A 57671-nucleotide genomic window follows, 5' to 3' on the forward strand; every position below is an offset into this window, starting at 1 on the left:
TCTGATTATTTTCGTGTAGAATCGGTACGTGATGACAAACAAAAAGCAGCTGAATTTTCGGCTGGGAATTTAGTATCCGAAGAAGATATCATCGATACGACTAAGCGAAAAGGAACGAAAGTTGTTTTTACTCCAGACGAAACGATTTTCAAAAACTTTAAATTCCGTTTAGAATATGTGGTCAAAATGGTCAAAAATTATTGTTACCTAAACAATGGTTTGACCATTATTTTTAACGGAGAAAAATATTTTTCTGAAAATGGATTGAAGGATTTATTGGAGGAAGCCATCAATGTTGAAGATTTAGAATACCCGATTATCCATTTGAAAGAAGGTGATATCGAGATCGCATTAACACACAGTAAAACACAATATTCCGAAGAATATCATTCATTTGTAAACGGACAAAACACAACTCAAGGAGGGACGCATTTGGCGGCTTATCGTGAGGCGATTGTAAAAACTATTCGTGAATTTTACAACAAGCCATTTGAAGCTTCTGATGTGCGAAAATCGATTGTATCGGCCATTAGTATCAAGGTAATGGAGCCGGTTTTTGAATCGCAAACCAAAACCAAATTGGGTTCGACAGAGATTGGTTCAGAACCAGGAATGCCTTCGGTTCGTACTTTTGTAAATGATTTTGTAAAAAATAAATTAGATAGTTATTTACACAAAAACCCCGAAACTGCAGATGCTTTGTTACGTAAAATTCTGCAGGCAGAAAGAGAACGTAAAGAACTTTCGGGAATTCGGAAATTAGCCAAAGACCGAGCTAAAAAAGCGAATCTTCACAATAAAAAATTGAGAGATTGCCGAGCGCATCTTACTGATACCAAGAATCCTAGAAATCTAGAAAGCACACTTTTTATTACCGAGGGAGATTCTGCTTCAGGTTCAATTACCAAATCACGTGATGTGAATACACAAGCAGTGTTTAGTTTGCGAGGTAAGCCTTTGAATTCCTACGGAATGAGCAAAAAAATTGTGTACGAAAACGAAGAATTCAATTTGTTGCAGGCCGCTTTGGATATCGAAGACGATATGGAAAATTTGCGTTACAACAACATTGTTATCGCTACCGATGCCGATGTCGATGGAATGCACATCCGTTTGTTATTGATTACTTTCTTTCTGCAATTTTTCCCAGAATTAATCAAAGAAGGGCATTTGTATATTTTACAAACACCGCTTTTCAGGGTTCGAAATAAAAAAGAAACCATTTATTGCTATTCTGATGAAGAGCGTTTAGCCGCAATAGAAAAATTAAAACCAAAACCAGAAATTACCCGATTTAAAGGTTTGGGAGAGATTTCGCCAGATGAATTTAAAAACTTCATTGGAGATACAATTCGTTTGGATCCAGTTATGATGGACAAACACACCTCGATAGAGCAGTTGTTGTCTTTTTATATGGGAAAAAATACTCCAGACAGACAAGATTTTATCATCAAGAATCTGAAGGTGGAGTTGGATGTGGTTGAGGAAATATAAAGAATGGAAAAGAAAAAATTAATTTACGCTGCATTAGTTTTTATTTTAAGTTTTGCAATTACTTATGTTTTAATTAAAAACTATAAAAAGAGTCAGAATACAATTGAAAATGTTAAGGTTAAATAAAGAATAATTTTGTCTAACAACCTTCAAAATAATGTTGTTTTTCAACAAGTTGCCGAGTTATTGCAAAATGCCCGACAACAGGTTTTGCGTACCGTAAACTCTACAATGGTTTATACCTACTTCGAAATTGGAAGAATTATTGTTGAAGAGGAGCAAAACGGGAAAAACAGAGCTGAATATGGGAAACATATTTTAAAAGGGCTTTCAGAACAGTTAACTGTTGAATTTGGGAAAGGGTTTTCTGTTGAAAATTTGGACCGAATGAGAAAGTTTTATAAGACCTATACAATTTCGTCATCACTGATGACGAAATTGCAAATTCCAATTTCGTCATCACTGTCTCGGAATTTTGAAGAGGAAAAAACGAAATCATTGATTTCTTTTTTTAAACTCACATGGACACATTATATTTTCTTAATGCGAATTGATGATGAGAAAGAAAGACGTTTCTACGAAATAGAATCTGAAAAATGCAATTGGAGCGTCCGCGAATTAAAGCGGCAATACGATTCGGCACTTTATTCAAGATTGGCTTTAAGCAGAGATAAAGAAGGTGTTTTAAAACTTTCGGAACAAGGTCAGATTATCGAAAAGCCAAAAGATATTATTAAAGATCCTTATATTCTTGAATTTTTAGGATTGCCTGAATTACATCAGTATTCTGAATCGCAATTAGAAGAAGAAATCATTAATAAGCTGGAGCATTTTCTTTTAGAACTAGGTCACGGTTTTACTTTTGTTGCCAGACAGCAAAGAATTACATTTGATGATAAACATTTTCGAATTGATTTGGTTTTTTACAACCGAATTTTAAAAAGTTTTGTGTTAATTGATCTTAAAGTTGGCGAATTAAAGCATCAGGATTTAGGGCAAATGCAAATGTATGTTAATTATTATGACAGAGAAATGAGATTGGAAGATGAAAATAAAACGATAGGAATTGTACTTTGTCAAAACAAAAGCGATTTAGTAGTTGAATATACCTTGCCCGAAAACAATGAGCAGATTTTTGCCAGTAAATACAAGACGGTTCTGCCAAGTGTTGAGGTTTTAAAAGAATTGCTTGAAAATAAATAGAATTATTATTTGATATAATTAAATGAAAGACGAAGAAGACGATAACATCATTCCAAACGACGACGAGAATATTTCGGATGAAAATCAATTTGATGAAAATCAAGACGAAAATGATTCAGATGAAATTATCGAAATAGATGCCAAACATTTTGAAGGGGCGCATTTTTACGAAAATAAGGAAGAAGAAGGTGAAGACGTTATAACCAAAGTAACTGGAATGTACAAAGACTGGTTCTTGGATTATGCTTCCTACGTAATTCTCGAGCGTGCTGTTCCTGCAATTGAGGATGGTTTTAAGCCGGTGCAACGCCGTATTATGCATTCTCTTAAAGAATTGGATGACGGTCGTTACAACAAAGTGGCCAATGTCGTTGGTCATACGATGCAGTATCACCCACACGGAGATGCGAGTATTGGCGATGCGATGGTACAAATTGGTCAAAAAGAATTATTGATAGATTGTCAAGGAAACTGGGGAAATATCCTAACAGGCGATGGTGCTGCAGCTCCCCGTTATATTGAGGCACGTTTATCAAAGTTTGCTTTAGAGGTTTTGTATTCTCCCAAAATTACCGAATGGGGATTGTCTTATGATGGCCGTAAAGCAGAACCAATTAATCTTCCGGTAAAGTTCCCATTGCTTTTAGCACAAGGAGCTGAAGGGATTGCGGTTGGACTTTCGACCAAAGTTTTGCCGCATAACTTCAATGAATTAATTGATGCTTCAATTAAGATATTAAAAGGAAAATCTTTTACGCTTTATCCTGATTTTATGACACAAGGTATTGCCGATGTGTCTAATTATAATGATGGATTGCGAGGTGGTCGTGTGCGTGTGCGTGCCAAGATTTCGCAATTGGATAAAAATACTTTGGTGATTACCCAAATTCCGTTTTCGACCAATACATCGAGTTTGATTGATAGTATTTTGAAAGCCAATGATAAGGGAAAAATCAAAATCAAAAAGATTGAGGACAACACTGCCGCCGATGTAGAGATTCTAATTCACCTTTTCCCTGGTGTTTCTCCTGATAAAACCATAGATGCACTTTTTGCATTTACGGCTTGCGAAACTTCGATTGCACCATTAGGTTGTGTAATCGAAGATAATAAACCGTTGTTTATTGGAGTTTCTGAAATGTTGAAAATTTCGACCCACAGAACGGTTGATTTGCTTCGACAGGAATTAGAAATTCAATTAGAGGAATTAAAAAACAAATGGCATTTTTCTACTTTAGAAAAAATCTTCATCCGTGAAGAAATGTACATTGATTTCAAATTATATGGGGATAGAGAGTCGCTTTACAAATATATGTACGACCGATTTGAACCTTTCAAAAAATCATTCGTCAGAGAAATTAATGATGATGATTTACAAAAATTGACTCAAATTCCGATGATTCGTATTACTCGTTTCGACTCTGATAAAGCCGATGAATTGATTTTCAAATTGGAAGAGGAAATGAAAGAAGTCGAGTACAATCTAGAACACATTACAGATTTTGCCATTGCCTATTTTACTCGATTGAAAGAGAAATACGGTAAAGGTAGAGAGCGCCAGACAGAGCTACGCAGTTTTGATAATATCGAGGCCACAAAAGTAGTTTTGAGAAACACCAAACTATATGTAAATAGAGAAGAAGGTTTCATCGGAACTGGATTGAAAAAAGACGAATACGTTACCGATTGTTCGGATATTGATGATGTGATAGTTTTTCTTCGTGATGGAAACATGATGGTGTGTAAAGTAGATGAGAAAAAATTTGTTGGAAAAGATATTATTCACGTAGCCATTTTTGATAAAAGCGATAAAAGAACGATTTACAATATGATTTATCGAGATGGTAAATCAGGTCCTTCTTATATCAAACGTTTTAATGTTTCAGGGGTTACGAGAGATAAGTTGTATGATTTAACGAATGAAACCAAGGGTTCTCAAATTTTGTATTTTACTCATAACCCGAATGGTGAAGCTGAGGTAATTACGATTATTTTGCGTCAGATAGGAAGTATCAAGAAATTGAAGTGGGATCTGGATTTTGCCAATATTGCGATCAAAGGACGAGCTTCTAAAGGGAATTTGGTGAGCAAGTATCCTATCAAAAAAATCGAAATCAAAGAAAAAGGAATCTCGACTTTGAAACCAAGAAAAATTTGGTTTGATGATACGGTTCAAAAGTTGAATGTAGATGCTAGGGGAGAGTTGTTAGGAGAATTTAGACCAAACGACAAATTGTTGATCATTTCGCAAGCAGGGAAATTAAAGGTTATCATTCCTGAATTATCTACTCATTTTGATGAAGATATGATAGTTCTAGAAAAATGGATTCCCAAAAAACCAATATCTGCGATTTATTATGATGGAGAAAAAGAACGCTATTTTGTTAAACGTTTCTTGGTAGAAACCGAAAATAAGGAAGATAGTTTTATTTCCGAACATCCTAATTCTAGATTAGAAATCGTAGCAACAGATTATCGTCCTGTAGCCGAATTGGTTTTTACGAAAGTAAAAGGAGTTCAAAAAGAGAATGTAACTGTTGATATAGAATCTTTTATTGCAGTAAAAGGATATAAAGCATTAGGGAATCAATTGACAACCGAAAAACTGAAGCAGGTTAACTTATTGGAACCTTTGCTTTATGAAGAGCCTGTAGAAGAAATTCCTGAAAAGCCTGAAATATCGGAAGATGAGAATATTGAGACAGAGCTTGATGATGATGGTCAGATTACATTGACTTTAGAATAAAATACAATTGTTTTTGATAAAATTTCATAAGTAATGTCTTGTGAAAAAAAAACAATAAAATGATACAAATAATAAGGATTTAAAATGATTAATTTTAGTATAATAAACAAACACTATATTTTTAATTTTAATTTAAACAAGTATGAGAGTAAATCGAAGTATTTTATTTTTGTTTTGCCTGAGTAGTTTTGTTATGTTTGGTCAAAAAAAACCGAACATTCTAGTTATTTGGGGAGACGACATTGGGACTTGGAACACTAGTTTTTGGAGCCGAGGTATGATGGGGTATCAAACTCCAAACATTGATCAAATCGCTAAAGATGGTGTTGCCTTTACAGATTATTACGGGCAACAAAGTTGTACAGCAGGTCGTGCTGCTTTTATTGGAGGTAATGTTCCAGTTCGTACGGGTATGACTAAGGTTGGTTTACCAGGAGCAAAAGAAGGCTGGCAAAAAACAGATGTGACAATGGCAACTGTTTTAAAATCTCAAGGATACGCTACAGGTCAATTTGGAAAAAATCATCAAGGTGATTTGGATGAGCATTTGCCAACACAACACGGTTTTGATGAGTTTATGGGGAATTTATACCACTTAAATGCTGAAGAAGAACCAGAAAATGAAGATTATCCTGGTGATATGGTATTAGCTAATGGTAAAACTTTCAAAGAACAATATGGACCTCGTGGTGTAATTCATTCATATGCTGGAGGAAAAATTGAAGATACAGGACCATTAACTAAAAAAAGAATGGAAACTGTAGATGAAGAGACTTTGGCTGCTGCAAAAGAGTTCATGAAAAAACAAAAAAGTGCTGACAAGCCATTCTTTGTTTGGTACAATTCAACTCGTATGCACTTCCATACACATGTTAAAAAAGAAAACCGTCATAAAGGAAACGATGAATACACTGATGGTATGATTGAACATGATAATATGGTTGGGGATATTTTGAAATTCTTAAAAGACAATGGTCTAGAAGAAAACACCATTGTAATGTACTCTACAGATAATGCTCCTCACTTTAACACATGGCCTGATGGTGGTACTGTTCCGTTTAGAAGTGAAAAAAATTCAAACTGGGAAGGAGCTTACCGCGTACCTTGTTACATAAAATGGCCAGGGAAAATTCCAGCTGGAACCGTACTTAATGGTATTGTAGCTCACGAAGACTGGTTACCTACTTTTGCTGCTATTGCAGGTGCTCCAGACATTAAAGATAAATTAATGAAAGGTGTGTCTCTAAACGGTAGAAGCTACAAAAATTATATTGATGGATACAACCAATTGGATTATATTACAGGTAAAGTAAAAGAATCTCCTCGTCATGAATTTTGGTACGTAAATGATGATGGACAAGTAGTTGCTGCTCGTTATGATGACTGGAAAGTTGTTTTTCTAGAGAACAGAGGACAAGCATTTGGAGTTTGGAGAGAACCATTTACAGAGTTACGTGTACCACTTTTATTTCACATTAGACGTGATCCGTTTGAAAAAGCACAGCATAATGCAAACGGCTATAATAATTGGTTTTTAGATCGTCCTTTTGTAATTGTGCCTATTCAGGGACTTGCTGCTAAGTTCTTGCAAACTATGAAAGATTATCCACCAAGCCAATCACCTGGTTCTTTTAATTTGACAAAAATTGAAGAACAACTTAAGAAAGCGAATTAATAGAATTAAATGTTAACTAAAAAAAGCTAGTAATCATTAGGTTACTAGCTTTTTTGTTTATGAATAGATAATACATTCGAGTAGCACTTAGTACTTGCTCAATGAGGCTTTGTGGATACATTCTTCTATTTTTTCTACCATGTTCTTGCTTCCAGCAAAAAAAGCAGTTCGCTCATGTAAAGCGGTTGGTTGAATTTCAAGAACTCTATTTACACCATCAGATGCTTTACCACCAGCTTGTTCTATGATAAATGCCATAGGATTACATTCATATAAAAGTCTAAGTTTTCCTTTGACAGCTTTGGAACTGGTAGGGTATAAATAAACACCTCCTTTGATTATATTTCTGTGAATATCCGATGCCATGCTTCCAATGTATCTTGAAGTATAGGGGCGGTCTCCTTCTTCCTGTTGGCAATATTTAATATAGTCTTTTACCCCTTGAGGGAAATGAATGTAATTGCCTTCATTTACAGAATAAATAGTTCCATTCTCGGGAATCTGCATTTTTGGATGCGATAAATAGAAAGTACCAAGAGCAGGATTCAACGTAAATCCATTTACGCCACAACCTGTAGTATAAACCAACATAGTTGAGGTGCCATAAATGACATAACCCGCAGCAACTTGAGCGGTACCTGGTTGTAAAAAATCTTCTAGAGTTACTGGAGTTCCCACAGGAGTTATTCTTCTATAAACGGAGAAAATAGTCCCTACAGATACATTCACGTCAATATTTGAAGAACCATCTAAGGGATCCATCAAAAGGACATATTTGTTGTTATGACTGTTGTCATTGCCTTGTACCGTAATGAAATCATCATTTTCTTCAGAGGCAATTCCGCATACAATTTCTCTATTAATGAGTGTTTGAATAAAAACTTCATTGGCATAGACATCTAATTTTTGTTGGTCTTCGCCTTGAACATTTTTCCCTCCAACTCCACCAATGATATCCACTAAGCCCGCTTTATTTACTTTGTGATTAATTACTTTGGTGGCTAATTTTATCGAATTGAAAATTCGGGATAATTCACCCGATGAATACGGGAAATCCTTTTGATTCTCAATAATAAATTCTCCTAAGGTTTTGTTTTGATCTTCCATACTAAATAGTTTGGCTTCGTTTTGTATTTAGTTTTTGATGTATTTAGCAATATCACTATTTGTTTTTTTCAATTCTCTAGCAACAATTCGGGCAATTTCGGTGGCTCCTTTTTCAGAATAATGTGTGTCATCGGCCTTATCTTCTTTGTAATATGGAATTTCACCAGCTTTAAAATGCAAGTGCAATTGTTTTGATTTTTCTGGCCCATAGGATTGCTCTAATAGTTCCGAAAAATATTCCATATCGATAAACGGAACATTGTATTCCTGAGCAACCAAACGAGCCTCTAAAGTGTAATCACCATGAGTGCTAATTAAAACACCATTTTCGTTAAAGTTTCTTCTGCTTACCGAAGAAAATAGGATAGGAGTTGCACCTTTTTCTCGGGTTTCGGTTACAAATCGAATCAGATTATAACGATAAGTCGTGTGTGGATTGGTATAACGGGCTGAATCTTTTTCTTTCTGGTCATTATGTCCAAATTGAATAAAAACATAATCGCCTTTTTTTAGTTCCTTATAAATGGTTTCCCAACGTTTTTCAGCAATAAAACTTTTGGAGCTTCGACCATTAACAGCTCTATTGTCGAAAGTTATTTTATCGGTAAGAAATTGAGGAAATAGCATTCCCCAGCCTCGCTCAGGGTTTTCTTCGGGTTTTACTTTATTGGCCATTGTCGAATCGCCAATTCCATAAATTGTTGGTTTTTGTGCTAAGCAATTTAGAGTGATTAGCATAAAAAACAAAGTAGTCCATTTCATAATATTATTGTTTATTGTTGATTTTTTATTTAGCTGCAGATGGTGTTGTCGCTTTCAGACCTATTGTAACTTCGTTTATTTCTACTTTTTCGGAATTGGTAACTGTCATTCCGTTTTTAGCAGATTGTATGTTGATATTGTCTAATTTGATATTCGCGACTTTTTTATCTGGAAATCCTTCGATTACAATTCCGGTATTTGTGGCTTCTTCACAACTAATATTAGAAAATGAAATATCCGAAACTTTAGATGGATGTAATCCGCTTCCTTCTCCGTGATAATTGGCAGTGATGTACAGACAATCTTCTACTTTCCCAAAAGCGATGTTGTTGAAATAAATGTCTTTGACATAACCACCACGGTCTGAATTGGTTTTTATGAAAATACCTCTTTTCAAATAACCTCTAAATTTGCTGTTTTCTACAAATACATTTCGCACTCCAGCTGACATTTCGCTACCGATAACAACTGCGTGTAACCCTTTGAATTCACAATTTCTAATTACAATGTTTTCTGATGGTGTGTCTGACTTGGTTCGACCTTCATTATCTCTTCCTGCTTTGATGGCAACGTTGTCATCGGCATTGTCAAATTGAATATTTTCGATTAAAATATCGCTAGAATATTCAGGATCGATTCCGTCATTGTTTTTATTATGTGCTTTGTATTTTAAACCTCGCAACGTTATGCTTTTACTTTTGAGCAAATGCACACACCAAAACGGAGAATCTTCTATCTGAATATTCTCAATTAGAATGTTTTTGCAATTGAAAAACTGAATCATTTGTGGTCTTAGAAAATGTCCAGAACCAAATTTTCTATCTGCTATTGGAGTGCTATTATGGTTCATTTCTCTGCTTAACATTTTACCAGCTTCTTCTTTTGCCTTAAAACTATGCCATGTCTTTCCACCTTCGCCATCAATTATACCTTCGCCAGTAATTGCGATATTAGTACAATTATATGCATAAATTAGTGGGCTGTAGTTATAAAGCATGGTTCCTTCCCAACTTGTTAGCACCATTGGTAAGTAATGTTCGGGATTGTCGCTAAAACGGATTTTGGCTCCTTTTTCAATTTGGATTTTAACATTACTAACAAAATGTATTGGGCCATTTAGTGTATAAACTCCTTTTGGGACAATAATGGTGCCGCCTTTGTTTTTTTTGCAAAGAGCCATGGCTTTGTCAAAAGCTGGTTTGGCATTGCTTACAGAATCTCCTTTGGCTCCCAATTTTGTAACTTCTATTGTATAAGAAGGAATGATAGGTAGTTGAATGTTTTTAATAATTTGGTCAACTTTATCAGATGGGAAATCACTTTTTTGAGCAAAACAATGTGCTGTAAAGAGGAATATAATTAGGAATTTATAGTTCATAATTGAATGATTTAAAGATTGAAAAATTGAAAATTTAAGAATTAAAGATTTTTTTCTAAGGCAATCTTTTAATCTTTAAGTCTTTCAATATTTAAATTTATCTCAAATACCACTGTTTGTTTGATGGAGTAGAATCTGAATCTAATATATTTTCGATAGTGTATTTTTTGGCTTCAGAAGCTTTTAATTGATGTGACCACGCAACTCTGGTTTTAGGTTGGTAACCTTCGCCAGTACAATTGTATTCGGCATAAAACGAATTGATTTCGGCTTCTGGTTTAGACCAATTGTGCCAACCTTCCGGGAGGATGTGTTTGCCTATTTCACAATTGATGAAAACTGTTTTGGCATAAGGTCTCCAAGGGCGGCCTAAATAGGCTTTGGTTACATTCGCATCGGCAGTCAGTTTACAGTTTTTAAAAACATAGCCATAAGTAGTGTCTTTTGGAGTTGAAGCAGCGGTTACATAAGAGTCCGTTTTGCTACGAACTTCGCAGTTTTCGAACAAAACAGTTGCGTCACCAAAAATAAAATCGGTAGTACCTTCGACATAACAATCTTTAAAGTAGTTTTTAGTTCCCTCACCCGAGGTGTAAAGGGTGTCTTGATTTCCTAAAAACGAGCAATTGGTAAACATAACTCTATTGGCATTTACGTTTAGAGCAACGGCTTGTCCCACTGGTCCAGAAGTGTTTTGAATCGTAAGGTTTTTGCAAAAGAAATCGTTGCCCTCTATTAAAACTGTGTAAGTATAAAAAGTACTATTTCGACCAATTCCTATTTTATTGAAATAATCATCATAGGTTATTATTGTGTTTTCTCTGCTTTCGCCGATGAACGAAATCAACGGATTCCAAGCATGAACTTTTACTTTTTCGTAATAGGTTCCATTTTTTATAAAAATGGTAATTCTTTTGCTTGGATAGGCTTTGCATGCATCTATGGCTTCTTGAATGGTTTTGAAATCGCCATTTCCTTTTTGATCTACTACAATATTGAATTCGTCTTTTAAGACTACTTCACTTTTTGGTTTTTTGGCTACAGTACCAATATCGTTTTTTTCTTTCCATTTTTCATACTTTTTCAGTACTTCTTTAGGTTCATTGCTGTACCAAGAATAGCCATTTCGGCGTTCCTCTCCGATTTCGGCTAATGTTGCTTTTTTGACACCGTCACGATCACAGAAAAAAGGAGTATTGTCGCTAAGTTCCATAAAACGGGCCCATAATGGTTCTGCATTTGGGTCTTTTACAACAACTCTGTTTGTTTTTTTACTGTTTGCAACAGGAACGGACTCTATTTTGATACCAGTAATTTTTGTTTTTTCAAACCAAACTACAGCACTATTTACAGCTGTAATTACTTCTGGAGAAGGATTTTTGAGAGACATTAATAGCAATACAATTTTTGCCGATTCTTGACCACTTAAAGAGGCTAATTCGAAAGCTCTAGCATTGGCAGGAAGTAAAGTTACTTCGTCGTGTTGTGCACACCAAGCCGTTAAAACACCATTTTGTTTGTACTGGGTTTTTATAATACAATCAATTCCTTTGTCAAAAGCAGTTTTTGCTTTTTCTGTCATAGTATCAGGAAGTTGTATCGAATAATAACCAGTGTTATCGATGCAGTTTTTTAAAACATATAAAATATTAACCATCGAATCATCATTGTAAGTGATGTGTGTGTAATATCCTTTTTTTAGTGGGAAAAACTGTGGCCAACCACCATTGTCGTATTGTGCTTTTAGTAAATAATCAAATCCAGCAAGGAAAGCAATTTTGTATCTTTCGTCAGGAACTTGAGCATACATTTTTGAAAGAAATAACATTTCTTGAGTGGTTGATCCATTATCTGTAGTGGTTTCCTTTGGATCAGATTTTATAGCTATTAATTTCTTTTTTTGTTCTTCTGTCAATGGATTTTGCATCTGAATGTTCTTTGGCCAACCACCAATATTGCGTTGGTACAATAAAACATTTTCGGCAATGGCTTTAGCTTCATTAGTAGCAAACCAACTACTCTCACTATTACGAATAATAGAAGACCATTTTTGTTCTTTTTGTGCTTGTACATTTGTTTTGAATAAGAACAACAGCGCTGCTATGAAAACTATTTTTATTTTTTTCATTTTTAAATGTATTATTTTGTTAGTCTGAACCAATCGATTTCGACATTTCCAGCATCATTGATGATTCCTTTTCTTAGTGCTACAAAGCCTATTTTGGCACCAATCCATTTGCCTTCTTTGGCTGTGAATGATTCACCAATAGGGATGAATTTTTTTCCGTTTTCGCTATAATAAAAAGTACAAATTCCGCCTGGTTTTACTTTTACTTGTAAGTAAATATTTTGATTGTTAATACCAATTGGGCTACTTTCGGTTTCAGTTCCTTTTTTATCAATGTTTTTGGCTGTTTTTTGAGAGAGGTATAGTTTGCCTCCTTCTTGTTTAAAACAGAGGTAGCTATAGTCTAATCCCATAACAACCAATCCAATACTTTCGCCATCAAAACGTGAATTGAACTTAATTTTTGCCGTAGCAGTAAATTCATTTGAAGGCATTTTTTGCAACAATAAATTTGGAATATCATACAGAGTTGTTGCTTCTTTTGGAGTCGGAATACAATTTAGGGAGTAATATCCCATACTGGTTGGAAATCCCCAAGTTATCTGAGGATTGGCATGCCATTGCCATTGTAATCCTAGTTTTGTAGTGTTGAATTCATCGCTGTCTGGAGGTGTTTCAATAGGAAAAGATTTTTTGCCAACATTTGGTTTTTTATAAGTTGTAACAGGTTCCCCGATACCATCCTTGTCTTTGTCTGTTCCGATAATTGGCCAATCTTTTTCCCATTTCATAGGTTGCAAATGAACAACTCTTCCATAAACGAATTGATCTTGAAAATGTAGAAACCAATCTTCGCCTGTTTGAGTTTGTACCCAAGCTCCTTGATGAGGACCATTAATATTCGATTTTCCTTGATCCATCACTTTTCTTTTTTCATACGGGCCGAATATGTTTTTAGATCTCAAAACAGTTTGCCATCCTGTAGCGACACCTCCAGCTGGTGCAAAAATGTAATAATATCCGTTGTGTTTATAGAATTTAGGACCTTCAATGGTTGATTCTTCGGCATGACCATCTATGATCATTACTTCGTCAGCATTTGCCTTTGTTCCTTCTGAGTTCATGGTGCAAACCACCAGTTGACTTTTAATTCCTGCTCGGCTTCCCGCAAAAGCATAGGCTAGATATGTCTTGCCATCTTCGTCCCAAAGTGGTGTAGGGTCAATTAATCCTTTTCCTTCTTTGACCATTACTGGTTCACTCCAAGGGCCTTCTGGTTTTTTTGCTTTTATTTGATAGATACCATAGTCAGGATCTGGATAATAAATATAAAATTCGTTGTTGTGATAACGAATGCAAGGAGCCCAAACACCATTACCATGTTGTGCTTTATCGAAAACATCTAAAGGTTTTTGTTGCGATAATCCATATCCTATTAATTTCCAGTTCACAAGATCTTTGGAATGCAGTATGGGTAAGCCTGGAATACAATTGAAAGACGAAGCCGTCATATAATAATCATCGCCAACTCGTATAGCATCTGGATCAGAATAATCTGCGTATAAAATTGGATTCTTATAAGTGCCATCGCCATTATCAGCTACCCAGACTTTGGAAATTGTATTGTTATTCTTTTCTTGAGCTGTTACTATTTGCATAGTAACAGCTAGAAAAGAAAGAGGTATTATTTTTGAAAATTTCATTCGAAAGAAAATTATGGTATTTATCTATTCAATTCTAAAGCAGCTAATATGAATGGACCTGTAGCTTTAGGATCGTTATCTTTTTTCTTTTCATTTACATAATATTCGTAAGAACCATCTCTGTACGGATTACCTCCAAGTCCAGCTACTGCACAACATTGAGTTATTGTAATTGTACCATCAGCGTCAACTTTAATTAATTCTTTTGTTAGACCATCAAAAGCTTTGTTGGCTAATTTTTTATAGTTTTCTGGCAAGTATCCTTTGTTTGCACCTTTTGCAAAAGCATAAGCAAACATTGAAGACCCTGATCCTTCTAAATAGTTTCCTTTTTCGCCACCTTTGTCCGTTACTTGATACCACAAACCTGATTTTTGGTCTTGAAATTTGGCCAAACTAGCGCAAACATTGTTTAAGTATTTTACCAATTCTTTTTGTTTAGGATGATCTTTTGGAAAATAATCCAACGCATCTACCAATGCCATTGCATACCATCCTAAGGCTCTTGACCAAAAATTTGGAGAATTTCCAGTCTCTTTGTTAGCCCAAGGCATTTTTTTACTTTCGTCCCAACCGTGGTATAATAATCCTGTCTTTGGGTCGGTAGCATGAAGCTGAATTTCTTCAAATTGTTTGGCTACATCATCTAGATTTTTGTTGTTTTCAAACGTAACCGTATATTGTGCATAGAAAGGCTCACCCATATACAAACCATCTAACCACATTTGATTTGGATATATTTTTTTGTGCCAAAATCCGCCACTATTTGTTCTAGGTTGTTCTTCTAGTTGTTTGCGTAACAGTTGCATTGCTTTTAAGTATTTTTCTTCTTTACTGATAGCATAAGCATTAAAGAGCAAACGTCCCGCAACAATCATATCGATATTGTACTTTTGTATCTCATAGGTTTTAATATTCCCATTGTCTTCAATGAAGTTGTCAAGATAACCTCTTACATAGTTAGCATATCTTGGATCTGGATTTTTTTTATATAATTCTTCAAATGAATATAAGACCAATCCATGCACATAGTCCCATTTAGGTTTTTGGGCATTATCAATCATATAACTTTCAGGATGACGTTTCATCAAGGTCAAAGCCATTTTATCAGACCATTTTGTGTCTTTGGTAATTACAATTTGGTTTTGAGTTGTAGCATTTTTAGCAGGCTCTTGAGCAGTAGTTTTGCAACCAAGAACAGCTAATGAAATAAAAAGCGTAGTAGCTTTTATAATATTTTTTTTCCCGTTGAACATAATTTATAAGTTTTTTGATAATTATTATTATTTATTAGTCTAATTCGATTGCAGCAAGATTGCTTTATTTTGAGCATTTATTGATGTAAATCCTATCATTACAAGCGCTACAAGAGTACAAATTGATTGTATTATGTTTTTCATAAATTAAATATTAATTTGTTTTGAAGATTTTATTCAAAAACGCTGTTGTTGTCATTACAGTTTCGTTATACCATGGATTTAAATACCAGAAAGAATGTGGAGAGTTTTCGAATGTTTTGGTTTCATTATAAATACCATTTCGATTTAATATAGCAATCATATCGTCTCTGCCAGCATGAAATCTTGGGATACTACTATTTATAAATAGAGTAGGAGGGGTGTTTTTATCGGTATGTGTTAGTGCTGATGCCTGTTTCCAAATTTCTAGTTTTTCCTCGGAAGTTCCACCAAGCCACAATGCAGCAACGGTTCCCTCACTCGATTCGGGATGTTTGAAAGCTAATACACCATCAATATCGATTATTGCTTGAACATCAGAGCTAGTCTTTATTTTTTTGTTAATGTCTTCAAATAGGCTATTTCGGTTTGTTGATCCTATTAAAGCTGCCATTTGCCCGCCCGATGAGCAGCCCAAAATGGCAATTTTAGTAGTATCGACATTGAATTTTTTAGCATTGATTTTGATGAAGCGTATTGCTTTTTTGACATCTACAATTCCAGCTGGATATATTGCTTCTTGCGATAAACGGTATTCGATTGTAAAACAAGAGAAACCTTTGGAGGCTACTTCTTGAGCCAAAGTGTTCATGTGTGATTTGTTTCCAGATTTCCATCCGCCACCATGAAGCATAACAACGGTCGGATTTTTGGGTGAAGATTGATCCCAAAAACTATCCAAGTGCAGTTTTCGGTCGTTAATTTTTGCATAAACAATTTCCTTTTTGTCGGCAACATTTGAGTAACTTTTGGGAGTTACCAAACTGATAAAAGGAAAACGTTTCAACTCTTTCTTATAAACACTCATTGGAGTATAAGTTGTGTCTATTGCATACTTGTTTTGTGCCTTAATGGCAAAAGAGAACAATAAAAATAAGATTAGAGTCTTTCTCATGGTTTTTTAAGAAATGAGTTTTTTAAAATTTAAAATAGGAGTTTGATTGTAATGTCAAACTCCTATTTACAAACAGAATTCTATACTAACTCAAAAAAAAAATATTTTAATAAGCAGGATTTTGTGGAAAATTCTTGTTTTGATTTAGATCTAATAATTTAAAAAATAGAGGCTTGCGTTTGCAAACCTCTATAGTCATTATTTTGTTAGATCACCAATTTTCTCATCAATTAGTGTTTGATTTTGAATTGTTAAATCTCCATTGGCAGCATCTTTAAACTGTGGATCTAATTTAGAACCACTTGCATCAGGTGTATTGTTAGTTGCTGATGCGTCTTGAAGACCTGTTGCATTGAAATAATTGTTTTTAGAAAATGTTGGTGCTGAAGTTGTAGTTTGGTTTGTGTAAACTGCAGTTGTTTCAGCGAATAATGTATTACGAACCGTTATAACATTTGTTGCAAAACGAACATATAAAATTCTGTTGGCAGTTATTTTGTAAAAAGTACTATTTTCAATTAAAATATTTGATGTTAAGCCAGTTCCAGATAAATCTTTGTTGTCTTCACGAATAAAATCACGTGAAGTACAAGAATCGAATGTTGAATTTTTGATAATTAAATCACTAACAACACTTTCTCTGAAATCAATTAAATCAGTTCCAGTAGTAACTTTTCTAAAGTTACTATTGTCTATTGTTAATGATTTTATTTTAGCTTTTTTAACATTAGCATAAAATATTGGTCCTGCTGCAAAATCATGTACATTACAACCATTTATCGAGATATCCCCATAGCTGATATCACCCGCTTTAGTTGTGATTAATGCCCCTGATAATTCTGTAGTATTTCCATCTATTTTTGTACTAGTTAAATCTAAATCTATTAAACTAAAATTAGTTACACCTTCAACAAGAGAGAAAGTAAAATTTAATTTTGGTTTATCATAACTTCTTAGACCTCTAATTGTTAATGATTTTGATATAGTTAAGTTTCCAATTTGAGCTGTATAATCACCTGGTTCTAAAACAAGAGTAGCACCATCGGCAGCGTCTGCAATTACCTGAATCAAATCATCACTTGTTGTTATTAGAACTCCATCTCCAATGTCAAGTCCAGTTGTAAATATTTGTGAACCTCTCCTTTTTGTGCCGTTAAATAAATCAGCAGTATAAGTTGTCTCACCCGTCAAACCAGTAATTGTTGCAATTCCGCTTGATTTTTCAGTAGCAGTTATAGTGTGTTTGATATCACCAGGAGTAATAACAATTTCAGTTACGGCACTGTTAGGGGTCCATCTAAGTATAGCTTGTGTACCTTGAATGTCACCATCAACTGTAGGTAAGAAAAGTTGCTCTGATAATGTATTGGCACTTGTTATAGACCATTTAGAATCTTCTAAACCAGTAGTTACAGCCTTTACTCTTATCGAATAAAGGATTTCAGGTTCTAATGCTACCAGTACAGGCAGTTCAGATGCTGTAACTTTTACAGTTTTTGCTATTGTGGTAAATTCAGTATCATCGGCACTAAATTCTATTACATAATGATCTACGTTTTCATTTGTAGTCCAATTTAGCTCAACCGACGTTCTGTTTCGTACATTGGCTTTTAGGTCGATCGGAGAAAATTCTCTTGTGTTTCCTATTCCGTTTAATAGCTCTTCATTATAACTCTCACAGCTTGTAATAGCTAATGATAGTACAAGTATGGCTACTAATCCTTTTATTATATATTTTATTTTCATAAATCTAATTTATAATTAATTTTTCCTAAGATTTTTAATAACCGTAATCATTTTTTAAGAGTCCATTACTTCCGTCAATAAACACTTGCCATATTGGCCAAAATTGTCTTTCGTCTGGGTTAGCTCCTTCTTTATAAAGAGAATTAATTTTTTCTACTTCTAATTTCTTCCATTCAAACGATTTGTAATCACCTCCAGGATTTGTAGTTTCTCCACGGTTTAATCCGTAAATGTCAAGAGTTACATTATCAGCTTCGTATTTGAAATATAAAGTGTTAGGGACATCAGTATAGTCGCCAGTGCGAGCTGCTAAATCTGTCATTTTAGCTTTAGCGATATCTAAGTTGGCTTTAAGTAAATTCCAACGGATAAGCGCTTGTTTACGTTCCATCTCTCCAGTAAATTCATACTTGTTTTCCTCTACTAGTGCTGTAAACATTGCTGCTTTGGTATTGATGTTGGCTAAATAGTTGGTAACATTTTCAGTTTGGTCAGCAGCAGCAAATGCTCTGTTACGAATTTCTTGTAAATATGGTTTTGCAGCGGCAACACCTTCTAATTCATTGGCAGCTTCGGCAGCAATCAAAAGTACTTCGGCGTAACGCATGTAGATTTTGTTAACACCATCATCATTTGTTGAAGTAACACGACGCTTCATCCATTCGTAACGGTATTTCCCAAAATACCAAGTGTCTAATGCTCCCAATTCTTGTTTGGCTACATTATCTACAGCTGTACCCCATTTGTAAGGAACACAAGTAACATCTCTACGAGTATCTTTTTCGTTGTAATCATAGAATACAAATGGAAGAGGACCAGCAATTCCACCTCTTGCTTGACCAGTAAATTGATCAATACTACTATGACGAACTGCAAATGAGAATAACATTCTACCTCTACCATCACCAAAAGGGATTTCCCAAAGTGATTCTCCACCAGCAGTTGTAACTTCTTGGTTGTATTTTTTCCAAAATCCTTCAAAAGTTGGTTCTAAACGAGCTTTACCACTTGCAATAACTTCACGACATTCGTCTAATGCCAAACGGTACATTTTAGCAACTGAAAGAGCTGGATCATTACTTCTGCGGATACCGTCAGGATATTGTTGAAATCCGCTAGCGGCCATTGCTAAACGGGCACGGAATGATTTCACGAATGCTTTGTTTATTCTCTCAACACTATTCGTAGCTGTAGTTTCATTAGGCCAAGGCACCAATGTTGCTGCTTCATCTAAATCTTTTAGAAGTTGTTTGTAAATTTCATCTCGACTAGATTTTGCTAAATAAATTGTAGCATTTGTAACGGGTTCAAAACGAAAAGGAACATCTCCCCAAGCTCTTACTAAATCAGCATAATAAATGGCGCGAAGTGTTAAAGCTTCACCAAGTAAATATCCTAAGTCACTGCCAGGTTGTGGGTTACCATATAAACGTAATCCTTCTATACAAAGATTGGCACGTTCTATACCAGAATACATTTGAGACCATGCATTATCTGCAGTGTTCATTGTAGTATTTGTAGCGGTAACACCGTAATTTTGCAAATCTGCGGTATCTCCTGCACTAGTCGATGCATTATTCCATTCAAGGTCTGTATTTAAACCATAATACGGAAGAAAACGTCCTCGGTACGAATTGGTCTCTCCAAAAGGTATTTTGATACCATTCACAGCTCCTTCAGCTAGTCTTGCAGAAGAAAAAATTACAGAAGCATCTAATGTTGACTGTTGGGGTGTATCTAGGTAATCTTCTTGACAGGATGTAAAAAGACTAGCTAAAACTATTCCTGCTATAATTATTGTATGTTTCATTTTGTGATAGTTTTTTAATTAGAGACTAAGGTTTAAACCAAAAATAAATTGTCTGCTACGTGGGTATGCTGAATAGTCAACTCCTGGTGTAAGAGGGGTTGCTCTTCTGGTATTAACCTCTGGATCTGGACCTGAATAATCTGTCCAAACAAATACGTTAGATACCGTACCGTAAAATCTCAATTTATTAATTCCTAATTTCGAATTAAAGAATTCTGGAGTTGTATAGCCCAATGTAAGGGTGTTTAGTCTAAGGAATGACCCATCTTCAACAGCCCAGTCACTAAAAACAAATTGTTTCATATAAGGAGACCACATTGTTGTATTAGCATTTAAAGCTGCTAATTCTGTAGGATCTGTTACCAACTGTCCGCTAGCGACATCAAGATTTGTCCATCTTTGTCCGTCAGCCATTTGAGTTGTTAAGTTTCTATATTGTCCATTTGGATTAGATGTAGTGAACTCCACTTTGTTGGCATTATAGATATCATTACCATAACTCCAGTTGAAAGCAGCCGATAAGTCAAACCCGTAAGCATTTGCATTGATGATAAAACCTCCAGTATTTTTAGGATTTGAATCTCCAATTACGGTTTGGTCTTTTGCATCTACTTTGCCATCTCCATCAAGATCTTTCAATTTCATATAACCTGGTTGTACAGTTCCTACAATACCTGTTGCGTCAGCAATACCAGCTTTTAGAGTGTATTTTCCGTTGGCATAATCAAAGTCTGATACTTCGTAACGGCCATCACTTTTGTAACCGTACATTGTTCCAATCGGAGAACCTACTTTTACAGCATAATCATTAGTAATCATAGAAGAAGCCCAATTTGTTGAAGCATAAAAATCTTCCATTACTCCAAGTGAGTTAATGTTGTTTTTGTTAACCCCTATATTGAAAGAGAAATTAAGACCATAATTCTCTTTTTGTATTGCAGCTAAGTTTAAAGTAACCTCGTAACCAGTGTTTTGAGTTTCTCCCATATTACGGTATTGGTTGTTGTATCCTGCACCTGCAACTGGGAATAATATTAATAGATCTTGTGTTTTGTTTTTATAAACTTCGAAAGATCCGTTTATACGACCTCTGAAAAAGTCAAAATCTAAACCTATATTTTGTGTTATAGTGGTTTCCCATTTCAAGTCTGGATTTGCCATCGTTTTAGAAGGAGCCCATTGACTTGTGCTTCCATTGATCCAAGCAGAATTTCCAGACAAAAAGGTTTGATCTGTTTGGCCAGTTGGGATATTATTATTACCAGCTTCACCATAACTTGCTCTTATTTTAAGAGAGCTTAACCAATCAACATCTTTAAGGAAATTTTCTTCCGAAATTTTCCAAGCTACAGCTGCTGCAGGGAAATAACCCCATTTGTTACCTGTTGTAAATTTACTAGAACCATCTGCACGGAAAGTTGCTGTAAATAAGTATTTATTTTTATAGTCGTAGTTAGCACGTCCAAAAAATGATAATAATCTATCATCTGGGCTATAGAAATTATCTACAGACTGTGGTGTTCCTTGTGAAGTAAGGTTTTGAGCTTTTTCAAAATCAAATTCTTTTGGATATCCATGAATAGTAGAGGTCATGGTATTTGATTCTGTGTTGATCATCTCTTCTCCAGCAAGTAAATTTAAGTGATGGTCTGAGCCTAATATTTTGTTGAAATCGTAAGTTAATGTATTTGCATTTCTAAAAATAGTATTCTTTTGATCTGTAATTACCATTGCAGGCATCCCTTGATTAGTACCACTTGGAATGTTAGCTACATAGTAAGTAGAGCGACCATAGAAACGATAATCTTGGTAATTACGATTGTCTAATCCAAATTCTGATTTAAAAGTAAGGTTGTCAATTAATTTCCAAGAAAAACTACCTAACATATTGAAGTTTTTTCTCAATTGTTGACGGTCATTATCAGCTGTAGCTACAAATGGGTTTACCAAATAACTAGAAACTGCTTCATCTGTGTTGTCTGTAGTTAGACCTGGTAACGGAATAGGAGCATATCCAACAGCATGACGTAAACGAGCATCGGCAGATGATACTTCTTTGGTGTCATTAAGACCACCACCGTTTATTTCGGTATCAGCATATCTTGTAGTGAATGAAAGGTCAATTTTGTCGCTAACTTTACTATTTAATGCCAACGAGATGTTGTTTCTTTTAAAATTAGAACCAATCATAATCGCTTTTTCGTCATAATGAGCATAGTTGAAGTTGTAATTGATTTTTTCTGTTCCTCCACGGATTCCTAAATCACGGCTTTGTACTTCACCAAGTTCACCATAAATTTGTTTTTGCCAATTATCTCCTTTTACACCATTGTATAAATCATGATCTTGCCATGCTCCAAAATATTTTTCATAGGTGCTAACATCTTTCTTTAGTAAAGAATATTCGTATTGCCATTTTACAAAATCTTCTGTTGGTAACACATCAATATCATTGGCCATTTTTTTCATACCATAGAACATGTTGAAATTAACAGACATTTTTCCGTTTTTCCCTTTCTTAGTTGTATAAAGTATAACCCCATTTGCTCCTCTAGAACCGTAAATGGCAGTTGCAGAGGCGTCTTTCAAGATGGTTTGTGTTTCAATATCAGATGGAGATAAATCGCTTATACTGCTGATAGGAAATCCATCAACAATAATCAATGGAGAAGCATCTTGAGTTAATGATCCACCACCACGTATTCTGATTTTGATTTCAGAATCAGGAGAACCTTCTGCAGAAGTTACAGAAACCCCAGCAACACGACCTGTTAAAGCTTCGGCTACGTTTGCAACTGGGTTTTTTCTAAGCTCAGTTCCAGAAAGTGTTGATACCGCACCAGTTAAATCTGATTTTTTTACTGTTCCGTATCCTACAACTACTACTTCGTTTAGTGTGTTAGATTCTTCTTGTAATAATACATCCAGTTTTGTTTTACCAGCTGTAGAAACGTCTTTGCTTTTAAAACCTACAAATGAAAAAGATAAGACTGCACCTGGCTTGGTTAACTTGATAGAATATTTTCCATCAAAATCGGATGTAGTGCTATTTTTTGTTCCTTTTTCGATAATGTTTACCCCAGGTAAGGTTAAACCTGCGGCATCTTTAACAGTTCCTCCTAGTACAACATTCTGAGCAAATGTGTAGTTACTCATGAAGAATACCAGAAAAAGAGTGAAGACAAAATAGTTTTTGGCTCTTTTTTTAATAAAATGGTTATTGGTCATAAATTTAAATTTAATGATTAATTATTGGTTTTGTTTTTTTTGTTTTAATTCGTAATTACTTTTCCATTGATTTGAGTGTTAATAAAATTGAGATTTTCTACATTTTCTGTTGAAAAAGGATTTTCAACATTTTCTATCACGACATTTCTGAACGTAATGTTCTTAATAGTCGATTCTTTATATCCTTTGGCTAATATGCCGTACTTACCGCCATTTTTTACTTTTATATCTTCTAGTGAAATGTTTTCTATTCGAGGGATAAAATTTCCAGTTTGATTGCCGTGTACATTGTAAAACATATTCACTTTTAATACAGCTGTTTTAACTTGACCGATTTCGATGTTTCGCACATAAAAATTCTCAATCAAAGCTCCTCTTCGTGAATTGGTTTTTACGCGAATAGCAATATCAAGATTAGGGCTGCTCATTTTGCAATTTTCAACAAAAACATTGCTTACTCCACCAGATATTTCGCTTCCAATGGTAACACCACCATGACCATCATACATGATACAGTTTTGTACAATGATGTTTTCGCTTTTTAAGGCTACTCTTCTTCCGTCGGCATCACGACCAGATTTTATGGCTATACAATCATCACCTGTGTTGAATGTGCAGTTTTTGATAATAACATTTTTTGAATATTCAGGATCGCAGCCGTCATTGTTGGTTCCGTGACTATTTATAGTAACGCCATCTACAATCACATTTTCTGATTTGATAGGATGAATTACCCAAAAAGGAGCATTAATGATGGTGATATTTTGCAAAAGGGTATTTTTGCAATCAAAAAATTGAATAAATGTGGGTCTTAGATAATGGCCATCTCCAAAAATTCTCTCCGAAACAGGAACATTGTTTTCTGCCATTTCTACCAAGCGCAATCGATTGAGAGGGTCGGCCTGAGATGGATCTCCTTTTTTCCAACCATATTGAGTGCTTCCGCACCATGGCCACCAGTTTTCGTTATTGGCTTGACCATTTAATGTTCCTTCGCCAGTAACTGCAATATTCTTTTTTTGGTACGCATATATTAAAGGAGAATAATTCATGAGTTCTGTGCCTTCAAAAGAGGTGTGTACCAAAGGGTAATAGTCTTTTGGATTCGTACTGAAAAGTATCTCGGCATCTTTATCTAAATGAAAGTTTACATTGTCCTCAAGATGAATTGGTCCTGATAGGTATTTTCCTTTAGGAACTACCACCATTCCACCACCATTTTTAGTGCATTCTTGGATAGCCTTGGCAATTGCTTTAGTGTTGTCAAAAGTAGGAGAGGACTGCGCACCGTACTGAAGGATGTTATAAATTTTGTTTTGAAACGTTGGAGCTTTTACAGATTTGATAATCGATTCCATTTTTTTCCATTGCGCTTTTGAGTTGTTTTTTTCTTGTGCAATGGTTGAGTATCCTATAAAAAATAGGCAACCTAACAATATAATTTTGTGGGCTGTATTGTTCTTAGAAATTGTGTTTGCCTTAATTTGTTTCATGAGGTTTGTTTTAAAATCAAAAAGCAATTTGTAATCGATTGCACAAACCTACTTATATTTTTTTACATAAACAAAAAAAAGTATTTAAAAAAAGTATTAATAAAAAAAAGTATTGCTTTTTTTATCATATTCTTTGTTTTTTTGTAAATTTTATAACTTTATTAAGTTTTAATTACAGCTTTTAATTTGAAAATAGCGAAAAAATGAATTTTTGTGCAATCGATAACATTGATTGTTTTTAATTAATTTTTTTATTTATTTTTACCAAAATAATTGTATATCACAAATTTTAGAATGGATCAAAAAACAACAATCTACGATATTGCAAAAGCCTTAGATATTACGGCAGCTACAGTTTCAAGAGCCTTAAATAATAATCCTAAAATCAGTGAGGTAACTCGTCAATTGGTGCTCGAAACGGCAACCAAGATGAACTACAAACAGAATAAGTTGGCACAATCTCTTCGTTCAGGAAAGAGTAAAAATGTAGGTGTTATTGTACCTCGTATTGATAGTAACTTTTTTGCTACTGTAATTAGAGGGATTGAAGAAGAGTTACATCCAAATGGATATCATGTTATAATTTGCCAAACACAAGAGGATGAAAATAGACAATCTGAGAATATTACTACTTTATTGAATGCCCAAGTTGATGGAATTTTAATGTCTATTTCAAATGTTTCTCAAGAGAATGATCATGTGATTCAAAATGTAGTCAATAAAAATGTGCCTTTAATCTTTTTTGATAGAAAGAAAAAAATGGATGGTGTTAGCTCTGTTACTATTAATGATTTTGAAGGAGGGTACTTGGCAACTAAAAACCTTATCGATCAAGGGTGTAAGCGAATTGCTCATTTGACAGGTGATCAGTCTTTAGAAATTTTTGTCAATAGAAATTTAGGGTATCAAAAAGCACTTTCGGATCATGGAATGGAGTACAATGGTGATTATGTTTTTCAGACCAAAAGTAATGTAGATGCGGGACGCCAAGCTGTTGATCGATTGTTGGCTTTGCAACTGCCTCCAGATGGGATTTTTTCTTCGAGTGATTTCGCTGCTTTGGGGGCAATTCAGGAGTTGAAAGAGAGAGGTATAAAAATTCCCGAAGAGTTTTGTGTTTTTGGTTTTGGAAATGAACCTTTTACCCGTTTTATGGAATTGTCAATTTCATCGGTCGATCAATCTCCTCTTGAGATGGGGAAAATGGCAGCTAAGGTTTTTTTAGAACAGATCAATAATAATGACAAAGTTAAGATTGAAAAGAAAGTGGTATTAAATCCCGAGCTTCATATTCGAAAATCATCTTCTAGAAATATTTAGTGAAGTAAGTTAGTATATAAACAAAAAAACTCGCCTTAAAGCGAGTTTTTTTGTGGTTTGTTTGAAAGTTTTATTTTAGATAAGAAACTAATTTTTCAAAGGTATTGATTTCTTTTTCAATGGCACAAGATGAAATTATTGTGGTTTCTAAATGTTCAGTAGGTTTAGAAATCAATAAATATTGAGTCCCATCATCAAAGTTTTTGGTGTAATCTTTAGGATTGTACTTGATTGCGGCTCCAATTTCTACCTGTGATGCTGCTACATCCTCAGGGTGTAATCCCCATACAGCAATGTAATTTGGTCCTTTGTCAGATTTGAAATCTTTAAAATAGTTCACACCAGTAACAAATTGTACTTTGCGTTTACTCAAACAAAAAGCTTCTACTTTTGCTTCTCTTTTTCCAGAAAAAACGGTTACACGAACCAGAATATCAACTTTATCCCCTTTGTAAGGAACATCTTTTGATATCATTTCCATCCAAGAAGTAGTGTCTGTCTTGCCTACACGAGCTAAACGATTGCTAACAGGATTCAATGGAACTACTTTTTCGCCATCCCAAAGTTTTACTCCTCCAAGACCAACGGTATTGGCTACTTTATAATAATCGGCTCCCCATCCTTCTTTTTGTTGTTCTGGGGTTGGATACCAATTGGCTTTTTTGAGTTCTAATCCTAAATTAGGTTTAGAATATACATCGATTGCTACTTTTTCGCTAAAATATATTCGTAAAGCCATCCATTCGTTTTCGATGGCAGGGCCGTGATGTCCTATGGTTTTGTATAAATCGCCAGTGTCCGACCCAATATCGCTTAAATAGGTAATCTTATCCGACTTCATATACAAACTCGTATCTGTTTTATTTTGTCCAAAACTAAAACAGCAAAATAATAATGATGCAATTAATGGTATTTTCATAACTATATTTTTAGGGGTTAAAAATGAACTATAAGAGTCAATAATTCTAGTTGAAGTAAAAAAGCTGTTAGAAAGTAAATCCAACAGCTTTTTAAAACAATAATAATAATCTAAAAACTAACTTTGGTATTATAATGATACGCCTCGTTTCCAAGGGATAAACACATCTTGTTTCAGCTGATCTGCTTTTGTTTCTACGTTTCCGCTTGCCAATTCTATAATATAATCTACAATTTCAGCTCCAACTTCGGTAATGGTTTTTTCGCCAGTAATAACAGTTCCCGCATTCACATCGATAATATCCGACATTCTATTAATTAATGCTGTATTAGAAGAAATTTTTACAACAGGTGCAATCGGATTTCCCATTGGGTTTCCTAAACCTGTTGTAAATAAAACAACTGTTGCTCCAGCTCCTACTAACCCTGTTGTACATTCGGCATCATTTCCGGGTGTATTAAGCAGAGTTAAACCTGGTTTGGTAATATATTCACCGTAGTCTAAAACATCTACTACAGGCGAAGTTCCTCCTTTTTTAGCAGCTCCTGCAGATTTCATGGCATCGGTGATTAATCCGTCTTTGATGTTTCCAGGAGACGGGTTCATATCAAAACCTGAACCAGCATCTACAACTGATTTTTCAAAAGCTTTCATCAAAGTTAAAAACTTATCTGCTTTTTCTTCATCGACACAGCGGTTCATTAATTCTTGCTCAACACCACATAATTCTGGAAACTCTGCTAAAATGGTTTTTCCTCCCAAAGCGGCAAAAATATCCGAAACCACTCCCAATGCAGGATTAGCAGAGATTCCGGAGAATCCATCTGATCCTCCGCATTCCAAACCAATACTTAGTTTTGAAATAGGAGCTGGTTTACGTTCAATTTTGTTAGCTCTTTTAATAGCTTCATACGAATCTTTAATCACCATTTGAAACATTTGATCGGTGGTTCCTATTTGTTGTTGCTCATAGATCAAAATTTCTTTATCGCAATTAGGGCTCATTTCTTTTAGAGCCTTTTGAAAAATATCAATTTGCAAGTTTTGACAACCCAAACTCAAAATTGTTGCACCAGCTACATTTGGATTATTTACATAACCAGCTAGCAGTTTTGCTAATAATTCCGAATCTTGTCGAATTCCTCCACAACCACCTTGATGATTGATAAATTTTACTTCGATATTGTCTAATAAATTCTCGTTTGAAGATCTTTCAGCAACTTCTTCTATGCTTTTTTCTTCAATTAGAGAGCGTAATAAGTTTTTATAACCAACTTCTTTTTTGGGTAACAATTCGTTTTCGAAAATATCTTTCAGTTTTTCGATATTTTTGTTTTCACAAAAAACCAATGGAAAAAACAACCAAACATTTTTGGTTCCAACTTGTCCGTCTGCACGGTGGTATCCGTTGAAAGTTTTGTCTTTCCAGCGATCTACATTTGGAGGTGTCCAGCCTAAATTTCCGTTTTTGCCAAAAACTTCTTCACTTTGATGTTTTACATTTTCGGTTGTAATTACTTCTCCTTTTTTTATTGGTTTTACCGCTTTTCCTACCAAGACACCATACATAATGATATCATCCCCAATTGCAAAATCGTTCTCTGCGATTTTATGTTTGGCTCTAACATCCGTTGTGGGTGAAACAGTAGTTCCTTCAAATGCAATTTGTTCGTTTTGTACCAAATCGGTCAAAGCAACGATTAGATTGTCAGCCGGATTTACTTTTATTAATTTCTTTTGCATGATCCTAAATTTTTGAAGTTTTAGACTAAGACAATTTTTGTATAATTCTCGTAGCCTTTTACAATTCCATTTGCATCTATTTCGTTTAATGCAACTATCAAAGCTTCCGATAAGCCTTCGATTTTTGTTAAATCTTCACCCCAGAATTCAGTGTTAGCTAAAACTGTATTTACAACTGAATCGAAGTTTTCTAATTGCCAAGCATTTTTGAATGCTTCAACCAATTCAGGAGTGTCTTTTACAGGTAACTCCTCATTATTCCAAGTTCCTTTATAGAATTGTAGTAAACAAGCTAATGAAAAAGTCAATGCTGTTGGAACTTTTTTGCTAGCGTTATAATGTCCTAATAAACTAGGTAAAACTCTTACTTTAAATTTTGAAATCGAATTTAAAGCAATATCAGCAAGTGCATGTTTGATAAATGGATTTTTGAAACGATCCATTACTTCTTCGGCGTACGCTTCAATTTCATTTTTGTCCATGGCAAGCGTACCGCTAATTTCACTTATTACTTTATTTACAAATTTCCCTGTAAAGTCACCATTAACCGTTTCCATTACTAATTTGTTTCCGTATAAAAGCGATACAGGAACCATTGCGGTATGTGCACCATTCAAAATACGAACTTTAATCATTTTGAAAGGACGTATGTCATCAACAATCTTAACATTCAAATCTGTTTTATCGAAAGGTAATTTTTGTTTCAAATCTTCACCACCTTCGATTGCCCAAAGGAAAAATGGTTCAGCAGCAACAATTAAATTGTCTTGATAGTCTAATTTGTTATTGTATTCTTCAATTTCTGCTCTTGGATATCCAGGAACAATTCTGTCAACCAGAGTGTTGTGGTAGGTACAAGCTTCTGAGACCCAAGTTTTGAATGAATCCTCTAATTTCCATAAATCAGAGTATTGTAAAATATATTTTTTTAAAGTATCTGCATTGTAATCGATCAACTCACAAGGAATAATAGCCAATCCTTTAGCTGCATCTCCATTAAAATGTTTGAATCTTTCGTGTAATAAAAGAGTCAATTTTGCTGGAAAAGAAGCAGGAGGTTGCATATCGGGAGTATCTGTATTAACAAATTCAATTCCAGCCTCGGTAGTGTTAGAAACGATAAATTGAAGTTCTGGCTCTTTAGCCAAAGCTAAATAATCAGCAAAATCACTATATGGATTTATTGCTTTTACTACATTATTGATTAATTGAATATCTTGAATTTTTTCACCTTTTTTGATTCCATTCATAAACAAGGTATAAAGACCATCTTGATCGTTAATCATGTTTACCATACCGTCTTTTAATGGTTGTACCATTGCAATACCTGCATTGAAATCTACTTCTTGATTTAATCTATGGAATGCGTAATCAACGAAAGCTCTCAAGAAATTTCCTTCTCCAAATTGAACAACCTTTATAGGTTGTAATTGTTCTAATCCTAAATTTTTTCTATTTAATTTTTTCATTTTCTATTGCTCTATATTATTTATTGACTCTTTTTATGAAGAGTCACTTTTTGAATTGCTATAATAATAAGCGACTATTTTTCTAATTTAAAATTGCTTAACCCTTTAATGAGGATAGGGGATTAAACTATTAAGACTAGTAAGCAAGTCGCTTATTTAAAAAAAATATCAATTTTTATCTTTAAGTTTATTATTATCGAAATTCGGCAAAGAAAAGTTTTTTAGTAAAGTCGAATTAGATGATAATTTTAAGATTGATTATTAAAATTTAAAATATTCTTTGGCATTATGGTAGCTAATGTCCGAAACCATTTTGCCTATCCATTCCATGTCGTTTGGCAGTTCGCCTCTTTGGATTTCATCTCCCAAAAGATTACATAGTATTCGTCTAAAATATTCGTGTCTAGGGAAAGATAGGAAGCTTCTAGAATCAGTTAGCATTCCTATAAAACAACTAATTAAGCCCATGTTCGAAAGAGCATTTAATTGTTTTGTCATACCATCTTTTTGATCCAAGAACCACCATCCAGAACCAAATTGTACTTTTCCTTTAACGCTTCCGTCGTTAAAGTTTCCAATCATGGTTGCCATAACTTCGTTATCGGCTGGGTTTAGGTTGTAAATAATGGTTTTGGTAAGTTTGTCTTTGCTGTCTAAAGCATTTAAGAAAGCAGATAATTTTTGAGCTTGAGGATAGTCTCCTATAGAATCCCAACCAGTATCAGGACCTAAAATTCTATGCATTCTAGCATTGTTGTTTCGTAATGCTCCTAGGTGAAATTGTTGTACCCAACCGTATTCGTGATAGGTTTCGGATAAGAATAGTAGAATGGCACTTTGGAATTTCAGTGTTTCCTCAGGTGTCAACACTTGGTTTTCTCTTTTTCTTTTGAAAATTACATTGATTTGATTTTCAGTGAAATTTTCAAAATAAATTTGATCCAATCCGTGATCGCATAATTTGCAACCATTTTTATCAAAATAGTCAATTCTGTTTCTTAATGCAGTACATAAATCTGTAAAAGTATTGATAGAAATTCCAGCTACTTCTCCTAATTTGTTAATGTAATCGTTGTAACCATCTGCAGAAATTAATATTGCTTTATCTGGTCTAAAAGCTGTACTCACTTTTGTTGTAAAATTGCCTTTTGCTAATTTTTGGTGAAATTCCAAATTATCAATCGGATCTTCGGTTGTACAAACAAATTCGGCATTTACTTTTTTAAGTAAATTTTGAGTACTGTAGGCAGCAGAATTTACTTTGGCCGAAGCTTCTTCGTAAATTCTCTCTGCTGATTTTTCATTCAATAATTCATTGATATCAAAATAACGAGCCAATTCTAAATGCGTCCAATGGTATAATGGATTACGCATGGTGTAAGGAACTGTTTTGGCCCAGTTTAAAAATTTATCTTTATCTGAACCATTTCCAGTTATAAATTGCTCATTGATTCCCAAAGTACGCATCGCACGCCATTTGTAGTGATCTCCGTTTATCCAAACGCTTGTAATATTGTCAAAGATTTTATCTTCGGCAATAAATTGTGGATTTAGATGATTGTGGTAATCTATAATTGGTTGATTTTTAGAATAATTGTGATACAATTCTTCTGCAAATTTATTCTCTAATAAAAAGTTATCGTGTATGAATGATTTTGTACTCATGATTTTTTTTCTAAAAAAATTATTCTTCGTTAGCAGGTTTACCGATAGTTGCTAGTATTCCACCATCAACATACAAAATATGACCGTTTACAAAATCACTAGCTTTTGAAGACAGGAATATTGTTGCGCCAGCCAAATCATTAGGGTCTCCCCATTTAGCTGCTGGTGTTCTACTAATAATAAAATCATTAAAAGGATGACCATCTACACGAATTGGAGCAGTTTGTTCAGTAGCAAAATAACCAGGTCCAATTCCGTTAATTTGTAGATTGTATTTAGCCCATTCTGTAGCCATGTTTTTGGTCAACATTTTTAGTCCTCCTTTTGCGGCAGCGTATGCTGAAACAGTGTTTCTACCCAATTCACTCATCATAGAGCAAATGTTGATGATTTTTCCTTGACGTCTTGAAATCATTCCTTTGGCAACATGTTTTGAGACGATGAAAGGGCTTACTAAATCTATATCTACAACTTCTCTAAAATCAGCAACTTCCATTTCTAACATTGGAATACGTTTGATGATACCAGCATTATTTATCAAAATGTCTATTGGGCCAACTTCAGCTTCAATTTTTTGAACAGCATCCATTACTTCATTTTCTTGGGTTACATTGAATTTGTACCCCACAGCATTGATTCCTTCGCTTTTAAGTAATTTCACAGCATCGTCAATCTTTTGTTGAGACGAATTTCCATTCACTACAATTGTGGCTCCAGCATGACCTAATCCTTTTGCCATTGCCATACCTAATCCGTGAGTGCTTCCTGTGATTAAAGCAATTTTTCCTTGAATGTCAAATAAGTTTGTCATTGTCTTATCTTAAATCGGTTATTTTACAAACATCCATATCTCCGTAGTCTAAGTTTTCCCCAGCCATTCCCCAAATAAAAGTGTAGTTGCTAGTTCCAGAACCTGAGTGTATTGACCATGGTGGAGAAATAACAGCTTGATCGTTATTCATCCAGATGTGTCGGGTTTCTTGTGGTTGTCCCATAAAATGACAAACAGCTTGGTTTTCTGGAATATCAAAATAAAAATAGACTTCCATACGGCGGTCGTGCACGTGAGCAGGCATCGTGTTCCAAACACTTCCAGGTTTTAGTTCGGTCATTCCCATTTGTAATTGGCAAGTAGTTACCACACTTCCAATAATCATTTGGTTTACGGTACGGTGGTTGGCAGTTTCCATGGTGCCTAAATGCAATTTATTAGCTTCGACCAAACTTACTTTTGTAGTAGGGTATGAGGTGTGTGCTGGTGCAGAATTGATATAAAATTTTGCCGGATTATTGGCATCATCACTTTTAAAAATAACTTCTTTGTTTCCGCTTCCAATGTAAAGGGCATCTTTAAAACCTAATTCAAAAGTTTCTCCTTCAACACTTATTGAACCGTTACCTCCTACATTGATGATTCCTATTTCTCTTCGTTCCAAAAAGTAAGATGCCTTAAGTGGATCAATTGTTTCTAAAACTAAATCTTTTTTTACAGGCACAGCAGAACCTGTTATGTATCTGTCATAATGAGAATAAACGAAAACAATTTCGTCTGCTTCCATTAAATTATCAATTAGGAATTCTTCTCTTAATTGTTGAGTATCATATTTTTTGACAGCTTCTGGGTGAGACGCGTATCTGGAACTGTATTTTGTCATAATTTAAATTTTAGTGTAATCGATTGCACAAAAATATATTTTTTAATTTAAAAAGCAATAACTGTTGTCAAAGTTTTATCAATTCGGAATGTTATAATTCAACTTTTTTCATCTTAGGAACTAAAATGTGCATAATAAGCCAAGCTAGTAAGTAAGAAAACCCGCAAATACAAAACATAATAAAATAACCAGTTTCTATTTTTCCTATTTTAGTATAATAAACAAACATGTTTTTTTGTACCAGTAAGGTTAATAATATCCCTCCAAGAGCTCCGAACATTCCTCCAAGTCCCGTAACTGATGCTGTTGCTTTTTTAGGAAACATATCTGATACAGTCGTAAAAATATTAGCGCTCCAAGCTTGGTGTGCAGCTGTTGCTAAACCAATAACCAAAATGGCTAACCAAATATTCATTTTTCCTAAATATTGAGCAAAAATTACAGGAACCACCGCAAATGCATATAGTAGCATACTTGTTTTTCTTGCTTTATAAGCAGACCAATTATTGTTCATTAATTTTAACGGAAGCCATCCTCCTCCGATACTACCAAAGCTAGCAATCGTATAAACCAATGCACTTGGCCAGATAATCTCGGTTGCAGATAATTTGTATTCTTTCATTAAAAAATCGGGTAACCAAAATAAATAGAACCACCAAATAGGATCTGTTAGTAACTTACCGATTGCAAAGGCCCAAGTTTGTTTAAACGATAGTAATTTTAGCCATGTAACTTTGTTTTGGTCTTCTGTATTTTCTTCAATTTTTTGTGATTGATCAGCGTTTATATATTCTAATTCCGCAGTTGAAAGCCTTTTTTGTTTTTCTGGAACTTCATACAAAATAAACCATAGAATTAGCCAGATAAAACCAATGACACCTGTTAAAATAAATGCCCATTGCCAACCAAAATGTTCGGCTATTTGAGGTACTGTCAAAGGTACGATAATTGCACCAATGTTACTTCCTGAATTAAAAATACCAGTTGCTAATGCTCTTTCTTTTTGCGGAAACCATTCGGAAGTAGCTTTTATAGCAGCTGGGAAATTTCCGGCCTCAGTAACTCCCAAAAAGATGCGGGCAATAATAAAACCTCCTGTTCCAGTAGCGATGGCATGGGCAACAGCGGCCAAACTCCATAATCCTGTTGCTAATGCATACCCAATTTTGGTTCCTAATTTATCAATAATTCCACCTGCAATTAGCATCCCGAATGCATAAGCTATTTTAAAGGCTACTTCGATATTCGAATAATCAATGACCTCTTGTTCTGGAGTCCAGTTAAAAGCTTCGGCCAAATAGGGTCTTAAGTAGCTGATTACGTTGCGATCTAAATAGTTTACAGTGGTTGCAAAAAATAATAGACTACAAATGGTCCATCGGTATCTTCCTATAGATGTATTCGCTTGATTCATAAATTAGGTTTGGTTTTGGTTACTGATGTTTTTATAAATCAGTTATTGGGCTGTATTTAGGTACTAATGTTTTCATTACGATCCAACCAATTAGGTAACACACGGCACAGATTGAAAAGATGATAAAATAACCAGCTTCAATCCCTTTGAATCCCATAAAGACCATTTCGCTTTGACTGCTGTAATCAAATAACATTCCAGATCCTTTGTTGATTACTGTTGATCCAATGCCGCCTGCTAATCCGCCAATACCAGTAATGGTTGCGATTGCTTTTTTAGGGAACATATCACCAACAGTGGTAAAAATATTTGCAGACCAAGCTTGGTGTGCTGCTCCAGCAATACCAATGATGATTACAGGAAGCCAGTATGAGATGTATCCTAATGGTTGTGCTACTAAAGCTAATAATGGGAAGAAAGCAAAAATCAGCATTGATTTCATACGACCTTCATACGGATTCATTCCTTTCTTTTCTACATAGTAAGTTGGTAACCAACCGCCAATGATAGAAAGTAACGTAATCATATATAAAACAAATAAAGGGAAAGCTGCTTCAGTAGAATCCATTTTGTAAACAGAACTTAAATACGCTGGTGTCCAGAATAAAAAGAACCACCAAACGCCATCGGTCATGAATTTTCCGAAAGCAAATGCCCAAGTTTGTTTGTATTTAAAGCAATCTATAAGTACTACTTTGGTATTTGTTTCTGGTGTATAGCCTTCAATTTTACTATCTATAAGATTGTCTTGTTGTATATAGGCTAATTCTTCTGGAGTAACTTTAGGGTGTTTTTCAGGTTTATCATAGATAAAAATCCAAAATCCCATCCAAACAAAACCTAATGCACCGATGATAATGAAGGCCATTTCCCATCCAAATGATTTAGCGATAAACGGGATAGTTATTGGTGCAGCCAATGCACCCACTGTAGCTCCAGCATTGAATATGCTAGTAGCAAAGGCTCTGTCTTTTTTAGGGAAATATTCGGCAGTGGTTTTAATTGCTGCAGGGAAGTTTCCAGCCTCTCCAACAGCCAAAATAAAACGCGCAAAAATAAATAAGGTCACACTAACAGAAATAACAGTTCCTGTATCTTTTACAGTTGCGATGATTTCTTTAGAGCCTTCAAATCCAACCATCCAGTTTCCGGTTATGATTCCGGAAGTGGCGATACCACAAAAGGCATGTAAACAAGCTCCCAAAGACCAAATTCCAATAGCCCAAAGGAATCCTTTTTTGGTGTCCATCCAGTCAACAAATTTACCAGCAAACAATAGCGACACAGCATAAAAGATGGAGAATAAAGCAGTAATATTTCCGTAATCGTTGTTTGTCCAATGAAATTCTGGTGCGATAAAATCACTCCAAGTTAAAGAAAGTACTTGTCTATCTAAATAATTAATGGTAGTTGCAAAAAATAACATGGCACAAATTGTCCATCTGTATTTACCTGTGTTTTGATTATTCATTTAAATGTTTTTAAAATTTAATATAGATTTGAGCTGTTGAATTTATGTAATCGATTACACAAAAATAGTTTTTATTTTTATATATACAATTTATTAACTAGTTTTTTTTTAATACAATAATATTTTGCTTGTTTTTTTGAGACGAGAGTATTATTTGTCCTTAAACAATCGGTTGTCTTGAGAAGGAAAGTTAATTAATTACACCAAAAATTAAAAACTTTGTATTTTAGAAGTAAAATAAATCTTTCAGAAGAAATTCGCCCTTTCTTTTTTTCTCTTTTAATTTTTTGACGATTTTAAGAAAAGCGATTGCGGTGATGTAAGCATCTCCCATAGCAGTATGGCGGTCTTTTTGAGAAATATCAAATTTTGCCGCTAGATCATCAAGTGTGTAATGATCTTTATAAACTAATAAGTTAGACTTGATAAGTGTTTTTTTGTATAAAAAAGCAGTGTCTAGTGTTTTGTTTGTCAATATTGGAAGTCCGTTGCGTTCTAATGCTCTATTGATCATCGTGATGTCAAATAAGGTATGGTGCGCAATAATAATGGAGTCACCAAGATAGGCGACAAACTTTTGCAAAACCTCTAATTCAGAGGGTTTATTCATAACCAAATCTTTTAAAATACCATGAATTTGAACACTATTTTTATCAAAATGTTCTTGACTGATGTACATTTCAAATCCTTCTGGAATCGAAATGACACCGTTTAGCAAAGTAATGGCTCCTATGCATAGGATACGATCATTGTCATAATCAAAACCAGTTGTCTCCGTATCCAAAACGACAAAACGATTATGCTCGACAGGACATAGTAAAGATTCGTCAATTTCTTTTTTGGAGAGACCAAGGAGGTCCAATAATTCTGCTTTCGATTTTTTAAAAAAGTTCTCCATTACAATATATTTGAAGGATTAAAACGAATAGAAATTATTCCTTGCAACTCTTTTATCGTTTTGAAAGTGCTTTTTAGTTTTATTTTTTCTAGTTTGGTTAGATCACCTAGCGCAATATATTGACCGGAATCATTATGTAAAAGCCCTTGTTTGGTTCTAAATTTCAACAGTGCTTTGTAGGCGTAAGCACATGATAAGTACAACTCTCTGTTTTGTGGTTCTAATTCGGCTAATTTTTCAAAACGCTCAGGAGTATTACTAATTGATTTTACAGAATGAGATAAAATTAATACTCTGGCAGCATCACTTAACGGCATCAAGGCTCTGTTTTTGATATCAAAAAAATCTTTGTTTGCACCGTCTTGTTCCAATAAAAATTGTCTAAAAAAACCTGTAGGAGAGGGACTTTGCAATGCGCCACTAACCAAATGAAGATAAAATACAGGATTTGCCTTTATGTCTTCTAAGATAAAATCTGATAATTTGTTTGCTAATTCGCTATCGCCATAGGAAAGACTATAATCAAAAAAGATAAAGGACAAAAGCACTTCGTCTTTTCCGGTATTGGTAATCCAATGGTGAACTAGATTTTTCCATTCGCTCAGACTCAGACACCATTTTGGGTTAGAAGCCATCATTTCGGCTGGACAATAATCGTATCCTATTTCAAACAATCCTTTGTTGACATGAGTGGCTAGGGTCAAGAAATATTTTTTGGTTTTTTCTTTCATTTCCTCGGCAACGTCTTCATATACCAATGCATTATCTTGATCGGTTTGTAGCAATTGTTCGCTTCTGCCTTGACTTCCCATTGCCAACCAAGCAAATTTTACTGGCGGAGGTGTTTCCATTTTTTTCAATGAAATAGCGATTACCTGTTGGATGCAAACATCATTCAATTCGGTTATGATTTTTGATGTCAATGTCATCGGGATATTCTGATCCAGATAACTTTGCAATAATTGCATAATACTGGTTCGTATAGGTTTTATTTCTTTGAATTTTTTGGCTCTTTTTACAGCCTTTATCAACACTGCAGGGTTGTTTCCTAGTGAAACCATTACATCATGTTTGGACAAAATACCAACCGCTTTGGTATTAGGAGTGCCGTCTTTGGTCAAACAAATATGACTAATATTGCTCTTCATCATAGCCATTTGCGCTTGTGTAGTAGTTAGTTTATTGGGGTAGGTTATAACTGGGCTGGTCATAATTACTGATGCAGATGCTGTGATTGGGAATTCGCCTGTAACAATTTTATCTCGTAAATCCTTATCGGTTATAATCCCGATAGGAAGTTTATCTTCTACTACAAGTATGGCACCCACATTTTTTTTGGTCATTGTTTGTGCAATGGTTTTGGCAGGTGTTGCCGACGAACAAGTAACTATTTTTTTAGAATATTTTACAGGCTGAACGTCTAATATTTGAGGGTCATTATCCAGAAGATCACCAGCCAAAGTTTCGCCATGTAATTTTTTGGTGTGGGTTTTCGAATACGGATTGAGCGTATTGGCTGCAAAGCTTTGAATCAAGAAATTACCCACGGCTTTGTTCTCTAATGCATAGGGTCTAAAGAGGTCTATAGGAATTGCGTAGATAATGCTTTCTTCATAGGCACGGGCTTCCATTTTGTAATTTTCATTTGTGATAAGGGGGCGTAACCCGAAGATGTCTCCTTCGTCACACATGTCTATAATATTGTTCTTTGGACTTTTTCTAAGTGCAATTGCTCCTTTGTGTACTACGTAAAAAGAGTTGTGTGTGTCTTCATTTTCGGCAAAAATCACACTGTCTTTTTCTTTATAAACAATCGATATTTGTTCCGAAAGAAGTTCGATGTCTTTTTGATTTAAAAATGTAAAAGGAGGGAAGCTCTTAAGGAAATCTGCGACTCTATGTGATATGGTATTTTTCATATGGCGAAAATAGGGTTGTTCAAACAAATATAATACGTAAAAAAAGCATAGTTGTTTTCAGGAACTGTGCTTTTTGTTTTTCAATCGATTTTGAAGCTAATCTCGATGAATATAAAGAAACACAAAAGCGTAATAATTAAGTCAACGTAATTATCAAAAAAAAGCTAAAAGTAAAATTCCCTTCTCAAAACAAATCATAATTATTGATTGTATTCTAAATTGTACACATCAACGGCCATGATAAGAGCATTTTTTATAATATCTTATTTTTTATTTTTAGACATCTTCATATTTATAATTTCTACAAATAGAGAAAACGAAATAGCAAAATACAAATACCCTTTTGGAACTGGCGTCACATGGCTACCCAAAATAAGCGCATTCGATAAGTGAGCACTTTCCGTGATTAGCATAAAACCAATTAATATCAAAAAGGATAATCCCAAAATTTGAATTGATGGATGATTGTTTACAAAATTTCCAACTGGTACTGCAAATCGCATCATGACCAAAACCGAAATTATCACTGCCGTAATCATAATATATAGAGCACCTTCTATGCCATTTGTCATTCCTACAGCTGTCAAAATACTATCAAATGAAAAGACCAAATCGATCATGATGATTTGAAAAATTACATTCTGAAACGACTTTGTGGCCGTTTTTCCTAACTCTTTCTCCTCGTGACCTTTTTCATCGACTTTTTCTCGAATTTCATTGGTGCTTTTATAGATCAAAAACAGGCCGCCAAATAGCAAAATAAGACTTTGTCCTGTAATTCCTGCTTGTAACCATTCCCAGTCTATTGTAAACCAAGGTTTTTTCATTTGAGTCAATAAATTTATACCAAACAGCAATGCAATTCGCATAAACATCGCCAAAAACATCCCTATTTTTGTCGCTTTTTTTCGATCTTCTATGGCTAGTTTTCCAGTGGCAATTGAGATAAAAATTATATTATCAATTCCTAAAACAATTTCCAAAAAAGTCAATGTTAATAAGGCAATCCAAGCATCAAGGTTTAAAAATATTTCCATTATATATCGTTAGCGGTTTTTTAATTATGTAAATCGGTTCAAATTTTTTAATCGGTAATTTTTATTACGGTTCCTTTTTGTTTTGAGTCTGATCCTAAAATACCAAACTCAAATGTGTATGAATCTTTCGTTGTTGTCAATATTTTCATTGAAATTGACTTCTCTTCGGACTTGTTTTTAGGGTGTTTCTTTTTTAAAATGTATTCGCAATCATTCACCCATCGAATCGTTGCAGTATCGGTTTTGCCTTCAAATGTTTCTATTTCAATGCTGTCATTGCGCTCAAAAATGGTCGTTTTTTTTACCCCGCCAATTTCATGTTCAAACTTGAATTTTCCGGTTTTAAAATCTTGACAGTTGCGTTCGGCATCATAACACGATGCCAATAAAAGTAAGGTAAGGAGCAATAATAATTTTCTCATTTTTTTATTTTTTTTTGTTGCTTTTCTGAAAGATGAAATCTTGATTCTCAATTCTGAAACCTACTTCATTCTTCTAAATTCTTCTTCAGTAAAATTTTTTATCGATTTTTCTTGGGCAAATTTATCGGCATTATAATTTTTAGATTTGTTTTTTGGAATCGATAAGCTATTCCATTCGCTTTTTTTTAACTGTTTGGCATAAAAAACGATTTGCCCAATATGATATGGATAATGAGCTAGCTGTCTATTTATGGCTTCAATTACTGTATGACCTTCATTTCGAATATAAATTATCGCTGAGAGTTGCTCTGGTTGTAAGCTTTCTAATGCTTGCAAGAAACAATTCCAACCCTTGTCCCAAACATCCCAAAGTTCTTCCTTGGTTTTTAAATTGTTTTCAAATTCGGCATCTCGGTTTCGGGTTTCTTTTTCGCCATCTGTCGTTAAAAAATCCGTCCAGCGCGAAAGCATATTGCCCGAAAGATGTTCTACAATCACTGCTATACTGTTCGTGTCATCATTAGTGGTAACAAAAAGTTGTTCAGGAGTTAGTTGTTCCATCGCTTTTTCTCCTAACATTTTATAATAGAGAAACTGCTTTTTTACACTTTCGAGATATGAGGAGGTTGCATTCATAATCAGACAATTTTTATATCGTATTTATCTAATAATCCAGCAATTCCTTGAGTCGAAAACTGTGCTTTTTTCATTGGATTAAATTCTGGATCAATTATATAATTATATGCCGTTTTAAAATTAACTGATGCTAATTGTGTGTTGTTAAAGAGTGCTCCATCTAAATTACAATTGTCAAAAATAGAATTCGTTAAGTTTGTTCCTTCAAAAGTGACTTCTCTTACTGAACAATTGATAAATTTTGTCTTCGGCATTTTTTTATTTGAAAAATGACTGTAATCCAAAGTACATTCTTCAAAATGAACTTGAAACAAAAAATCATCACATTCGTTAAAAGCGATTCCTAGAAGTTTACAATTTCTAAAAGTCACATTTTTTAGTCCAGTTCCTGCAAAACTCAGCATTGCTAGATTACAATCTACAAATTCGCAGTCTAAAAAGGTACTTGAATTAAAATTAGTGTTAGAGAAATCACAGTTTTTAAAAATGCAATCTTCAAATTCGCGATTGCTGACTTTCTTACCGGTATAGGTATTTTTTTCAAATGTTTTTTGAATATGTATTAAATCTTCCATTAGTCTTTAAAAATGCCTTTTACAATTGTTTTTAAACCCACAAACGCCAAGTAAATTGATGCCAAACAAACAATTATTCCTATACCTAAAACCAAGTAATGCCAATTGGTATGTTGGTTCATAAAAGCATTGTATATGGCAACTGGCCCGATAAACATTAGTGGCAATGCACCAGTTAGATATTTTACACCTTTTGCGAATAATTCTTTCTCTGTCATATTATTGTTTATTGTAAAAATCTACTGCTTTACGAACGCTTCCGTGTGTTTTAAGTAATTCAGAGCCTTCCTCATAACTTACAGGAATTTCTTCCATAATCATTTTGACACCACGATCAACAAGTTTGTTGTTACTCAATTGCATATCGACCATTTTGTTGCCTTTTACTTTCCCCAGCTGAATCATAGTGGCTGTCGTAATCATATTCAGAACCAATTTTTGGGCAGTTCCGGCTTTCATTCTAGAGCTACCTGTAACAAATTCTGGCCCCACAATAACTTCTATTGGAAATTTTGCTGTTTGCGAAAGCGGACTTCCTGCATTGCAAGAAATACTAGCTGTTGTAATGTTATTTTCGTTGCAAGTTTGTAAACCTCCAATAACATAAGGAGTTGTACCCGAAGCTGCGATTCCTACCACAACATCTTTTTCATTAATGGCAAAGGCTTTTAAATCTATCCATGCCTGAGTTGCATTGTCTTCGGCATTTTCAACGGCTTTGCGAATAGCAGTATCACCACCGGCAATGATTCCTACTACTAAATCAAAAGGCACTCCAAAAGTTGGAGGACATTCTGACGCATCCAAAATACCTAATCGACCCGATGTTCCTGCTCCAATATAAAATAATCGACCGCCAGTTTTCATCTTGGCAACGATTTCGGTTATTAATTTCTCAATTTGAGGTAACGCATTTTCTACGGCAAGGGGTACTGTTTGGTCTTCTTGATTGATGTTTGTAATTAGTTCTTTTACGGACATTTTTTCAAGATGTTCGTATTTAGAAGATTGTTCGGTAGTTTTGGTAAAAGTCATCATTTTTAGGGTTCTAACACATGATAAATCACGGTTTGTTTGTGTTTACAAACTTAAATAAATTACGTTGTAAGTGTTCAAGTAATCAGAAGTTTTTAAGCACTTAAATCGGCTTTTTCGTTTTTTTTGTTGGTCATGAGTCCAAACATCATTACCAAGGCACACAAAATGATAACTTGAATAATTAGGGAGTTGTTTACCAGTTCTATAGCTTGATTGTCTGGGATAGACATGAATAATAAAATGGTAATCAATCCTCTTGGTGCGATAAATAAAATAGGGCGAATGTCTATTTTGAAAATTTTGAGAATTACATAACGCAAACCAAATATTGAAGCGGTAATTCCTGCTGCCCAAACAATGGTTTCGTTATTGAGTAATTCTTTGGTTTCGATTAAAAAGCCAAATAATAAAAAGAATAAAGCTCTAATCAAAAAGGCTATTTCTGCGGTTACTTCTTTGAATTTGTGTACCTCTTTGTTTAGGATCTCTGGTTTGAGTTTCTGAATAAATTTAATCGATTTTAACTCGTCTAGGTTACCCAGAAAAATTCCAAATAATAGGATAAATATCAAACCTGGCAAATGGTATATTTTTGTAATAGAGTAGATAAGTACAATACTTAGGATGATTGGAATAAACTTTACAGTGTGTTTTATTTTACTCAATAAAAAAGCAAGACCCAAAGTCATAACAAAAGTCAGCAGTAATATTGCTACTATTTCTAATATGAAGTTACCAATAGATTCGCCTCCAATTTTATCGTTTAGCGTAATGAAATTGAAAAAAATTACCCCGAATATATCCGATAAACTACTTTCGTAAGTAACGAATTCTTTGTGTTTTGAAATTAGATTTTGTGCACTCGGAATGGCAATGGCACTACTAATTACGGCTAGTGGAATAGCATTGGCCAAACCAATTTTTATAGAAGTATTGTCGTAGTATTGAAACGTAAAGGCTAAGCCAAAACTTAAGATGAGGATCAAGATAATCGAAATCAACGCAGTTTTGCCTATAAGTGATAATTTGGAATGGTTGAGTTCTAGTTCTAATGAGCCTTCCAAAACAATTAATATCAGCCCGACTGTTCCTAATACGGATAATATTGAGGTCAAATCCGGAACTGGTAATTGTAATGCATCTGTTCCTTGTTTTACTGCCCAGCCCACAAGTAATAATAAAATGACTGAGGGAATCTTTGTTTTTGCCGAGGTAATGTCAAAGATATAAGCTAGTAATAATAAAAGGCAAATGGTAATAGTTATCGAAGTAGTCATTTTAATTAGATGTCTATTTTATATGGTGTAGCCAAACTCTGCTACTTTGTAAATATAATAGATTTGTTATTTAAAATAAAACTCGATTCAATTGTTTTAAATCAAATGACTGTTAAAGTTGCTCAAAGGATCTGCTCTTTAATCAATTGTTTTATTATTGGGGTAATTTTTTTGAAGGCAAAATGATTTCATGACAGGAATTGATGCTAAAGTTCTTCATTTGTCTTGTAAAAGATGATTTGCATAAAAAACAAAAACTTTTTCTGTATTTCAAAAAAGGAAAGGGACAGAAAAAGTTTTTGAAAAAAAAAATAAACTAACTTGAGATTTTATAATTTGTATTTCAAACTTGCCATTACTTGACGAGGTGCGATTGGATTCACACTGTAATTTTCGTGTACGGTGTAATTCAATTCATTTGTAATATTAGATAGTTTTACTAATAGAGATATTTTTTTCCAATTATATCCAGCAGAAACATCAATAGTCGTGTAACCACCAATTGGAATTTCTCTGTGGTAAATTCCGTCAGGATATTTTACAGGGTCAGAATTATTATTTTGATTATTCCAACCTACAATTCGATCACCTATATAATTTCCTATGGCTCCTACAGATAATCCTTTAAAGAAACCAGTTGGCAAAGTATAAAAGAAACTTAGATTGGCTGTGTTTTGTGGAGTTCCTACTAAACGATCACCTTCAACAGGGCTTCCGTTTAAGCCTGATGTTTTAGAGTAACGATAATCATTGTAGCTGTATCCTGCTATAATACTTAAGCCTTCTGTAGGGTTTGCTGTAATATCTACTTCAACTCCTTTACTTTTAGTCTGTCCGTTTAAAACTTTTATAGAGGTATCAGTGTTAGGTGTTCCGTCAGCTTTAAATTCTGCAGTTTGAGCTAAATTGTTGTTGGTGATTTGATAGACAGTTACATTGGTACTAAAAAGACCTTTCAAGAAATCGGTTTTGATACCAGCCTCATATTGATCTATAATAGATGGTTCAATTGGTTGTAAATCTACTGTAGTTCCTGTATTTGGTGTAAATGAATTGGAGTAGCTTCCGAATAAAGAGATGTCTTTTGTTGGTTGATAAACAAGTCCAATTTTTGGAGAAAAGGCATTGTCTAGTTTTTTTGCACCAACAGTAGGAACTGTTCCTTCAGGTATTCCGTCTCCAGCCGTTTCTTTATAAGTAGTTACTTCTGATTCTTGCCAAGACCAACGAATACCAGCCAAAACTTTGAATTGTTCAGTAATTGAAACTAAATCTTGAAAATAAACTCCAAAACGATTAGTGTCAGTATTAGCTATTTGGGTATTTCTCGCATTTGGTTCATCTGTTCTTTGATTGTTTGGATCAAAAGTATAAAGATTAATAATGTCGTAAACACTAGGGTTGTAGGTTACAGGAACATCTCCAGGCTTGCTTGTTACTAATACTTTTTCATTAAATGCAAAGGTATAAGCGGGAGCAAATGAATTTTCCCAATCAGCACCCGTAAAGATTTGATGTTTTACGCTTCCAGTGTTGAAATTCCCTTGTAAGCTTAATTGATCAGCAAAAATATGCTCAAGGTTTTTGTTTTGAACTAAACTTCTATTCCAATCACCAGTTGGTGTTATACCTGATAATTGAGCTGTAGATTTTTGTGTTCTATTGTACGATTGGTAAGAAGCGTTGAAATTTAATTTCCAGTTTTCGTTAAAATCGTGGTTTACAAATGCTGATGCGCTAGCTGATTTTGTATTTCCTCTTGACCAAAGTGCGCCATAATACATATTGCGAGGTGCGTCAATTATGATGGAGTTGGTTGCTGGTGCAGGATAACTGATAGCTCCTGTTCCAAAATCAGGTGTCCAATCGGCATCCAAATAATCTCCTTGTACTGTAATTTGTGTTTTATCTGAAACGTTGAAAAGTAACGATGGGTTTACATATAAACGTTCGTTCTTAACTACATCTCTAAAGCTTTCTGAATTTTCATAAGAGGCATTGATTCTATAAGCAATAGATTTATTCAAAGGCCCATAAAAATCAATAGATGGTTTGTAATAGGCATAACTACCAGCTTGCATTGATACCGATCCTCCTTGTTGGAAAGAAGGTTTTTTGGTTACTAAATTCAATACACCACCAGGAGCTACATTTCCGTATAATAAAGCAGAACCTCCTTTTAGGAATTCAACTTTTTCTAGACCAGATACATCTGGAATAGATCCAGAATTGTAACGGAAACCATTTTTTAGCATATTGCTTGCTCCCATGCTATAACCTCTGGAAGAAAAAGACTCTTGAGCTCCACCACGAGCCGAACTTACATTAATACCATTGGCATTTTTAAGTACTTCGCTCAAACGTATGGCTTGTTGTTGTTCGATTACTTCGGCACCAATAACTTGTACGCTTTGAGGATTATCCATTGGTTTTAAACCTGATCGAACTGCTGTAGCTGGTTTTTGGTGTTTATTACCGTTTACTATAACTTCATTTAATTCTTGTCCATTTTTTTTCTTGACAGTGTCATTTACATAAGAGTAATCTTCACTGTTGTTTGTTTTTTGATTATTACTCGCTACATCTTGTGCTTGACTGTTTAAACCACACAAAATGAGTGCGAATGGGAGTAAAATAGTTTTCATGTTGTTTATTTGGAATTAATAAAAATAACGGCGCAAATGTACAACCTGAATCTAGTTCTTACAAATTAATTTAGATTAAATATTAATAATTTTTTTGTAGTATTTAAATGACTGATTTTTAATCAATTATATTTGTTTTTAATGTGCAAAAAAGTGAAATAATCATGAATTTATCAAATTTTTACTTTTTTGAATTATAAGAAAATGCCGAAAAAAGTCTAATGTTTGTTTTTTGAATGTAAAAGTTGATTCTTTAAACTCAAAATGATGTTGACTATTTTACTTTCTTTTTTCTAAGTCTTTTTTTGTACTTGAATACGTGTGAATGCTATTGGGGTAATGTTTTTGTATTAGTTCATAAAAATAAAGAGCACTTTTAGTTTGTTCTCTTTCAATGCAAAAATTTCCCATCCAATCTAGGTAACTTTCTGTTGGAGCAAAAGTGAATCCTGTGTCTTTTGATAATTTTGCGTATTGTTGTTCTACTAATAATGGATTTTGAATAGCTTCTTTTACTTGAACTAAATGCTCTTTGAAAATAAAACGCAACCCATCATATTCGGATGGAATAGGAATGGTGCCATGATCTTCATTTTCATAAAACTTAAATGACCAGCGAAGATTTTTGGGATTCAGTTCTGTTAATAGTTTTTCAAATTTTCGGATGCCTCTAGCCATATCGGTTGTGGTATCTTGTGGAATACTTATTTTATTGGCCATGGCTACATAAATGTTTCGATTTTCAAAATCTTTTATGCTAAATATAGAATCGGCTTTTTTAATCAAATACTCATCATCCCACCATAAACTTGGATCGATAATAGTATAAGCATTAAAAAGTTTGGTGTGATGCAATAAGATATTTACAGCTGTTAATCCTCCAAAAGAATGACCATTCAAAACATTGTATCCAGAGGTTCTATAATTCGTATCAATATAAGGGCGTAATTCTTTTTCTAAAAAGGCAATAAAATTATCGTTACCTCCACTTTGTTTAAAGAAAGGTTTACTCTTGTCATAAAAGGCCTGACGATTGGCTTCTGTTGGGGTTAAGTCTCTAGTGCGATTAGTATTACAAATTCCAACTACTATCATTTGTGGAATCATAGCGTACGGTCCTCTGGCTAAGGTTTGCTGGATTCCAGTATAAGAATGAAAATTATTTTCGGCATCCAGTAAGTACACTACTGGATATTTTGCAGGTGTTAATTTTTTATTGTTGTAATCGGGCGGGAGATAGATCCAAACGGTTCTTTCTTCATTTAAAACTTTTGAAAAAATTCGATGCTTACTGCCAATAACAATGCTGTCCTGCGAAAATGAATTGGTCAAATAGAAAACGACGAATAGGAGGGAGAGTATTTTTTTCATTGAGAATGTTTTAAATGTTTTTTAGATAAAATAAAAATCTGAGTGAATCAGTTTGATCTGTGTCATCCGTGACCAAAAAGTGCAATCTTTGTAAAATTTCTTTAAAAATCTGCTAAATCTGCGAGCTAATTTTTTCACGCAGATTTTGCAGATTTTTTTGTCTTTATTGATTTGCGTGTTCTTTTTTCTTTTTATTATTTCGTCCGTACCAAATAATAAATCCAGTAACAGGCAAAAACATACAGATAAGTCCAACAATCAATGTTAAGGTTTTTCCGATCCAGCCCGCCCAAAAGCCGATATGAATATTCATCGTCCACTCATCAATCGATAATCCATTCATCACTTTTGTTGGTATTTCAAGCTCCTGTCCAGAATAACGGTTTATCACATACGTTTTTCCGTTTTCTATACCTTTAAGTCCAATATTGGTACCCGTTGCTGCAAAAATACTTGTAATACTATCTTTTTGCGCGACTGATAATTTGACTTGCTCGATTGTTTTGTCTTTGGCAAATAAATTTTCGATAATTGGATTTAAAGGAGCAAATGTTTTGGAACTGTCATATTGTGGACTAATATCTCTTAATTGTGAGTATGCTTTCGGAGTTCCGTCTAATAGTTTGTGAGTTGCTGATTTTAATGGTTTGTTTACAATAATTAATCCCGTAATCGTAATTATAAGCGCTGGGATTAAGTTGTAAAATCCCGGAACGTTGTGCAAATCGTAGTTTAATCTTTTGAATGAAGCGTCTGTTTTTATCGTAAAACTTTGCTTTCGGGTCGATTTATTCCATTTTTTTGGCCACCACAAAATGAGTCCTGTTATCAATTCGATCAAAAATATCCAAATCGAAATTTCTACAATGAGATTGCCAACATCGCCAAACGGAATATGCCCAGAATGGATGTGTGCAATTACATAAAAGAAATCATAGGCTTTGCCTGAATCCAAAACTTTACCAGTATAGGGGTCTATCCATGAAAATTGTAAATCTCTTTCTTTGGTAGATGAAGCCATTTTAATGGTTCTCTGCGGATCTCTGTAATTGATGTAATAGCTTGGTTTTCTTTCAGGGAGTTGTTGTTTGAAAGAAGTAATGATTTCTTCTGGTGTTAATCGATGGTCTTTTATTTCGGTAACGTATTTAGCATCAAAAGCTAATGCATCAATTATGTCGTCACAATAAATAAACAGTACTCCGGTAAGCGCAACAATAAAAACAATAATGCCAGAAGTGAGTCCTAGCCATAAGTGTAGCCAATGGTTTAACTGGCTCCATTTACTTTTTTGTTTGGGATTTTTTTTTGGTGCTACTTTTTGTGGATTCTTTGTCATAAAACTTTTTATAAAAACCAAGCTAACAATGCCCGAAAGAATTGCTAGCTTGGAAAAAAAATAAACTAATTTTGAGATTTAAATTTTGAAGATAAAGGCGGTTAACAAATTTCTTGTTTTGTTATTTTTTAAGAATTCCAACAGCTTTAACGCCTTCTGCAGTTACTTTAGATAACTGAGTTGTTACTGCACTAGAAGGGTTTATAGCGTACAAATAATGCTCGTTATTAGAATTGGTTACAGGTACCACTAATCTGTTTTCATCTGTGTCAATAAATGGAGTTCCTATCAAGAATGGATCTTCGTCAACTCCTGCTTTTGTAGGGAAACCAGTTACCCATTTAAATGTTTTTGCAGCTACGTCAACCACTGCAAAACGGTCTGCATCTACTCCAAAAGTTGCATTGGCATTTGTACCAGGATACATGCTCAACACAAAAGTAGAACCTCCCATGTAGTACGATCTAAATAAATTATAACCACCTGAAACTTGCGAAATGTTAAAGAAATAACTGCTGTCAAATGCAAATGTTCCTTTGTTGACTTTTAAGATTCCTGAAGGAATAGTAGTCGTTTCAGCATCATCATAGTTGGTTTGTCCTGATGAAAATACATAAAGGTCACCACTCTCAACAACTTCTAAACCAGTTTCTCCCTGAGAATATTTTTGTCCAGCAACAAATCCAGTTCTTCCAGAATCTTTTATTATTTGTTTTACGGTAAAATCAGAATTAAAAACAATAACATATGTTTTATTATAATTTGCTGAACCAAATGAGCTGTTTGAAATACTACGAGCTCCAGCAATCATATATCCACCATATTCAGCAATGTCAGTAAGGTATGCTGCTTCACCAGTTTCTAATAAGTCACTAGTTACTACTGTATTCGCAACAGAAGCATCTGTAGCAGGATCTACCGTGTAAAAATAAGCTTTTTGTTCAACAGATGGATCTCTTAGTCGATCTGAATAAGCTAAAACTAATTTCCCATTTACCATTCCTTTAGTTTGGATTGATACATTCAAAGCCAATTCGTTTCTTTTTTCCAAAACCCCTTGGTCATTAAGAACATAAGATGCCGTTACTCCTGCATCTGCTTGGTTGTACAAAAAGCCATATACCACTTTAGCGTCCACAAAACTCCAAGTTCTATCTCCTGGAGATTGAACAGCACTAGCTAAAGTAGCATCGAAAGTAGTGGTTAAATTATCTCCTGTAACTAAGTAATCATTCTCTCCAGAAGTAGCGGCAACTACATATTTTGCGGTTTCTTCTGGTTCTGGTGTAGTATTATTATTGTCGTCGTTTGAACATGATGTTAACGAAATTAGCGCAGTAGCTACTAAAGTGCTAAAAAATAAATTTGCATTTTTCATAAAATAATAGTTTAATTTAAATTTTTGATAAAAAATATCTCAGCTTTACCGTAAAACTTCTTCCTGGTTTTTGTAAGCTGTAGTTGTCGTAAAGATTTTCGTCGAAAATATTTTTACAGTCTATCGAAAGATTGTATTTTCCTTTATCCCAAGAATAAGTTGCTGTAATATCATTACTAAATTGAGTAGGAACAGTTGCTCTGTTTGATGCTTGGTAGGTGTCGTAATCGTATAAAAATTCATCTACAAAGTTTAAGTTGTAGCCTATACTAAGTTTGCCACTTTCTGTCCAAAGGTTATTAAAAAGATAAGTAGCCGATAGGTTTGCATAAAAATTAGGTTGATTGGGTAATATGCCTTTGTAATATGTACCTGGAGTATAATTTTTAGGTTGCAAGTACGTTATGTTTACATTGGTGTTAAAATTATTTCTGTAAGAATATCGTAATTCGGCATCAACTCCCCAAGTTTTAACCAATTCTACGTTTTCAAAAATTCCTTCTCCTTGTGAATAGCTGATATCACGTCTAATAAAATCGTTTGTTTTACGATAAAATCCGTTAACATCGGTGCTAATAACATTATTTTGATTTACTGTCCAAGTATTGATAAAACCTAAATTAAAATTATTACTAGTTTCGGGTTTTAAATCAAAATTAGCTTCATAAAACCCAAATACCTCACCAAATAATTCTTCACTTACAGGCAAACGGCAGGTTAATTCGTAATTGGCTTTCAGTTGAAAATGATCTTTTATGAAATAAGTAGAGGTAAATCCGTAACCATATTTGGTGTCTCCTCTAGTAACGGTCTGAAAATTGTCAATTCCATTTTGATTGGATAAATTTAAAAATGCTGAAGCATGGTAATGATACATTTTACCAAAAACAGAAGTACTTAATTTAGGAGTGATGTCACTGTTATAACTTGCCCCTAAAATGTTACGGTTGTTTACTCTCGGTTCTTGATTAATAAAATCATCTACTGCTACACGTTCATCACCTTTGCGAGCATAAAAATTAGCAACGTTGTTTAAGGTAAAACGGTTGTTGTCGTTAAATTTATAATTTAGATTAGCATTTATTGTTCCATTGTTGGTTTTATAAACATAATCCGAATATTGAATTTCACCTAAGGAATTAGAATGTACCGATTCCCCCAACCAGTTATATTCGCGATCTGAAACATCCACATTGTGACCACCTCCAAAATTATAATTTGCAGCAAGGTTAAAATCCAATTCTTTTAAGAAGAAATCTCTTTTGGAATACAAAAAGGAAGGCATTATGACATCCGAAGTTTGGTATTTTTCCCCAAAAGCCAAATTCAGATAAGCAGGATGCTGAATTTCATCGTACTCTTGCCCTAATGTAAAACCAAATAACAGCTGATCTGCAAATGTTTTGTTTACCAAACCAATTTTTGCAATTACGGTTTCATTGTGATACACATCATGAAAACGACGTACACGCTGAGGTTCTTTGGATAATAAATTAGTTTCAAAATCTTTTATAGAAACATCAACATAATAATTATTATCCGAGTAATTTTGAAAAGCACTTATTTGTGCTGTAAAGCCACTTTTTGAAGTATAACCAGCGTTTACATAAGTTTTATGAGTATTAAAAGAGCCGAAAGAATAGGTTGCATCTACATAAGTACCTTGTGTTTTTTTGGTTACAATATTTACTGCACCACCCAAAGCATCTGAACCAAAATTAACAGGAACAACTCCTTTGTAAACTTCAATGCGCTCAGCTAAATTTATGGGTAAATTATTGACTTGAAAGGCCGGACTCATAGCATCCATAGGCATACCATCGATAAAAAAACGAACATGTCGGCCGCTTAAACCATTTATATTTACATTGGTTGCAGAGCCTACTCCTCCTTCTTGTTGTACCTTTACTCCCGAAGCTCTGTCTAAAATTTGCGTTAAATCGACCGCTACATTATGGTATTGCGTTGCGTCTATTGCTACAACATTAAATCCTGATTCTTTTACCTTTTGTATATCCGATTTTCCTAGTACTACAACATTATCTAATTCAAAACTAGGGTCATCTTCCAAAATTATGTTTGCAGTTTTGGTTTCGCCGTTCTTTATTTCAATCTCAATTTCTTTTTTTAAGTAACCAACTTGTGAACAAATGAGGGTGTTTTTTCCAGGTTTTACGTTTATACGATAAAATCCATTTTCGTCAACGTTTACAGTATTACCTGATATTTTATCCTGAATGTATGCACCTGGACTGGGTTCATTAGTATCACTTAAAACTTTTCCTTTAATGACAGTTTCTTGTGCACAAATACTGATGGAAGAAAGTAGAAATAAACATGTTATTGCTATAAATTGTCCCATCCAGTTTTTAAAATTAATCATTGTATTTTTTTTGTTTTGATTTTTCAACTACTATTATTATTTAGAATAATTAAAAATTAATAATTTTACGCAAAAGTAGTTAGTTAGTGAAAATCTCATTAACGCAAACAGTATTTATACTAACGCAAAACGGATTATATGAGAACAGTGATGAGAAGTGATATTTTTGATGAGGATACAATTGTGATTAATGACCCAATTCAGTTCAATAAAGAGGATCTTGTCGAAAATAAAATTATACATAACAGCAATGGTATTTCGGGTGTTATTACTGATATAATGCTTAATGGTGTTCATATGAGTATTCTCGATTTGGTTATAGATAAAGAATCTCATTCTATAGAAATCGAACATGATTTCTCGTTCATTAAACTGCATATAGAAATAGAAGGTGATAACGAATATTGCCCTGATGATGCTTCGCATAAAGGTATTTATATACCGCAAGGACATTATAACTTGTTTTATTTGCCTGTTATCAAAGGAACTTTACATTATAGAACGCAAAGGCGAAAATCATTAGAGATTACTTTTACTGAAGATTATTTGGATCAATTATTTTTTCCCAATTTAAAGACGACTATCCCGTTACTGGCCAAAGCAATACAGAATAAGACCACTTACAAAATGTGGGAAACAAGCAAGAGTATTTCTCCAAAATTGTATCTTTTGATTGAAGATATTTTGCAATGTAATTATGCTGGATCAATAAAAAAAGCTTTTCTAGAATCTAAGGTTGTTGAGATTCTCAGTTATTTATTTACGATTATTAATGAAGAAGAGAATACTAAAATCAGCGAAGATTTGAGTAATGAGGATTACGTTAAAATTTTGGCTGTCGAGAATATTTTGCAGACCCAATTCAAAGAAAAACATACACTTTCTAGTATTGCGTTGGCTGTTGGTCTAAACGAATTCAAACTTAAAAAGTATTTCAAAATGGTATATAATTCTAGTGTCTTTTGTTATTTGGCACAAATAAGAATGGAATATGCAAAACAATTAATTACCGAAAAACAGTATTCAATTGCTTTGGTATCTGAAGAGTTGGGGTATAAAAATCCGCAACATTTTACAGTAGCTTTTAAAAAAGTTTTTGGGTATTTGCCAAGTAAATTAAAAGCAGAACATTAATCTTTTATAGCACTGAGATTCACAAAGAAGGCACAAAGATTCACAGAGCTTTTTAGAAGTAAATGAAAATCTGTGTTTATCAGTATAAAATCCGTTTCATCTGTGGCTATTACCTAATTTGGGTTTAATCTTAGTGTATCTCTGAGATTTCTTTGCGAATATCAGTGAAATGGAGATATAGCTAAATTTTAGCCTTAAACGTCTTAACCGTAAATTTTTTAGATTTTATTACTTTGCCTTTGTCAGTAATCATGATACAGCTGTAATCGGGGAATTTTTCGAGTAACTTCAAACCGTCTGTTTTTCCCAAGACCATTAGCGAAGTACTGAGTCCGTTGGCTGTTTCGGCATTTGGTCCCAAAACAGTAACACTGCACAAACCTGTTGCAGGATACCCTGTTGCAGGATTGATGATATGTGAATAGCGTTTGCCATCAAAAACGACAAATTTTTCATAAGATCCTGAAGTGGTAACAGCACCTGTAAGCGGAATTATAGCTAATAATTTATCAGGATGGGTAGGATTGGTAATACCAATATTCCAGGGTTTTCCGTTGGGTTGTTGCCCCCATGTACTCATATCGCCAGTTCCGTTTACAATTCCGGCCTCGATTCCTTTGGCAAGCATCATTTCTTGGCATTTGTGGGTGGCATACCCTTCGCCCAAAGCGCCAAAACCAATTTTCATTCCTTTTAATTTTAAAAAGATAGTTGAGTTTACGCTATCCAAAACGATGTTTTTATAACCTACTTTTTCTACCGATTTTTTGATGGCTTCTTCCGAAGGCATTTCGGTCATCGATCCATCAAATTTCCAGATTCTGTCCATGGCGGCAAAGCTGATGTCAAAACCTCCGTTGGTAATTTCGGAGAATTGCAGGGCTCTTTTGGTGAGCTCAAAAACTTCTTGATCGACTTTTACGGGTTGAATTCCAGCATTTCGGTTGACTTCGGAGATTTGTGTGTTGGGTTTCCAGTCGGAAATTAAATATTCGATTCGGCTGATTTCGGCTATGACTTCTTCGATACTTTGTTTAGCGGTGATGGTGTCTTTGGCAACAATGGTAATATCAAAACGTCCACCCATGAGCATGGTCGATTTTTTTTGTAGAACTTGCGCATGACAAACTTGGCTCATCATTAAAAAAAGAAGGAGAGAAAAAAGAGTAGCGGTTTGTTTTACTGTTGGTTTCATGTGTTGTTGTTCTTCAAGATTTCTAAAAATTTACTGGAAGAATTGTTGTTTTATGTTTTGGTTTCTCAACGGAGGCCTAACATGTTTTCAAAACCGGTTAGGGCTGAAATTGTGAATTATGATTCATTTCCAAAAATGCAAAATGCCAGCTTTTAGCCCCGATAGAAGTGAAAATCCTTGTCCTGCGGTGTTCGCAGGGCAAGATTGTAACGAATAGCGGGACTCTTGTTTGCAAAAATACCTAATCTTTTGGCTTCTAAAATACTTAATAACAATCTGTCAGGATCTGTCCTTTGGATTTGTAGTAGGCTAGAGTAGTGTTGTTTTGGGCTAGGCAAATTGTGTCTAAAATGGTTTCGACATCAAGCTGCATTTTTAGTGCACCACAGATCATTATCGAGCCTCCATTTGCTAATAAATCGGTGAAATAAGCTTGGTCTCTTTTAATCAAATCCATTACATATTGATGGTTTTCGATGCGTGAAAAAGCCAAATGAAAGTTTTTTAAATGCTGTTGGGCTATCATTTCGGAAGCAAATTTTTGGTAATACGAAGTGATTTCTGTTTTTTGACGGAAGCCACTGTACAACTCGATTGCTACTTTTTTCTTGTTTTGTTCGATCATTCCTAGAAAAGGAGCAATTCCGGTTCCGTTAGAAATAAGAGCTATTTTTTTGACATTTTTAGGCAAATGAAAAGCGTGGTTATTGATGATTCTAGCTTTGATTGTATCGCCGATATTTGCATTGTACAAAAAGCCAGAGCCTAATCCGTGGGGGTGTAATTTGATGGCTAATTGGATATTTCCGTTGATTTTGGCTATCGAATACAGGCGTTCCTTATTGTCGTTGTTGGGATAAATAGCAAGCAAATCGCCCGAAGTAAATTGAGTTCGCATACCTGTTCGCAAGGTTAATACAAAGGTTTGTTCAGTTTCGGATACTGTGGTTTTTTCTATTACCATCATTTTTTCTAAACCTTTTGGAATATGATTGTATAGCGATGGAGTAGTGGAGAGTGGGAGTTGGGTTTTGGCGTTCCAAAGTTGTATCCACTCTACAAATTCTACAGCCGATTTGTCGTTTACAGTTTGTAAATCGATGATGCGTTGTGCCCAATTTTGATTGGCTAATACCGAATCGATATGTTTAGCATAACCACAAAAATCGGGATATGATCTTGAACCAAAACCTACTACGGTATAATTAATTTGTTGATTTTGTTGGTGTTTGCTTAATAATGTTTCAAATTTATGGGCATTCGAAGGAGCATCGCCCAAGCCGTAAGTAGAGCTGAAAATGATTAGATGCTCTGCTTTTGGATACTGTGTATAATTGTTTAATTGAGCCAGATGCACTTTTTGACCTTGATCGATTAATTGTTTTAGGACAGAATTGGCAAAACGCAATGTGCTTCCGTTTTCGGTTCCTACCAAAAGAATAATATTGCTTTCTGCTGCTTTGAATTTGTTTTTGATGCGGCTGGCTCGGCGTTTGAGCGTCATGGCAAAACCAGAATAGATAAAAAACAGTATGTTTAAACTCGCTATTCCGAGAACCAAAGCCCAAAAGATATTGCCACGCCCTGTGTGCAAATCCAAACTCAAATTGGCCAATAATGCTGCTGTAGCAAAACGCTCTTCATTAATGATTGCTGCTGAATATTGTTCGACTTCTATTTTTCGGTCTTTTAATTCAAAGATGTAAAAATCTTCTGGATCGTCTGAAAAAGGAAATTCGATTTTGGTTACTTCAGAAAGTAGAGTAGTTTTGAAATCTAATTTTTGATGTACAACAGTCGAAGTCTTGGATTCTATTTTATTGGTTTCTGTTGTTGTATTTTCAAAAAAATGAAAACGTTCCATTGATAAATATAGCCCAGTTAACGCAATAATCAAGATGGGAATAAGTGCCAATCGGCCTAATAAAACATGGTAGTATTGTGCAAAATATTCTTTGACAATTTTGGAGAAAAATTTTCGTAAACCTTTTTGTCTGTTGATA

General features: G+C 34.3%; 42 protein-coding genes (2 of these 42 cut by a window edge). 7 read left to right on the forward strand and 35 right to left on the reverse strand.

Going from position 1 to position 57671, the window contains the following annotated elements:
* From ABEB18_RS07640 to ABEB18_RS07660, 5 genes are all read left to right on the forward strand, one after another.
* A protein-coding gene (locus ABEB18_RS07640; protein ID WP_348798629.1) for a DNA topoisomerase IV subunit B crosses the window boundary here: on the forward strand, positions 1-1494 show its 3' portion. Its footprint begins 369 nt before the window's first position; only the last 1494 of its 1863 coding nucleotides appear in the window; the start codon falls outside the window, past its left edge; its stop codon occupies positions 1492-1494.
* A gap of 3 nt (positions 1495-1497) precedes the next feature.
* Positions 1498-1620: a hypothetical protein gene (locus ABEB18_RS07645; protein ID WP_348798630.1), complete on the forward strand. Its 123-nt coding sequence runs from the start codon at positions 1498-1500 to the stop codon at positions 1618-1620.
* 9 nt (positions 1621-1629) lie between these two features.
* Positions 1630-2697 carry a PDDEXK nuclease domain-containing protein gene (locus tag ABEB18_RS07650; protein ID WP_348798631.1) on the forward strand — a complete coding sequence of 356 codons (1068 nt, stop codon included), beginning with the start codon at positions 1630-1632 and terminating at the stop codon, positions 2695-2697.
* A gap of 22 nt (positions 2698-2719) precedes the next feature.
* Positions 2720-5443 (forward strand): DNA gyrase/topoisomerase IV subunit A, encoded by a 2724-nt coding sequence (locus ABEB18_RS07655; protein ID WP_348798632.1) that lies wholly within the window; start codon positions 2720-2722, stop codon positions 5441-5443.
* A gap of 142 nt (positions 5444-5585) precedes the next feature.
* Positions 5586-7118, forward strand: coding sequence for an arylsulfatase (locus tag ABEB18_RS07660; protein ID WP_348798633.1), 1533 nt, complete (start codon positions 5586-5588; stop codon positions 7116-7118).
* Positions 7119-7205: 87 nt separating this feature from the next.
* On the opposite strand, the gene fbp is transcribed toward ABEB18_RS07660, so the two are convergent.
* From fbp to ABEB18_RS07715, 11 genes are all read right to left on the reverse strand, one after another.
* Positions 7206-8225 carry a class 1 fructose-bisphosphatase gene (gene fbp / locus ABEB18_RS07665; protein WP_348798634.1) on the reverse strand — a complete coding sequence of 340 codons (1020 nt, stop codon included), beginning with the start codon at positions 8223-8225 and terminating at the stop codon, positions 7206-7208.
* Positions 8226-8252: 27 nt separating this feature from the next.
* Positions 8253-8987 (reverse strand): rhamnogalacturonan acetylesterase, encoded by a 735-nt coding sequence (locus tag ABEB18_RS07670; protein WP_348798635.1) that lies wholly within the window; start codon positions 8985-8987, stop codon positions 8253-8255.
* Positions 8988-9012: 25 nt separating this feature from the next.
* Positions 9013-10365, reverse strand: a complete 1353-nt coding sequence (locus ABEB18_RS07675) for a glycoside hydrolase family 28 protein (RefSeq protein WP_348798636.1) — start codon at positions 10363-10365, stop codon at positions 9013-9015.
* Positions 10366-10462: 97 nt separating this feature from the next.
* Positions 10463-12493, reverse strand: a complete 2031-nt coding sequence (gene pelA, locus ABEB18_RS07680) for a pectate lyase (RefSeq protein ID WP_348798637.1) — start codon at positions 12491-12493, stop codon at positions 10463-10465.
* Between the two features lie 11 nt (positions 12494-12504).
* On the reverse strand, positions 12505-14136 hold the full coding sequence (locus tag ABEB18_RS07685; RefSeq protein WP_348798638.1) for a glycoside hydrolase family 43 protein: 1632 nt from the start codon (positions 14134-14136) through the stop codon (positions 12505-12507).
* Positions 14137-14156: 20 nt separating this feature from the next.
* Positions 14157-15392 carry a glycoside hydrolase family 88/105 protein gene (locus ABEB18_RS07690; protein ID WP_348798639.1) on the reverse strand — a complete coding sequence of 412 codons (1236 nt, stop codon included), beginning with the start codon at positions 15390-15392 and terminating at the stop codon, positions 14157-14159.
* 154 nt (positions 15393-15546) lie between these two features.
* Positions 15547-16488, reverse strand: coding sequence for an alpha/beta hydrolase fold domain-containing protein (locus ABEB18_RS07695; protein ID WP_348798640.1), 942 nt, complete (start codon positions 16486-16488; stop codon positions 15547-15549).
* Positions 16489-16686: 198 nt separating this feature from the next.
* A complete protein-coding gene (locus ABEB18_RS07700; RefSeq protein WP_348798641.1) occupies positions 16687-18234 on the reverse strand; it encodes a DUF5123 domain-containing protein in 1548 nt (515 codons plus the stop codon).
* 34 nt (positions 18235-18268) lie between these two features.
* Positions 18269-20044 carry a RagB/SusD family nutrient uptake outer membrane protein gene (locus tag ABEB18_RS07705; RefSeq protein WP_348798642.1) on the reverse strand — a complete coding sequence of 592 codons (1776 nt, stop codon included), beginning with the start codon at positions 20042-20044 and terminating at the stop codon, positions 18269-18271.
* Positions 20045-20062: 18 nt separating this feature from the next.
* Positions 20063-23272: a SusC/RagA family TonB-linked outer membrane protein gene (locus ABEB18_RS07710; RefSeq protein ID WP_348798644.1), complete on the reverse strand. Its 3210-nt coding sequence runs from the start codon at positions 23270-23272 to the stop codon at positions 20063-20065.
* A 44-nt stretch (positions 23273-23316) separates the two neighbouring features.
* Positions 23317-24765: a glycoside hydrolase family 28 protein gene (locus ABEB18_RS07715; protein ID WP_348798646.1), complete on the reverse strand. Its 1449-nt coding sequence runs from the start codon at positions 24763-24765 to the stop codon at positions 23317-23319.
* A 294-nt stretch (positions 24766-25059) separates the two neighbouring features.
* Between ABEB18_RS07715 and ABEB18_RS07720 the strand changes: the two genes are divergently transcribed.
* Positions 25060-26085, forward strand: a complete 1026-nt coding sequence (locus tag ABEB18_RS07720) for a LacI family DNA-binding transcriptional regulator (RefSeq protein ID WP_348798647.1) — start codon at positions 25060-25062, stop codon at positions 26083-26085.
* Between the two features lie 70 nt (positions 26086-26155).
* On the opposite strand, the gene ABEB18_RS07725 is transcribed toward ABEB18_RS07720, so the two are convergent.
* From ABEB18_RS07725 to ABEB18_RS07830, 22 genes are all read right to left on the reverse strand, one after another.
* Positions 26156-27004, reverse strand: a complete 849-nt coding sequence (locus ABEB18_RS07725) for a DUF4861 family protein (RefSeq protein WP_348798648.1) — start codon at positions 27002-27004, stop codon at positions 26156-26158.
* A gap of 129 nt (positions 27005-27133) precedes the next feature.
* Entirely contained in the window at positions 27134-28747 is a 1614-nt protein-coding gene (locus tag ABEB18_RS07730) for a UxaA family hydrolase (RefSeq protein ID WP_348798649.1), read from the reverse strand.
* Positions 28748-28767: 20 nt separating this feature from the next.
* Positions 28768-30216 (reverse strand): tagaturonate reductase, encoded by a 1449-nt coding sequence (locus ABEB18_RS07735; RefSeq protein WP_348798650.1) that lies wholly within the window; start codon positions 30214-30216, stop codon positions 28768-28770.
* Between the two features lie 261 nt (positions 30217-30477).
* Positions 30478-31881, reverse strand: coding sequence for a glucuronate isomerase (gene uxaC / locus ABEB18_RS07740; protein WP_348798651.1), 1404 nt, complete (start codon positions 31879-31881; stop codon positions 30478-30480).
* A 19-nt stretch (positions 31882-31900) separates the two neighbouring features.
* Positions 31901-32692 (reverse strand): gluconate 5-dehydrogenase, encoded by a 792-nt coding sequence (locus tag ABEB18_RS07745; RefSeq protein WP_348798652.1) that lies wholly within the window; start codon positions 32690-32692, stop codon positions 31901-31903.
* A gap of 4 nt (positions 32693-32696) precedes the next feature.
* Positions 32697-33536, reverse strand: a complete 840-nt coding sequence (gene kduI, locus ABEB18_RS07750) for a 5-dehydro-4-deoxy-D-glucuronate isomerase (protein ID WP_348798653.1) — start codon at positions 33534-33536, stop codon at positions 32697-32699.
* Positions 33537-33627: 91 nt separating this feature from the next.
* Entirely contained in the window at positions 33628-34950 is a 1323-nt protein-coding gene (locus ABEB18_RS07755; RefSeq protein ID WP_348798654.1) for an MFS transporter, read from the reverse strand.
* Positions 34951-34981: 31 nt separating this feature from the next.
* The gene (locus ABEB18_RS07760; RefSeq protein WP_348798655.1) at positions 34982-36421 is read right to left on the reverse strand and encodes an MFS transporter; all 1440 of its coding nucleotides are present in this window, start codon (positions 36419-36421) and stop codon (positions 34982-34984) included.
* Positions 36422-36647: 226 nt separating this feature from the next.
* Positions 36648-37319: a 3'-5' exonuclease gene (locus ABEB18_RS07765; protein ID WP_348798656.1), complete on the reverse strand. Its 672-nt coding sequence runs from the start codon at positions 37317-37319 to the stop codon at positions 36648-36650.
* Positions 37319-39238: a DUF294 nucleotidyltransferase-like domain-containing protein gene (locus ABEB18_RS07770; RefSeq protein WP_348798657.1), complete on the reverse strand. Its 1920-nt coding sequence runs from the start codon at positions 39236-39238 to the stop codon at positions 37319-37321. Before ABEB18_RS07770 ends, ABEB18_RS07765 begins: the two co-directional genes overlap by 1 nt.
* Before the next feature lie 263 nt (positions 39239-39501).
* A complete protein-coding gene (locus tag ABEB18_RS07775; RefSeq protein ID WP_348798658.1) occupies positions 39502-40275 on the reverse strand; it encodes a TerC family protein in 774 nt (257 codons plus the stop codon).
* A gap of 47 nt (positions 40276-40322) precedes the next feature.
* Complete coding sequence (locus ABEB18_RS07780) at positions 40323-40697, reverse strand: DNA topoisomerase IV (protein WP_348798659.1); 375 nt, start codon at positions 40695-40697, stop codon at positions 40323-40325.
* A 60-nt stretch (positions 40698-40757) separates the two neighbouring features.
* The gene (locus ABEB18_RS07785) at positions 40758-41333 is read right to left on the reverse strand and encodes a DUF1572 family protein (protein ID WP_348798661.1); all 576 of its coding nucleotides are present in this window, start codon (positions 41331-41333) and stop codon (positions 40758-40760) included.
* 2 nt (positions 41334-41335) lie between these two features.
* Entirely contained in the window at positions 41336-41908 is a 573-nt protein-coding gene (locus ABEB18_RS07790; RefSeq protein WP_348798662.1) for a pentapeptide repeat-containing protein, read from the reverse strand.
* On the reverse strand, positions 41908-42126 hold the full coding sequence (locus tag ABEB18_RS07795) for a DUF6095 family protein (RefSeq protein WP_348798664.1): 219 nt from the start codon (positions 42124-42126) through the stop codon (positions 41908-41910). Before ABEB18_RS07795 ends, ABEB18_RS07790 begins: the two co-directional genes overlap by 1 nt.
* A 1-nt stretch (position 42127) precedes the next feature.
* On the reverse strand, positions 42128-42943 hold the full coding sequence (murQ, locus tag ABEB18_RS07800) for an N-acetylmuramic acid 6-phosphate etherase (RefSeq protein ID WP_348798731.1): 816 nt from the start codon (positions 42941-42943) through the stop codon (positions 42128-42130).
* Between the two features lie 95 nt (positions 42944-43038).
* The gene (locus tag ABEB18_RS07805) at positions 43039-44223 is read right to left on the reverse strand and encodes a cation:proton antiporter (RefSeq protein ID WP_348798665.1); all 1185 of its coding nucleotides are present in this window, start codon (positions 44221-44223) and stop codon (positions 43039-43041) included.
* Positions 44224-44552: 329 nt separating this feature from the next.
* Positions 44553-46868: a TonB-dependent siderophore receptor gene (locus ABEB18_RS07810; RefSeq protein ID WP_348798666.1), complete on the reverse strand. Its 2316-nt coding sequence runs from the start codon at positions 46866-46868 to the stop codon at positions 44553-44555.
* Positions 46869-47147: 279 nt separating this feature from the next.
* Positions 47148-48239, reverse strand: coding sequence for an alpha/beta hydrolase (locus ABEB18_RS07815; RefSeq protein ID WP_348798668.1), 1092 nt, complete (start codon positions 48237-48239; stop codon positions 47148-47150).
* A gap of 163 nt (positions 48240-48402) precedes the next feature.
* Positions 48403-49578, reverse strand: a complete 1176-nt coding sequence (locus ABEB18_RS07820; RefSeq protein WP_348798669.1) for a PepSY-associated TM helix domain-containing protein — start codon at positions 49576-49578, stop codon at positions 48403-48405.
* A 121-nt stretch (positions 49579-49699) separates the two neighbouring features.
* A complete protein-coding gene (locus tag ABEB18_RS07825) occupies positions 49700-50956 on the reverse strand; it encodes a DUF4374 domain-containing protein (RefSeq protein WP_348798670.1) in 1257 nt (418 codons plus the stop codon).
* A gap of 16 nt (positions 50957-50972) precedes the next feature.
* Positions 50973-53339 (reverse strand): TonB-dependent receptor, encoded by a 2367-nt coding sequence (locus ABEB18_RS07830; protein WP_348798671.1) that lies wholly within the window; start codon positions 53337-53339, stop codon positions 50973-50975.
* 138 nt (positions 53340-53477) lie between these two features.
* Between ABEB18_RS07830 and ABEB18_RS07835 the strand changes: the two genes are divergently transcribed.
* Positions 53478-54473 (forward strand): helix-turn-helix domain-containing protein, encoded by a 996-nt coding sequence (locus ABEB18_RS07835; RefSeq protein WP_348798672.1) that lies wholly within the window; start codon positions 53478-53480, stop codon positions 54471-54473.
* A 181-nt stretch (positions 54474-54654) separates the two neighbouring features.
* Here ABEB18_RS07835 and ABEB18_RS07840 read toward each other — a convergent pair whose 3' ends face one another.
* Together ABEB18_RS07840 and ABEB18_RS07845 are read right to left on the reverse strand one after the other, a co-directional pair.
* Positions 54655-55668 (reverse strand): FAD:protein FMN transferase, encoded by a 1014-nt coding sequence (locus ABEB18_RS07840; protein WP_438861439.1) that lies wholly within the window; start codon positions 55666-55668, stop codon positions 54655-54657.
* Positions 55669-55933: 265 nt separating this feature from the next.
* On the reverse strand, positions 55934-57671 hold the 3' portion of the coding sequence (locus tag ABEB18_RS07845) for a PepSY domain-containing protein (RefSeq protein WP_348798673.1). The gene runs 449 nt beyond the window's last position; the window shows 1738 of its 2187 coding nt (coding positions 450-2187); its start codon lies beyond the right edge, outside the window — the gene reads right to left on this strand; it ends in the stop codon at positions 55934-55936.

This window comes from Flavobacterium adhaerens, from assembly GCF_040045115.1.
GTDB lineage: Bacteria > Bacteroidota > Bacteroidia > Flavobacteriales > Flavobacteriaceae > Flavobacterium > Flavobacterium adhaerens.

Bases quoted from the DNA above. Each gene is read 5' to 3' on its own strand.
- ABEB18_RS07755 (WP_348798654.1), bottom strand. From the start codon at position 34,950: ATGAATCAAGCGAATACATCTATAGGAAGATACCGATGGACCATTTGT.
- ABEB18_RS07825 (WP_348798670.1), bottom strand. From the start codon at position 50,956: ATGAAAAATGCAAATTTATTTTTTAGCACTTTAGTAGCTACTGCGCTA.
- ABEB18_RS07785 (WP_348798661.1), bottom strand. From the start codon at position 41,333: ATGAATGCAACCTCCTCATATCTCGAAAGTGTAAAAAAGCAGTTTCTC.
- ABEB18_RS07830 (WP_348798671.1), bottom strand. From the start codon at position 53,339: ATGATTAATTTTAAAAACTGGATGGGACAATTTATAGCAATAACATGT.
- ABEB18_RS07805 (WP_348798665.1), bottom strand. From the start codon at position 44,223: ATGACTACTTCGATAACTATTACCATTTGCCTTTTATTATTACTAGCT.
- ABEB18_RS07770 (WP_348798657.1), bottom strand. From the start codon at position 39,238: ATGAAAAATACCATATCACATAGAGTCGCAGATTTCCTTAAGAGCTTC.
- ABEB18_RS07810 (WP_348798666.1), bottom strand. From the start codon at position 46,868: ATGAAAACTATTTTACTCCCATTCGCACTCATTTTGTGTGGTTTAAAC.
- ABEB18_RS07720 (WP_348798647.1), top strand. From the start codon at position 25,060: ATGGATCAAAAAACAACAATCTACGATATTGCAAAAGCCTTAGATATT.
- ABEB18_RS07775 (WP_348798658.1), bottom strand. From the start codon at position 40,275: ATGGAAATATTTTTAAACCTTGATGCTTGGATTGCCTTATTAACATTG.
- ABEB18_RS07790 (WP_348798662.1), bottom strand. From the start codon at position 41,908: ATGGAAGATTTAATACATATTCAAAAAACATTTGAAAAAAATACCTAT.
- ABEB18_RS07645 (WP_348798630.1), top strand. From the start codon at position 1,498: ATGGAAAAGAAAAAATTAATTTACGCTGCATTAGTTTTTATTTTAAGT.
- ABEB18_RS07795 (WP_348798664.1), bottom strand. From the start codon at position 42,126: ATGACAGAGAAAGAATTATTCGCAAAAGGTGTAAAATATCTAACTGGT.
- ABEB18_RS07685 (WP_348798638.1), bottom strand. From the start codon at position 14,136: ATGAAATTTTCAAAAATAATACCTCTTTCTTTTCTAGCTGTTACTATG.
- ABEB18_RS07730 (WP_348798649.1), bottom strand. From the start codon at position 28,747: ATGCAAAAGAAATTAATAAAAGTAAATCCGGCTGACAATCTAATCGTT.
- ABEB18_RS07815 (WP_348798668.1), bottom strand. From the start codon at position 48,239: ATGAAAAAAATACTCTCCCTCCTATTCGTCGTTTTCTATTTGACCAAT.
- ABEB18_RS07710 (WP_348798644.1), bottom strand. From the start codon at position 23,272: ATGACCAATAACCATTTTATTAAAAAAAGAGCCAAAAACTATTTTGTC.
- ABEB18_RS07655 (WP_348798632.1), top strand. From the start codon at position 2,720: ATGAAAGACGAAGAAGACGATAACATCATTCCAAACGACGACGAGAAT.
- ABEB18_RS07735 (WP_348798650.1), bottom strand. From the start codon at position 30,216: ATGAAAAAATTAAATAGAAAAAATTTAGGATTAGAACAATTACAACCT.
- pelA (WP_348798637.1), bottom strand. From the start codon at position 12,493: ATGAAAAAAATAAAAATAGTTTTCATAGCAGCGCTGTTGTTCTTATTC.
- kduI (WP_348798653.1), bottom strand. From the start codon at position 33,536: ATGACAAAATACAGTTCCAGATACGCGTCTCACCCAGAAGCTGTCAAA.
- fbp (WP_348798634.1), bottom strand. From the start codon at position 8,225: ATGGAAGATCAAAACAAAACCTTAGGAGAATTTATTATTGAGAATCAA.
- ABEB18_RS07840 (WP_438861439.1), bottom strand. From the start codon at position 55,668: ATGAAACCAACAGTAAAACAAACCGCTACTCTTTTTTCTCTCCTTCTT.
- ABEB18_RS07835 (WP_348798672.1), top strand. From the start codon at position 53,478: ATGAGAACAGTGATGAGAAGTGATATTTTTGATGAGGATACAATTGTG.
- uxaC (WP_348798651.1), bottom strand. From the start codon at position 31,881: ATGAGTACAAAATCATTCATACACGATAACTTTTTATTAGAGAATAAA.
- ABEB18_RS07670 (WP_348798635.1), bottom strand. From the start codon at position 8,987: ATGAAATGGACTACTTTGTTTTTTATGCTAATCACTCTAAATTGCTTA.
- ABEB18_RS07660 (WP_348798633.1), top strand. From the start codon at position 5,586: ATGAGAGTAAATCGAAGTATTTTATTTTTGTTTTGCCTGAGTAGTTTT.
- ABEB18_RS07690 (WP_348798639.1), bottom strand. From the start codon at position 15,392: ATGTTCAACGGGAAAAAAAATATTATAAAAGCTACTACGCTTTTTATT.
- ABEB18_RS07695 (WP_348798640.1), bottom strand. From the start codon at position 16,488: ATGAGAAAGACTCTAATCTTATTTTTATTGTTCTCTTTTGCCATTAAG.
- ABEB18_RS07675 (WP_348798636.1), bottom strand. From the start codon at position 10,365: ATGAACTATAAATTCCTAATTATATTCCTCTTTACAGCACATTGTTTT.
- ABEB18_RS07705 (WP_348798642.1), bottom strand. From the start codon at position 20,044: ATGAAACATACAATAATTATAGCAGGAATAGTTTTAGCTAGTCTTTTT.
- ABEB18_RS07780 (WP_348798659.1), bottom strand. From the start codon at position 40,697: ATGAGAAAATTATTATTGCTCCTTACCTTACTTTTATTGGCATCGTGT.
- ABEB18_RS07820 (WP_348798669.1), bottom strand. From the start codon at position 49,578: ATGACAAAGAATCCACAAAAAGTAGCACCAAAAAAAAATCCCAAACAA.
- murQ (WP_348798731.1), bottom strand. From the start codon at position 42,943: ATGACTTTTACCAAAACTACCGAACAATCTTCTAAATACGAACATCTT.
- ABEB18_RS07745 (WP_348798652.1), bottom strand. From the start codon at position 32,692: ATGACAAACTTATTTGACATTCAAGGAAAAATTGCTTTAATCACAGGA.
- ABEB18_RS07765 (WP_348798656.1), bottom strand. From the start codon at position 37,319: ATGGAGAACTTTTTTAAAAAATCGAAAGCAGAATTATTGGACCTCCTT.
- ABEB18_RS07715 (WP_348798646.1), bottom strand. From the start codon at position 24,765: ATGAAACAAATTAAGGCAAACACAATTTCTAAGAACAATACAGCCCAC.
- ABEB18_RS07725 (WP_348798648.1), bottom strand. From the start codon at position 27,004: ATGAAAATACCATTAATTGCATCATTATTATTTTGCTGTTTTAGTTTT.
- ABEB18_RS07700 (WP_348798641.1), bottom strand. From the start codon at position 18,234: ATGAAAATAAAATATATAATAAAAGGATTAGTAGCCATACTTGTACTA.
- ABEB18_RS07760 (WP_348798655.1), bottom strand. From the start codon at position 36,421: ATGAATAATCAAAACACAGGTAAATACAGATGGACAATTTGTGCCATG.